Source organism: Paenibacillus sp. FSL E2-0151 (assembly GCF_037993015.1).
Taxonomy (GTDB): Bacteria; Bacillota; Bacilli; order Paenibacillales; family Paenibacillaceae; genus Paenibacillus; species Paenibacillus amylolyticus.
Genome location: NZ_CP150308.1, coordinates 4,724,070 through 4,781,740 on the forward strand (window position 1 = coordinate 4,724,070; position 57,671 = coordinate 4,781,740).

Here is a 57,671-nt window from a genome sequence, read left to right on the forward strand (position 1 = left end):
CCCGTTCAGACGCACAAAAAAAGCATGCATAAACGCCTGCATGCCTTCTATTCTGACCCGCGCATTTGCAGGCTATTGCTCATTCTTCTTGTTCAAGGCTTCATATAAAATTGCCAAATTCCGCTCAAGCGCGCTAACCAGCTGCTTACCTGCACCTTCTGGAAGGAGCCCTGCACGAACAGCAAAATCAACTTCTTTGGAGAACCCATACATCTGTGTATCCAATACTTCCTCATAGAGAGGGCAGTAGCGGGTAGCCAGATTCTCCATCTGTACTTCAATAAGCTTCTGTATTTTATCTGCATCTTCTTGAAGAAGACTGATCGCTTTCAAACTCAGCTGGTCCTGCAGATCAGATGAAGTCATGCATTTTTCCCCCCTATGTCCCAAAAATCGCGTAAAGACGTTCTACCTCTAATATTAGACGAAATGAAGAGCTAATACAAGAACCTGACCAAAATAAGCCCGCAAAGTTAAGCCTTTTGTTGAAGCTTAATCCACCTGTTCCAGTCACGTCCAGACGAGTATTCAGATCATTCCATGCCAAAAAACACCCCTGCCAAAAAAGGCAAAGGTGCTTCTTGAGAGCTATTACTCAGATGCGATGCTTACATTCAGTCCATGCTTGGCAAATACTTCTGACATGGCTGCTTTCGCTTCAACTGCATCTGGACCATGAACATGCAGTTCATAGCTGTGCGTGCTGATCAGCGTTGTAAACAATCCGAGAATACTTTTTACATCGATATACTTGTTCTCCGAATGAAGCACGATTGAAGAAGTAAACTTGCCTGCTGTTTGAGCAATTTCTACTACAGCCGCGTTATTACTCGACATAGGAATCCCTCCGTCTTTTTACTATTGGTATCATCTATTAATTACCACTACATGATACCGTGAATCCGCTTTCCTAGCAACAGCAAAATCCTGTTCCTACTTCAAACGGTCCGGATTCAAGCATTCCAGCTCAGGAATGACAAAGATACCGTCTTTACGAATCAGCACATCGTCAAAATAAATCTCCCCGCCGCCATAATCCGGACGCTGGATCAATACGAGATCCCAGTGGATGGACGAGCGGTTGCCATTGTCGGTTTCTTCATACGCCTGACCTGGCGTAAAGTGTAAGCTGCCTGCGATTTTTTCATCAAACAGGATATCTTTCATCGGATGAAGAATATGCGGGTTAAATCCAATCGCGAATTCACCGATATGACGAGCACCCTCATCCGAATTCAAGATTTCATTCAAACGCTCTGTATCGTTACTTGTCGCTTCAACAATTTTGCCATCCTTGAACGTGAACTTGATATTTTCAAAAGTCACTCCATTGTACAGGGTTGGCGAGTTATAACTAATCGTTCCGTTCACGGAATTGCGCACAGGGGCACTGTACACTTCGCCATCCGGGATATTTTTTTGGCCAGAACATTTCTCTGCACCGATATCTTTAATGGAGAAGCTCAGCTCTGTTCCTGGTCCGGTGATACGAACTTTATCCGTCCGCTTCATCAGGTTAGCAAGCGAGTCCTGCGCTTTGTCCATTTTGGCGTAATCCAGGTTACATACGTCGAAGTAGAAATCTTCGAACGCTTCTGTACTTGTATTGGCGAGTTGCGCCATACTTGCGTTAGGGTAACGCAGTACAACCCATTTCGTATGTTTGACACGTTGTTCACTATGTACCGGGTGGGAGTACAATGCATTGTACATTTTCATTTTTTCTTCCGGCACATCGGACAGATCATTCACATTTTCTCCCGCACGAATACCGATATAACAATCCATCTGTTTCATACGGTTCAGATCAATCTCTGCCCATGTTTTCATCATTTCTTCTGTGGCATTTTTCAGCATCGCACGCTGTACGGTTTTATCGGTCAACTGTACAAAGACGTTACCACCTTTTTTTCCTACCTCTTCAATAATGGCGTTAATCAGATCACGTTCCGATCCAATCATCTCAACCAATACATTTTCACCAGGCTGTACATCTACTGAATAGCCCACCAGGTTTGCTGCAAGCTTTTGAATTCTTGGGTCTTTCATCTTGGTAAAATCCTCCTGTCATCTGCCATACTTGAATTGAACAACGGTAAATTACGATACTATTGTAGCACGCGAACAGTCATCCCGTCAGTAGGCAGTCCCTCACTTCGTTTATTGATATGACTTGAAGTTCACATCGGTGACAAGGGCTTCTTTGTTACTTTTACGGTTGTTGTCCGTGTAACTCATCTGACTTTCAGAGGATAAGCGAAGAGGCAGACTGCTCTTCCGATCTACCGTGAGATGATATACCGTCTGCACGCTCGCTTGTTTCATCATCTGTTGCATCGTTGTTTCGCCCTGTTTCCAAACTTTCTCCAGATCCTTCTCAAGCTTCTCCTTACGCGCCCCTTTCACCGTAGCTGCCTTATGCATATATTCTGCCCGAATGGCGTTCATCTCGTCGTTTAGCTGGGTTACAGCCCATGATTTGGCGTCTTCCGGTGCAAGTTCAATCCGTAATGTTCTGGTTCGACGACCGGCCCCATACTCGGATTGAATCGTTTTGTGCATCCCATCAATCTTCTCCAATTGGGCGATTGGGTTAAATCGAGAAAGAGACCCACGCAGCGGCTCATGCTGCGCTGACAATGCCATCCATTGCCCTTGTTTCCGCTCAAAAGAGGCGCTAAACCCACTGGGCTGTCCATTATTTTTTACGGCAGTTGTTTGAATGCCTGTCCCCACAGCAGTTACTTCTCCAGGTAATCGGGTCTGAAGGGTCAGACGATCATGATTCTCCAGCTTGCCTTCAAATTTGAACTGATTCTCAAACAGCCCACTGTTCTCCCGTCGAAGTCCTGCCTCTCCTTCAAAACTCAACGTTTCTTTTCCCGCTATCCCCGATAAAGCCAAGGAAAAGACCTCTTCAGGCGTTTGATCTCGCTGGATTAATCCACAACCCGGAACACCAATAATCACGATGCTCACAAATAACCATAATGTACGTACCGAATGGCGGTTAAACATGTCTATCTTCACCCTTCCATGAACTTTCTCCATAGATTGCCCCGCCCGTATACGCTTATACTTCCTTCTATACACATCTTGATTCTCCCATGCACAAAAAAAAGAGAACGACTCCGCAATTGGAATTGTTCTCTCTTAACGTGTTACATCCTGTTCCTCTACAACGATTCTGTTCCGACCACCATTCTTGGCGCTATACAAAGCCATATCAGCCCGATAAAACAAGGACTCTACACTGACCTTTTCATCCATCCAACTCCACTCTGCGATGCCACTGGATACCGTAACGGGCGGTCTGGTCTCTTCTGCGACTCTCTTTCGAATCACTTCCGCATAATCTAACGCCTGCCTTACACTCACCTGTGGCATATAGATCGCCAGTTCTTCTCCACCCCATCTGGCGCAGACATCCTCCGAGCGAACAGAGCTGGTGACGATCTCACTCACTTGCTTCAATACTTGATCCCCCGTCTGGTGTCCGAATGTGTCATTCACCTGTTTGAACTGATCAATATCCACCACAATGAGGGAGCCACAGAATTCATGAGCCTGTCGCTCGTGAATCACACTGTCCAGATAATGCCTCACGTACAGGCCTGTCAACATATCCAGATTAGCCAAGCGCCGAACCTCGGCATGTAACGTGGCATTTGACAGGGCAAGCCCAATATGAATAGATAACATCTGCAAGAGCCTATAGTTATCATATGAAAAGTAGTGCTCTCTACTGTGTCCCAGCAAAATGGCACCCTTCACTTCACCATTGACTCGGATCGGTGATGCAATCAGTGACATGGATCCAGTATCTTCCATGAAAAAGGAGGACACTTTATCAAATTGCGCATAATTGGCTATAATAAGCGGTTCCTCTGTTCGATAGACCAAACCTGCGATACCGTAGTCTACAGAAAAGGATTGGTGAAAAACATCTTTCACGTTAGATGACATGACTTCGAAGTCATTTGTACTGTCATTGAGTTGAAGAATGCAACACGTTTCAGCCTGGAATATTTCCTTTAACTCTTGTTCGGATAGTTGATAAATCTCCGAAAGATGCAGACTCTTGTTCAACCGCTGTGTAAGATCATTAATTAAACGAAGTTCCTGAATTAACATATTGGATTGTTCATGCAACTTGGCGTTCTCAAAGGCCGTTCCTGCAGTGTCTACCATCATCGTAATCAATTGCAAGTCCGATTCTTCCATAATCTCTTCATTCATTTCGATATGGAACACACCGTATATGCCTTGTTTGCCTTTCAGCGGAATCCCTACATCTACAATGCGGTTCTCTGCATCATGTGAGCGAGCAACGATCAGCTTACCTTCCATAAATGAACGCACACAAATATCTTCTCCTCGCTCGTGGACAAGCAACGGTTTAATCCGTGGATCAGAGTTGCTCTGATCCTGAGACATATACAATTTGATATAAGTAGCCGGGTACAAGTAATCCATACTGTCAAATACCTCATCCAATATGGCCTCGACATCCATTTTGTCATGCATTCGCTGAACAATCTGAAAGAGGATGGACCTCCGGTGTTCCTCACGGGCTGTTTGTTCATGAGCATGTAACAGGTCCGTCATAAATATGTATTCGAATCTTCGGTAAAAGCAGGTGTGATAATGCAATGCCTCAGATTGAACCACAGCTTCAGACGTTTCATATCCATTGGATTCATAGATCACAGCAGTGAATACGGCAAACATATCCTTGTTAGTTCTGGAGAATAAGGGATGTGTTATTATAAGATATTCTCCGTGTTCGCTTGTCCCTTTAAGGGACAGGGCCTGTCTCTTATCCAAACATTCCAATACCAGCCTGCGTGCATTTACGCCCGGATCAGCTTCATGATCGCTATCGTATCCTATGCAATCACCTTCCGTGTTCCACACACTGTAAAAGGTTGATGGTCTGGCCAGCCTTGAACCCACTCTGGAGTTCCAGTCACTGTATGCCTGCTCTAGCAAGCTGCCCAAATATGAAAAATCAAAAGGTGTGATATCCATTTTTTGCATCCACAACACATGCTCTTCATGAGAACGAGGAGCGGCAAAAGATGCGGAATCGCCCGAACTTCGTGAATTCAAGCTGGCAGGTAAACTTCTTAGATGTTCTAACATGTCAGGCGCTCCTTTGCACCGTTTTTGCATCCACCAGGATGCATTAATCTGCAGACGTTATCGCAAACCTGCAAATTCGTTGCGATAACCTTGTTACATAAAGATGATTTAAAGTTAAGATACAATCTATTTTACTCTGTTTAAACCATTTTTGCATCCATATTTCAGAAAAATGTCCCATTATTTTAGGCCCAATGACCTATCGACAAATTTAGACGTTTTTTTGCTTTTATTCTGCGCTTGACTTTGTTTCTCTTAAACTGTAATATAAATTGTTGATGAAGACTACTAATGGGTCTTTAAATTTGGGCATTACCGGTTGTGTCACCCTCATTCTTTTTGTTGCTTTCAGGACAGCGGCTGAACTTTCCTGATCGTTCTATGCGTGGCCAAGCCCGCATCAACAAATTGGAGCGCAAACAGAGCCCTAATATGAACTTTAACTAAAAAGGAGCTACTTTAAACATGGCACGTTACACTGGTCCTAAATTTAAATTGAGCCGTCGCCTCGGCATTTCCCTTAGCGGAACAGGCAAAGAATTGAAACGTCCTTTCCCTCCAGGTCAGCACGGAGCTAACCAACGCAGAAAAATCAGCAACTACGGTATGCAATTGCAAGAAAAACAAAAATTGCGCCACATGTACGGTTTGGGCGAGAAGCAATTCCGCACACTGTTCTCTAAAGCTCAAAAAATGCAAGGTATTGCCGGTGAGAACTTCATGTTCTTGCTTGAGTGCCGCCTTGACAACCTCGTTTACCGCCTTGGGTTTGCTAACTCCCGCGCTGGAGCGCGTCAGTTGGTAGCACACGGTCACGTAACTGTAAACGGCAAAAAAGTCGATATCGCTTCTTACCAAGTAAGCACTGGCGATGTAATCGGCTTGCGTGAGAAGAGCCGCGCTCTTTCTTCCATTAAAGAAGCTTTGGAAGGCCGTTCGCATCTTCCAGCATACGTTGAATACAACGAAGCAGCTGTAGAAGGTAAATTCATCCGCTTGCCTGAGCGTGCTGAATTGTCCCAAGACATCGATGAAAAACAAATCGTCGAGTTCTACAACCGTTAATCGTTGCAATCACATTAAAGTTTCAACCCAAACAGCTGTCGAGATTTTCTCGACAGCTGTTTTTCTATGCTTTTTTTTAATTATCTTCATTATAGGAACGTAAATAACGATATAAAATATAGACTCCCTTCAGGAGAAGCACACATCCATATATACATCACAAGAATGACATCGAGGGGGATTAAAACATGCATTTTTTTCGCAATCGCAAGCTCGCTGTTAAGCTTGGACTTTTACTCGGGATCGTATTACTCTGTTGTATTGGAGCCCTGATTGCATTTAATACCAAATCCATTTACGACAAAAGCCTCCAGTACGGCGAAACCGTTGCTGGACAGGCAGCAAACCGGGCTACAAATGAGTTTATGACTGACATTAATCAGGTGAAAAACACGTTGGACACCATGAGTACCACGTTATTGGATGCCGCTCAGAACGGATCACTCAACCGTGAAGAAGTCGTCAGACTCCTTGAACAATATCTGAAGAAGGACGAGAAAGTTTTTGGCTTTTATACGGGCTGGGAACCAAATGCCTTTGATGGAAACGATGCGGAGCACATCAACAAAAAAGAATATGATGATGCTACGGGTCGATTCGTTCCATACGTTATAAGTGATGGCAACTCCCTGCATTTTGAGCCTATGCCTACTTATGAGGGAAGCGGTGAAACTAGTACTTACTATCAGCAGCCAAAGAAAACCAAATCCATCTATTGGTCCGAACCTGTTACCTACACGGTTGGCGGAAAAGAAACACTGCTCGTTTCGATTGTCCTCCCTCTATTAGATGAAAACAAAAATTTTCTAGGCATTGTTGGGGCCGACTTTACCATTGATCGTTTTCAACAAAATATAGCATCACTTAATCCGGATCAGGGTTATGCCATGCTTATTACTAGTGAAGGACAGATTGCTGCACACGGCTCCAAACCGGAACTGGCTAATGAAGGAGCCGTAATTCCATCTGAGATGAAGACAGTCATTCAGCGTATACAGTCTGGCGAGTCTCAGTTTTACGCTACGGACCCTGAAGTAGGTGAAGAACTGTTTATTGCCGAGCCCGCCAGGTTACAAGGAACGGATTCAAACTGGTACCTGGTATCGGCACTGCCAAAGAGCCACATCCTTCAACCTTTCTATGACAGCTTGAACTGGTCCATACTTATTGCCGCACTGGCTGTACTTCTGCTTGCAAGCGTGGTTACCTACACTATCGTCTCCATTGTAAGGCAGTTGAATCAAGTTAATATCGTCGCTGGACAGCTGGCTGGCGGAGATTTGACACAAAAGTTACCTGTACGATCTAAAGATGAATTTGGCGTCATGGCGGGTCATATGAATCAGATGATGGATACATTGCGACATACCATATCGGTTATATCCGAACATGCTTTATCTGTCGGCTCCACCTCTCAACAGTTGACCGCAGGTGCCGAAGAAACAGGTAAAGCCGCCGAACTGATTGCATTAACAGGAGTCGAAGTTGCAGATAAAGCAGGTAAACAGGTGCAGGAACTGCAAGAGTCCTCCCGTTCCATGAATGAAATATCTGTAGGAATCGGAAGAATTGCAAAGGCAGCCTCCGATGTCTCAGATTCATCGCGCGCTGTGGCTGAGCGAACAACCATCGGAACTGATAAGATTCAGTCCGCTATGCGTATGGTCGATAGCGCCACCTCTTCTGTGCAGACGTCCATGACCGCACTGGAGAATTTCCGTCAACGTTCGGAAGAGATTGGAAATATTACAGGCATGATCACGGAAGTTAGCCGTCAAACCAATCTACTTGCCCTTAACGCTTCCATTGAAGCATCACGAGCAGGTGAACACGGGCGCGGGTTCGGTGTTGTTGCTTCCGAGATTCGTAATCTGGCTGAACAATCCAGAATATCAGCAGCGCAGATTGCAGCGTTGATTCATAACGTTCAGCAAGAGGTCCTTTCTCTCGTTGAAAATATGGAACAGGGGAATGCCGAGGTGAGCCATATAGCGGAAGTGATCCATGAAAGTGGTGAACTATTCCTCTCCATTTCATCACAGATTACAGATGTTAATGAGCAGATTGAACATGTCTCAGCCATTGCCCAGCAGATGTCGGCTGGATCACAGCAGGTTGATGCCACGTTAGTGCAACTCAAAACCATTGGTCATGAGACAGCAGATCATGCAACTCGTGTTGCCTCTGCCTCTGAAGAACAACTCGCATCCATGGAAGAGATTACGGCGGCATCTGCCTCACTGGCTAATCTTACCCAGGAATTATTAGAGCTGATTCAACGCTTTAAAACCTAATGTAGAAGACCTCCAATACGACTAATCATTCAGGTCACCCTATGCACCTCAGCATGGAGGTGGCCTGCTTATTTTGGCTTACAACTCATGAAATGTTCTTCAATATCGCATGATATATAGCATAATGCATGGCAGAATGGCAAATTTCGACCATTACTTGTATTTCTCAGGCATGCAAACCCGCCTTTTTATGCTATAATAAGTGCTGTTAAAAGGAGGAAGACACTGAATGGTTGATGTTAATAAGAAAAAGCCCGAAGAACAGCCTGTACGCAAGCGTAGCTTTGCCCGCAGACTGGGAAGTTTCGTCAAATGGATGGTTGTCCTTGGCTTTATGGGGGCACTATTTGTAGGCGGTGCTTTGATGGGATACGTCAGTTCCATTGTGAAAGACGAGCCTGTCCGTTCAAGGGCCCTGATTGAACAAAAAGTCAGCGAAAACTCCATCACAGGCTTTGCTTACTTTGCCGACGGCAGTCCGATCGGTCAATTACGTACGGAAGAAGACAGGCGTCCGGTCACTACGGACCAGATCCCACAAAAGGTTATTGATGCTGTCGTTTCAATTGAAGACAATCATTTTTACGAACATAAAGGTGTAGACATGAGCGGAACCCTACGTGCCGTGAAACAGAAAGTGCTGAAAGAATCAGTACAAACCGGCGGTAGTACACTGACTCAGCAATTGGCACGTCGTGTGTTTTTGAATCTGGATCGCACGGAAGATCGGAAAGTGAAAGAAATTTTGCTCTCACTCCGACTCGAACGTTTCCTGACCAAAGACGAGATCATGACTGCCTATCTGAACAAAGTTCCTTTTGGTAATGGTTCCAGCGGATACAACGTATACGGAATCAAAGCGGCCGCCAAAGGATTGTTCAATATTAACGATCTGGAAAAAATCAACATCGCTCAAGCTGCTTATCTTGCTGGATTGCCACAACTCCCCTCCTCTTACTCCGCTTTTAACGGTAAAGGTGATTTTGTAGAGGAGAATTTTGACCGCGCAATCAACCGTCAGCATCTGGTACTACGCCGTATGCTTGAACTGGGCAAAATCAATCAGTCCGAGCATGACGAAGCTCTAGCTTTTGATATCAAAAGCTCACTCGCTCCGAAGACCATCAAGGCTTACAACACTTATCCATATCTTATGATGGAAACGGAACGACAAGCTGCACAGATTTTGATGAAACAGTTGAATTCCGACACAGCTGAATCTGCAGACAAAGCTACGGATGCAGCCACACCTCAGAAGGAAAGCAGTGCATTATTAGAGGAAGCTCAGACGCAACTGCGGACAGGTGGATATCGTATATACACGACCATCAACAAAAGCATCTACAAAACGATGCGTACCATTGCGGAAGATGACAGCAATTTCTCAGCAGATGATCCTGTCAAAGGAAAAGAACAAACTGCTGCTATGCTGATTAATCACAAAACCGGTGCAATTCTGGGGATGATTGAGGGTCGGGATTTCCAGGATGAACAGATGAACTACGCAACGCAGATGATACGCCAGCCAGGTTCAACGATGAAACCTATAGCCGCTTATCTTCCTGCGCTAGATGAAGGTCTTGTTCAGCCAGCTTCAATTATTGATGACTCACCGATCATTCTCAAAAATGGTCCGAGCGGATACCACATTGCCAAGAATGCCAACAACCGGTATCAGGGACTCGTCACTGCCCGCAGAGCACTGAATTATTCTCTCAATATACCGGCTCTGAAGTTGTTTAATGAAGAAGTAGGGATCGAGAAGGCTTGGACCTTCGCCAAGAAACTGGGGATTACCACCATTCAGAAGGAAGACTATCAGGCTCAGACTGGTGTTCTCGGAGGTCTCCAATACGGTGTAACCGTTGAAGAATTAACCAGTGCCTATGGTGCTATCGCCAATAAGGGTGTATATAACGATTCTTACATGATTAGCAAAATTGTAGATTCCAAAGGAAACATCGTTTATAAACACGATACTGAACCTGTCCAAGCTTTCTCGGAGCAGACAGCATACCTGATGACCGATATGCTGCGGACCGTTATTACAGAAGGAACGGCAGATAAAGTACGTGAAAATTACAAATATTCCAAGAGTGTGCCAATCGTAGGTAAAACGGGTTCCACTCAAAACTACGCAGATGTCTGGTTTGAAGGTTATACACCAGATGTCACACTTGGCGTGTGGGTTGGATACAAACAGCCCGTGAATACGCTGGAAAGTAAATCACAGAGAAAACGTGCGCAGCAACTGTGGTCGAAAATCCTGAACGAAGTGATCGATACGCAAAAAGATCTGTTCGTTACGGATTCGTTCAAAAAACCATCTGGCATCGAAACGCGCACGGTGTCTGCATACAGTGGCAAGTTGCCAACATCCATGACTGACAAATTTGTTACGGATATTTTCAACAGCAAGTTTGTTCCGAAGGATAGCGATGATGGTGTAGCCAAAGCCAAGTACATTACTTACAATGGTGTAAACTATATTCCGCGTGACGGAACACCTTCGGACATGTTGAAGGAAAAAACAGTAATCAAGCGTAAAAAACCAATCTCGGATCTCATCAAAGAATTGCAAAATGCATTCTCACGTATGAGTCGACATGAGTCACTTGCTTATTATCTTCCTGAAGATGCTGGTGCAGACATGCCAACACAGATTGATCCAAGGACAGATAACGGCAAAGCTCCTGATGCACCAGGCAACGTACGCATCTCAACCTCGGGTGACAGAGCAGTCATTACATTTAATGCCACACCTGAAAATGATGTCGTGGGTTATCGTCTGTACCGTTCTGTAAACGGTGGAGGATTCCAGAACCAGGGCCAGGTTGTCTTGGCCGGTGAATCCAGATCATTTTCTGCATATGCAGCGCAAGGCGGTAACTTCGCCTTCTATGTAACGGCAGTGGATGTTGCCGGCAGAGAATCTGCTCCTAGCGCTACAGTAAATAGTGCTGGTGTAGCTCCCCCTGTGGAAGAAGAGATTGATCAACCGATTGAAGTTCCTGGTACAGTCGTTACGCCGGGAGAAACGCAGACCGATAATACAACAACGACAGCCCCAGGCACACCTGGTCAAGTCAGCGTATCTGCCCTCACTCAAGGACTGCGTATTCAATGGGCGGCCAGTCCAAACGCAGATAGTTATACTGTATATTACAGTGAAACAGGCTCAGCTCCTTACACCAAAATTGGAACAACAGCGGGAAATACCATGGATTATGGAGTACCCGCATCGACCAGTGGATGGTTCAAGGTATCTGCCAGCAACAGTGCGGGTGAATCCGAACCTTCTGCAGCCCTACATTTTCAACCCTGATTCAGGCATAGCGTTCCAAAACAAGCCGCATCCTCAGACTGTATCTGAGTGTGCGGCTTTTTATTTGCATGTGCAGCAGGCAGCAGCTAAAAAAGCCTGCTTCATGCCATTGGCATAAAGCAGGCTTTTACAACCGATTTTAATGGGTAGAGTCACTATATTTGGCTTCGTAGAGTATTAACTTCTCCCCACTACTCAATGTATCACCATCGATACCAACACATTGATGATCCTTGCATTGTCGCGTTAGTCTTCAATGGTGGATAGATCTCCTGTTGGCAGATCAAGCTCCCAGGCTTTCAGGACACGGCGCATGATCTTGCCGGAACGTGTCTTGGGCAGTTTATCCTTAAACTCAATCTCACGCGGAGCAGCGTGGGCAGACAAGCCCTCTTTGACAAAACGATAGATCTCTTCTTTCAGCTCCGGTGTCGCCTCATATCCTTCACGAAGCGCCACAAAGGCCTTGATGATCTCCCCACGTGTCACATCCGGCTTACCGATTACACCCGCCTCAGCTACCGCAGGATGCTCCACGAGCTTGCTCTCCACCTCAAAGGGGCCGATACGCTCGCCTGACGAATTAATCACATCATCAATACGTCCCTGGAACCAGAAATATCCTTCTTCATCCATATAAGCGGAGTCACCGGATACATACCAGCCCGTAAGCCTGAAATACTCCTCGTATTTCACAGGGTTATTCCAGATCTTCGCCATCATGGATGGCCAAGGTGCCCGTATGGCCAGATTACCCATACTGTACGGCGGTAATTCCTGCCCGCGATCATCAATAATCGCTGCTTCGATTCCAGGCAACGGACGTCCCATGGAGCCAGGCTTAATCGGCATTCCGGGATAGTTACAGATTAGCTGTGCACCTGTTTCCGTCATCCACCATGTATCATGAATCCGCTGACCATAGGCTTTCCATCCCCAACGAACAACCTCCGGATTGAGCGGTTCACCAACAGACATGACATGACGCAGACTGCTCAGATCATGCTGGGCAATGGTCTCTTCTCCCGCTCCCATCAGCATACGAAAGGCCGTTGGTGCACTGTACCAGATCGTGACTTTGTTCTTCTGGATGGTGCTGTACCAATCTTGAGGGCTGAAACGCCCACCCCGTATCACATTGGTCACTCCGTTGAGCCATGGAGCAAAGATACCGTAAGAAGTCCCTGTCACCCAACCTGGGTCAGCAGTGCACCAGTACACATCATCCTCACGTAAATCCAGAACAACCTTACCTGTATAATAGTGCTGAATCATGGCATTTTGAACATGGTACACCCCTTTGGGTTTACCCGTAGAGCCTGAGGTATAATGAATAAGCAAACCATCCTCACGATTCAGCCACTCTACTTCCATCTCATCCGAAGCGGCAGACATCTCTGCATCAAAATCGATGAGTCCTTCTTCAGTCTGCGCGCCCCCACCCACAATAAATATATGTTTGAGTTCGGGCAATTCGGAACGTTTGATGCGCTTCAGTAATTCCGGAGTGGTAACCAGTGCTACTGCTCCGCTATCCTCCAGCCGATCCTTCACAGCCGTTTCCATAAAAGCTTCGAACAACGGACCCGCGATGGCTCCAGCTTTCAATATACCCAGGAGACTAAAATACAGTTCAGGACTTCGAGGCATAAAAATAAACACCCGTTCCCCTTTGGCTATGCCATATTTGCGGAGAACGCTCCCGAACCGACTCGACTGTTCACTCAGATCAGCAAAAGTATAGGACTCTTCACGTGAAGCATCGCTATACAATAAAGCGGTTTTTCCGCCCCTTCCTTCCAGTACATGACGATCAATCGCTTCATGCGCCATGTTTACTTTTCCGCTGGCGTGCCACGTAAAGTGCCTTTCCACCGATTCCCAATCGAACCGGCTTCTCGCCTCCGTGTAATCGCCCAGATTAGATTCAGACACAACCGTTTGCAGCATCTCACCATGTGCTTGACTCATGCTTGCCAGCCTCCTTCAACTCGACATTTCGATTCCCGTTAGGGGTCACTTCTCATTGCCTTTGTGTTGACTGAACTTCCAGTTAGCGCTTACATTAGTAGAGAGAACTTCTCATCATGTACTTGCTCGGCCAAACAGATGTTAACTATACTGTATTGAATTGTGAACATTTTTTGTCTACGCAATTATAGCAAATCTTTTCAATTGTCGTCTATGGCTTTTCAATTTTTTGGATTTTTGCTATAGCGTTCTTTTTGAATAACCTCTATAAGTAGGAAAGAGAGGAGCATGAACCATGGAACATATCAAAGAACATCATATGCGTTCCATCTTCAAGTCCGGCCACCGAATTACTGTTGAAGGCCCCGTGCAGGCCGAGGAGATAACCCGTCTTGCCTTCCATCCGGATCTGGATGCCTTTCGGCGCCCAACGGAGCAGCAAGAAGCTCTGGCCGAGATCGCAGCATTGCCTGAAGGGCGAATTATCATTGCACACGAAAATGAAACCATTATCGGCTATGTAACCTTTCACTATGCGGATGATTGTGAACGCTGGTCCGAGGGTAATATGACTGATCTGATAGAGCTTGGGGCAATCGAGGTTGCGGACGACTATCGCTCGCTTGGCATTGGACGTGAGATGTTACTTACCGCTTTGGAAGATAAATACATGGAGAACTACATTATTTTCACCACAGAATATTATTGGCATTGGGATCTGAAGGGCAGCGGACTAAACGTATGGGATTATCGCAAAATGATGGAGAGGTTGATGGAAACGATCGACATGACCTGGTATGCAACAGACGACCCCGAAATCTGTTCACATCCTGCGAACTGTTTGATGGTACGTATCGGAAGTCAGGTGCCCATCACATCGGAAGAACAGTTTGATCGGGTACGCTTCCGCCATCGGTTCATGTACTAATTCGATGATCTGTTCGAAAAACGATATACATAACAAAAACCGCCTCTCGCAGCGTTGCTCCATACCTCATGGAACAGCTAATCGAAGGCGGTTTTTCATGGATTTCGGATGGGTATTGCAATATAAGCTTATGTCATTACATATTTTCTAACATATGCTCCACAATACGATGTGAACGCTGCGAAGATTCCACGGTAAATTCAGCAAAGTTAACATGCGCCGAACCATCCGCTTTATCTGACATCCCACGCAGGACAACAAACGGTACTCGATTCATGTAACAGACCTGAGCAACTGCAGCCCCTTCCATCTCCGCACATGCACCGTCCATCTCAGTATATAACATGTTAACTGTATCTTTATTCGCGATAAATTGGTCTCCAGATAACACTTTACCGATTAGGTAATTGGCTCCCTGTGCTTTACACGCTTCTTCAGCCAGTGTAATAAGCGAAGCCTCGGCAGGGAATGCAGATGTCTCCTGGTAAGGAATAACCCCGCGTGCGAACCCCAGTGGCGTTACATCCATGTCGTGCTGAACACATACAGACGATATAACCATATCTCCAATGTTCAGCTCCGGGTTAACTGCACCCGCAACACCTGTGAAGATAATCCGATTAACCTGAAAACGATCAATTAAGATCTGCGTTGTAACCGCTGCATTTACTTTGCCTACGCCGGATTTGCACACGACAATTTGCTTGCCCAGCCACTCGCCCGCAGCGTATGTAATGCCGGTTTGTTTGACCGTCTCAAGCTGCTTCATACCTGCCAGCAAAAGCTCGACTTCCTCATCCATCGCTCCGATAATACCAATCTTTTCACGCATCTTCTGATACCCCCTGTTTTCATTTTTAAACTAATTCAGCACAAAAGCTCCGTCTCCGGAGCTTTCGCATATCCACTATGTAGAGAGAATGACTTCTCCCTTACTGTATATAATCCCGATTAAACTACATCTGCGTGACTTACAGACAGACGAAGAATCGTTTCATGCGGCAAAATAACCCGTGGGTTCTCCACATTTTCTTTCTTCATCAACTTGGTCAGCAAACGCATCGCTACTGCGCCAAGGTCGTACATTGGCTGAGCCACTGTTGTCAACTGAGGACGCACCATGGAAGCCATACGGATGTTATCCACACTAATAATGGAGAAGTCATCCGGTACTTTCAGACCGTCATCCTGAATGCTGTGAATGGCACCAATGGCCATTTCATCTGTAGCAGCAAAGATAGCTGATGGTTTTTTCTTGAGCCCAAGGAAATATTTCATTGCTTCCACACCGGATTCATATCGATAGTTACCGATTCGAACAAGATCCTCCTGGTATTCAATCCCCGCTGCTTCCAGTGCTTTTTTGTATCCTTGGAAACGGGCATATCCATTCGCCGGATCTTGCAGTGTACCACTGATCATCGCAATTTCCTTGTGTCCATGACGAATCAGAGTGTTTACCGCATCAAACGCAGCCGCCTCATGGTCAATATCCACCGAAGGGAATGTGCCCTTCTCATCACTCGTTGCACAAAGTACGATCGGCACAGCCGCAGACTGGAACGCCTGAATGTGTTCGTCCGTTACTGTTCCGCCCATGAAGAGCAGTCCGTCTACTTGTTTTTCGAGCAACGTGTTAATAACACGAATTTCTTTTTCTTTCTTCTTGTCTGCATTACACAAAATAATATTGTAGTGATACATATTCGCAATATCTTCAATTCCGCGGGCAATCTCCGCGAAGGTTGAGTTCGAAATATCTGGAATAACGACCCCGACCGTGGTTGTCTTCTTGCTTGCCAGACCTCTGGCTACCGCATTCGGACGATATCCCAACCGTTCGATGGCTTCATATACTTTTTTCCGCGTTTGCGGTTTGACATTAGGGTTATTATTAACTACCCGTGATACCGTTGCCATAGACACTCCAGCTTCACGTGCCACATCATAAATGGTTACCGTCACAGTACTTCTCTCCATTACCAGTAAATTTTCATACCATTTTCATTAAGATTTATATTACGACAAATTTTTGCATTAATCAATTAAAATAGGCTTTAGGACTCACTCAAAACATTCGTAAGTGTGGTTCTAGTAATATCTGAATGGGAAGTATGCCATACAGGAATTCCCTTTTTAATCAGGATCGCCTGTGGAGATTCGTGCTTAACACCCAGCTTGTCTGCTGCTTCATTGGATACCGGGCGATCTTCCACAACATAGATGATGCCATATTTCACTTGTTCATTGGCATTGTTAAGCAAATAATCGTTCATCTCCTGATAAGCGTTCGAGCTGATCGGACAGCGCGTGCTATGCTTAAACAGAAGCAAGGGTTGATCCTTGGTAGCCTCCACTGCGGAGTTTAGCTGTTCAATACTTGTCATTTTAGTCATGTCAGCCATTAGATATACATCCCCCTTTACCAGGAATACCGCTATGTTGAGCGTTTTCACTCTTCGATATCTTAACAAAAAGTGAGCGAAAAAGCCAATTTTCATGAAAACAAGCATTTTACACGTCAAAATTAGACAACATTTGAGAAGTACTCCTGCCACACAAATCCGGATAATTGACTTAATCTACGCTCCGTGGTCTCCATCCACGCTGCATCACCAGACTTCGTTGCGTAACCCATAATGTCAAGCAGCAGATTGATACGCTCCTCCACTGCTTGCTGCATTCGATATTCCATCTCCCGATCGGTCGCATCCGGCCAGGCCAGCAGTAGCTCATGAAACAGGTCTGCCAATTCATTACGTTCACCAAAAGATACGTCTTGCTTCACGGGCTGTTCACCCAATGTGTTTATGCATTCTGTTAAGTCCGGCTTGACCGGCGGAAGCACTTCGTATGATACACAGTCTGTACACGCAAATACGGGTACGTTTCGAATCTCCACTTTTTTGGCGTACACCACTGTTCTTAATTCCAACTCCATTACATGTCCACATCTGCACGACTTGCGCACCACCATCACCTCATTCGTTCTGTACTCTATATAAGTACCATTCGACCTATTTCGGCTCAAATCCTGCTATAAATGAAAGGTTGCACAAATTACCACTCCCTCCAGATGAAGGTTGTCGAATGCAGGCAGTTACTGACTTGTAATCGCTTCCTCCAAACTGAATATGCACTTCCATGAAGTCCCTTGGAGAATCTGTTACAATTAAAGACGCAACAGACCTAATCACCGCAAAAAGGAGAGATGGACATGAGATTAACCGGTAAAAAAGTCATCGCTCTGGTCGATGAAGAATTCGAGGATTTAGAATTGTGGTACCCTGTACATCGGGTTCGTGAAGAAGGTGCAGAAGTGCATCTTGCCGGAGAGAAAAAAGGAAAAACCTATATTGGCAAATATGGTGTGCCTGCTGAAGCCGAATACAGTTTCGATGAACTCGACAGTTCAGATTACGATGGCATTCTCGTGCCAGGCGGCTGGGCGCCGGACAAGCTGCGTCGTTATCCCAAAGTACTGGAGCTTGTAAAGGAAATGAATGCAGACCGGAAACCGATTGGACAGATCTGTCATGCGGGCTGGGTGCTAATTTCTGCCAAAATTCTGGACGGGGTTACAGTAACCTCTACACCAGGTATTCGGGATGACATGGAAAATGCAGGTGCTATCTGGAAAGATGAAGCGGTTGTTGTTGATGGACATATCATCTCAGCACGTCGTCCGCCCGACCTTCCACCTTATGGCAAGGCATTCTGTGATGCACTCGCTAACAAGTAAAAATAACCCCATTGTGCTCTCATGCACAGTGGGGTTATTTATATAACAAGTTTTCCAACAAATAATTATCACAAATGTAAATATATTAACTTAAAGGTATTTATATCCAGTTTCCCTAATTACGATGCGTTCGAACCACTTTGTTCATCCGGACTTCCCGTGGAATCATTAAAGACTTGCAGTCGCTCCTCAATATCTCCGCTGGTCCGTAAGGCGAAGCACTTTCGCGCTTCTTCTTTGGCGGCCGATGCTGTTGTGTTCAGCACTCTGTGCTTCACACGTAACAAGGATTGTGGAGACATACTCAAGTGGCGAATGCCAAGCTCCAACCAAAGCGGAATGGCACGTTCATCCCCTGCCATCTCTCCGCACACACTGACATCAATTCCAGCCGTATGAGCCGCATCTGCTGTCGCACGAAGCATCCGCAGAACAGCCGGATGATAGGGGTGATACATATGAGCAATCTGCTCATTCATTCGATCTACTGCCAGTACATATTGAACCAGGTCGTTCGTACCAATACTGAAGAAATCAGCTTCCTCTGCGAGCAGATCAGCAATCATCACCGCTGCAGGAACTTCGATCATAATTCCCACCTGAATGTGAGGGTCGTATGATAATCCCCGCTCGTCCAGATCGGACATCGCCTCACGAAGAATCTCATTGGCCTGCTGAAGTTCTTCCACCGAAGAGATCATAGGGTACATAATTTTGACATTTCCGGCCGCGCTGGCACGCAGAATGGCTGTAAGCTGTGTTTTGAACAGATCTTTGCGGTCGAGACTAATCCGAATGGCACGGTAACCCAGAAACGGATTGTCTTCCTCCGGCAATTCAAAGTAATCGAGTTGCTTGTCACCACCGATATCCAGTGTACGAATAACAACCGATTGTCCTGCTGTTTTCTCTGCCACAAGACGGTACACCTCATACTGTTCTTGCTCACCAGGGAAAGTTGCACGGTCCATATACAAAAACTCTGTTCGGAACAAGCCCACACCTTTGGCTCCTTGTTTCAAAGCAAGGTCCAATTCCTTCACCGAACTGATATTGGAAGCCAAGTGCAAAACGGCCCCATCTTTGGTTACGGCATCCACGGTAGCAAGGACTTGAAGTTGTTCCTTTTTCTTCAGTTGTTTGCTGCGAAGCATGGTATACCGTTCAATTGTCTTGCGATCCGGGTCCGTAAATACCAAGCCATTGTCACCATCCACCACAAGCATATCCCCTGTCTCTACCGGCATGCCAAGACTCGCTTCCAGACCGGAAACGAGAGGAATGCCAAGGGCACGAGCCATAATCGCAGAATGTGATGTTTTCCCGCCAATCAAGGTCACAATGCCTAGTACATGGGTGGGATTCAGATGCGCCAGTTGAGATGGCGACAGTTCTTTGGCAACGAGTACATACGGCTGGGTATCCGAAGGAAGTGTAATCTCCGGTGCACCGAGCAAATGCTTGAGCAGACGGTTACCCACATCCTTGATGTCAATGGCCCGCTCCTTCATATACTCGTCTTCCAGCAAGTCAAACATCGTGACAAAATGGTCTATGGCTTCTTTGACCGCCACTTCTGCTGCCTTATATTGACGCTCAATAATACCGCGAATTTCGTTCATGAATACCGGATCTTCGAGGATTGCCAGATGTGCATCAAAGATACTGGACTCCTCTGGACCAACAACTTCCTTGAACTCATTTTTGATATATTCGATCTCATCCTTTGATGTCCGTATGCCCTCATACAGCCGTTCGAACTCTTGGGCGAGATCCACCGAATCCATCTTCTGATCCGGCAGATCCCATTCCCAACTGGGCAGGACAAATGCTTTGCCGATGGCTATGCCTGCAGCTCCGTTGATGCCTTGTATCTTCATTCTACCCCTCCAACGTTCCTGTCATAGAGCACCACGGACATAACGGATGCCTGACCTTTCTTAACTTGCTTAAATGGAGCAAAACTCCATGATTTTACACGATCTGGATTCGTAATTACCATTGGTGTTGTTAGTGACGCCGCTTGCTCGCGGAGTACTGCCAGATCAAACTTGATCAACAACTGCCCTGGCTCCACCGTATCGCCCTCCTGAACAAAAGCTTCAAAATGGCCTTTCAACTGAGAGGTATCGATGCCGATATGCAGTAACACTTCAAGCCCCTCACGGGTAGATATACCCAAGGCATGCATGGTCGGGTACAAGTGCATAATCGTTCCGTACACGGGTGAGACCAGCTCTCCCTTTTCCGGGACAAAGGCTACACCATCACCGACAAGCTTGGCTGCAAAGATCTGATCCGGCACCTCTTCAATCGGGAGCATTTTGCCCTGAACGGGGGCACAGAACAGAACCTGTTGCAGATCTCTTTCCAGCAGCTTCGCGATTTCTTCCCGAATCAATTCCGAGTAGGTCCCGAATACCACCTGTACGTTACCGCCACCCAACTTGATTAGTCCAGCGGACCCCATACTCTTCATGGCACCCGTGTCGATCAGGCGGTCATCATGCACAGTCAGACGAAGACGTGTAATACATGCTTCAACCTGTACAATGTTACTCTTCCCACCCAATGCTTCGAGGATTAAAGGTGCCTGATAAGGAATGTTACCTACCCAATCTTCCAGCATGGAGCCCTCTTCACGTCCTGGTGTTGGAATCTTGAACGTACGAATCGCCCATCGGAACAGGAAGTAGTAAACCAGCCCATATAGTATGCCAATCGGAATGAGCTTCCAAGCATTCTCCGATAGATGGAAATTGAGTATGTAATCAATAATACCTGCGGAGTAAGAAAATCCATGCCGGATATCAAGCCAGTAACTAATCCACATGGCAACGCCGGACATCACTGCATGCACGATGAACAGATATGGTGCCGCGAACAAAAAAGCAAACTCAATCTGTTCCGATACCCCGGTTAGAAAACAAACGAGTGCCGATGTCAGAAAAGTTTTCTTGATTTTTGGTTTCAGATCTTCCCTGGCTTCCTGAATAATAGCAAAGGCTATTGCCGGAATGGCAAACATCATGATGGGAAACAGACCCGCCATAAAGAATCCTGCTGTTGGATCACCTGCAAAAAATCGGGGCAAATCCCCTTGCACAATGTTACCATCAGGCGTTTCAAACGTCCCTAACTGGAACCAAAATACATTGTTAAGCAGGTGATGAAGCCCAAAAGCAACCAGCACCCTGTATAACACTCCGTAGATGAACAGTCCAAAACCCCCGAGACTGTATTCCCAGGTAGCAATGCCGTTCAATCCATGCTGTAGGATCGGAGCGAGCCATAACATAAAACAGGAGAACAATGCCGAACAAAGTCCGACAATGAGCAAAACAAACCTTGAACCTCCAAAAAATTGTAAAATTTCAGGCAGTTTAATGCTTTTAAACCGATTATGCATCCCACCGGCAAGCGCGCCGAGTATGATTCCGATTAAGGAAGCGGGCTGAACGGTGCCATCCCCGAAGTTCCGAGTTACCTGATCATATATCACGATACCAGCCAGAGCAGCAAGTCCCGCTTGTCCGGCCTGGTTGGAGAGTCCCAGTGCTACACCGACAGCGAACAGATACGGTAAGAAATAAAAAATACCGTGTCCGGCCACGGTAGACACTTCACCGACAATATCCAATCCCCAGGCGTCCCAAGGCAGACTGCCAACACTGAGCAAAATTGCGGCGGCGGGCAGGACCATTGTAGGCAGCATTACCGCTCGTCCGAGCTGCTGCAAGGATCCGAGCCAATTCATGGCGACCTCTCCTTTCTATCCTAGATGGTAAGCTTTACGCAACGTTTTGTCAAAGCAAAACAGTAACCAATTGGTAATTAATACGGCAAAAATAGAACAGAAAAAATCCCGTCAACTTCAAGTTAACGGGATTCATCCTATAATCATTCAATTGGTTCAGATCAGGAGATCATTCGATCACAGGTGAACGAGCCTCTCAGCCGCGTCCAGCGCCGCGCAGAACGATGGAATCCTCTACCTTGATACAACGATTCGTTACCGCTGTCATGCCGTTCTCTGCAGCAATCTGGACCGCTTCATCACTATGGATGCCAAGCTGCAGCCACAGCACATTTGCTTTGATGGCAGCGGCGTCACGAGCGACATCCGCGCAAAACTCTTCGCGACGAAACACATTGACAATGTCTACCGGCTCTGGAATATCCGCGAGTGTGGCATATACCGTCTCGCCAAGGATTTCACCTTGCACCTGTGGATTAACCGGGATGATGCGATAACCTCTGCTCTGCATGGCTTCTGCCACCATATAGGAAGTGCGATCTGATTTGTCTGATAAGCCGACGACTGCGATGTTGCCTGCCTTGCGCAAAAGTTGTCCAATTTCTTCACGAGTAGGGTTGTTAAATTCCATGTTCAAGCACCATCCTTTTCTGATTAAAGTGCGTGTTCAAAAAAAACAGGTTTTCAGTTATTTACTCTTTTACCCATTGAACCGAGGCGCCAAGCGCCTGCAAATGATCGAAATATTGCGGATAAGACTTGGCTACATGGTGTGCATCCCGAATACGAAGCGGCTCCTTGGAACGCAGACCAACAACAGTGAGCGCCATAATTACGCGATGATCGTAATGAGCGTTAATCTCAACGCCGCCTTCAACGCCTTCTGGACGTCCATGTACGATAATCTCAGCTTGACGCTCTTCAACGTTTGCTCCTGCCTTCCGCAGTTCGTTCAAATAATCGGTGATTCGGTCACATTCCTTGTAACGCAGGTTCTCTACATTATAGAACCGTGAGGTGCCTTCCGCAAACACAGCTGCGGCTACCATAGCCAAAACGGCGTCCGTCGCGGCATCCCCGTCGAATTCGATTGCTTTCAGTCTGCCATTACCTTGAACGTGTACGACATCGTTCTCATGTGTCAATGGCACTTCCATCATGCGCAGCACGTCAACGATGGCACGTTCACCCTGTTTGCTCTGCTCCATCAGGCGCAGAATTTTCACATCAGACTGTGTAACCGCTGCTGCGGCAAGAACCGCTGCTGAACCCGGGTAGTCCCCTTGAACCGTGTAGGTCGTCGGCTGGTAAGCCTGTCCACCTGGTACACGGAAGGACATATAATCATCACTTGCATGGATAACGATACCTGCCTGCTCCAGCACTTCCAGGGTCTGTCCGATAACGACCTTGGACTTCAGGTCATTCAGTACTTCAATGGTGCTGTCTTCTGCAAGCAATGGAGTTACAAACAACAACGCACTCAGATATTGGGAGCTGACGGAGCCGGATACACGAATGTGTCCACCCTTGGCATTGCCACCCTTGATTGTAATCGGCAGGCGTCCTTGTTCATGCTGTACATCTACACCCAATTGACCAAGCGCATCGATCAGGTCATCATGTGGACGTTTGCCCAGCGAATCCGGGTACGTATTCACAAAAGTAACTTCAGGGCAGAGCGCTGTAACGCCCATCAGGAAACGAAGTACAGCACCCGCATTCCCTACATTCAATTCACGCACATCACGGGGATGACTGCCAAAGCCCTGTATCACAATCTTGCTGTCGTCTTCTTCAAGCACTGCCCCCAGATCGCGAATACATCTGCGCATGGCGTCACTGTCTTCACTGTGTGCCGGGAAATGGATGGTACTTGTGCCTTCTGCCAGCGCAGCAGCAAGCAAATAGCGGGTCGTGTAATTTTTGGAGGACAGAGCCCCGATTTCCCCGTTCAGAGTGGGGGTTGGTTTAACAATAACGTCCATGGATGAAATTCTCCTTCGTTGATAATATTGTGGCCAAATTGACATTCCGTGCATCGCTTGGGTATCATTATAGCGTTAAGTCCATACAGAAAAGAGGACCTGAATATGACACAAATAGCTGAAATTGAAACGTCTGAGCTGCGCCGCCGTTTACAGGCGGGAGAGAAGCTGCAGATGATAGACGTCCGCGAGGACGATGAAGTCGCGCAAGGCATGATCGAAGGAGCCAAGCATATTCCGCTTGGACAGATTCCGGACCGACTGTCTGAGATTGAGAAATCAGGCGAGATCGTGATCATCTGTCGTAGCGGTTACCGCAGTGAGCGTGCTTGTGAATATCTGCAGCAACTGGGATATGAAGGCTGTACAAACATGGTCGGCGGTATGCTTCAGTGGCAACAGGAAGACTAGAGAACCCCGGAGCGGAGCAGAGTCATCTGTAACCTTATGACTCTGCTCTGCTCCACTCCTAGAAACGGGCCAATATGGCCCGTTTTGTTATATCTGCCACCACCTATCAACCATCAAACTTCGATGATAACAAGCTTAGACGCGGTAATGCGCTAAAATTAAACGAGTCACTTCAGCAGCGGATAACTCGGTTGTATCCACCGTATAATGTGCGAACCGATATGCGTCTTTCCGTTCTTCCATAATTGCCTGAATGCGTTCCTCTGCATTACCTGCGAGGAGTGGACGATTGTCACAGCCACTAACACGCTCTACAATCACTGCCGGATCAGCAGTCAAGGCAACAACCCAACCATTTTTCAACATCACGTCACAATTATCCGAACGTAGCACCACGCCACCTCCGGTCGCTATGACCTGTGACTTCTTCTCCAGCACCGAGCATAACATGCGGCTCTCGGCATCACGGAAATACGTCTCTCCCTTGCCAGTGAACAATTCCGGAATCGTACAGCCTTCCTCTTTTTCCACCGCGGCATCTACATCAATCAATCGATAACCAAGCTCGCGTGCAAGCATGTCAGCGACGGTTGATTTGCCGGTTCCCATCATACCAATGAGAATAATATTGTTAGACTTGCTCAAGGTGTACACTCCTTTAATTCAAGCAATTCGTGAGCACTTTTGTCCTATCATAACACAGCCCTGCGGACTGGGAAAGACCATCTCCTTACCGACTTCCTTTCGACCATCCGCAAGTACTTCCAAGACAGATCAAGTAACTCCCGGCATCTAAGCCTACGTCAGATTACCCTCAAGCAGTTATGAGCCCCCCAAACGTCTCAATCAGTAACCATCCCAGCAAACTAACGAACTCCAATGAACTTATTTACGTAAAATAGGCGTAGTTAAACTTCTTACGAATCTCAGTAAGCTTATTTAAAAAAATCACCGTCAAAACACCGAAATCTCGCTGCAAATTATTGAAATAGGGCCTTCTGAGTTCGTTAAAAAATAAGAGCGGCTCATTTTTCCAAAATAGAGTGTCTCATGTTCATTAGGTCTAGAACCAGCAACATATCTTCTCCATCAACACTATTACTGTATAACACAGTAAAAAAGAGGCTCAGCGTAAACCGGCAATCACCGGAACGCCAAACCTCTTTTGAGCCCCTTAGCAGGCCAAAGCTCCTGATTAAGGGCTCTTTGGCCAAATCTAATAGCCTTGTATATGTGGTACTACTCCATCCAGTTGTGGTGGAAGCTGCCTTCTTTGTCCACACGTTTGAACGTGTGAGCACCGAAGTAGTCACGTTGGGCTTGCAGCAAGTTTGCTGGCAAACGCTCTGTGCGGTAGCTGTCGTAGTAAGAAAGAGCGCTGGAGAAGCCAGGTACTGGAACACCTTGTTTTACAGCAGCCGCTACAACTTCACGCCATGCGCCTTGATAAGACTCAACGATGTTTTGGAAGTAAGGATCCAAGAGCAGGTTTTTCAGCGCTGCGTCTTTATCATAAGCTTCCTTGATGTTTTGCAGGAACTGCGAACGGATGATACAGCCACCACGGAAGATCATGGCAATGTTACCGTATTTCAGATCCCAGCCATACTCGTCGGAAGCTGCACGCATTTGTGCAAATCCTTGTGCGTAGGATACGATTTTACTTGCAAAGAGGGCTTTACGCACGCTCTCGATAAATGCTTTTTTGTCACCGGAGAACGCTTCAGTCGCTGGTCCATTCAGGATTTTGCTAGCTGCTACACGCTCGTCCTTCATCGCAGACAGGAAACGGGAGAATACGGATTCTGTAATCATGGACAATGGAACGCCGAGATCCAGCGCGCTTTGGCTTGTCCATTTACCTGTTCCTTTTTGTCCAGCAGCATCCAGAATGACGTCAACCATTGGTTTGCCCGTTTCTGGATCGTATTTAGAGAAGATATCTGCCGTGATTTCGATCAGGTAGCTATCCAGCTCTCCTTGATTCCATTCCGTAAAGATCGCATGCAGCTCTTCAACGGAAACGTTCAATACGGATTTGAGCAAGTGGTACGCTTCACCAATCAACTGCATATCTCCGTACTCGATACCGTTATGCACCATTTTCACATAGTGTCCGGCACCATCAGGTCCAATATATGTACAACATGGATCGTCACCGACTTTGGCCGAGATCGCCGTCAGGATCGGTTCAACCAGTTTATAAGCACTTTCCTGTCCACCTGGCATGATGGAAGGGCCTTTCAGTGCGCCTTCTTCACCACCGGATACACCTGTACCGATGAAACGAATGCCTTTGTCTTCCAACTCTTTGCTGCGACGTTGCGTGTCAGGGAAGTATGCATTCCCTCCGTCAATGATGATGTCGCCCTCATCCAGGTGAGGAAGCAGTTGTTCAATGGTAGCGTCGGTCGCTTTGCCGGCTTGTACCATGATCAAAATTTTGCGCGGGGATTCCAGGGATGCTACGAACTCTTCAATGGAGAATGAGCCTGTCAGGTTTTTACCCTCAGCTTCTTTCAGAAGATCATTGGTTTTCTCCGGGGAACGGTTAAATACCGATACTGAGAAACCTTTGCTTTCAATGTTAAGGGCCAAATTTTTGCCCATGACAGCCAGGCCAATTACGCCAATTTGTTGTTTTGTCATCTGGTCCTCCATCCTTTGCTCCAATTAATTTTATTGAAATAAATTCTCAACAATACTCCCATTTTAACGGTTTTATGTATAGAAGTGAACCCCGTGGCACAGCTACGCAACGAGAAAACACCCCAATCTGCTGAGGTGTTCATCGTATTTTCATAAATACGGCCTTATCTTGTCATCCTTCCAACATTAACAGATGTCCAGACAACTGTTTTAAGACTTGACGGCAAGCATTTGCTTTTTCGATATTATCCATCTGCATGGCCGTGTAGAGGCGCTCCAGTTCATCGTCTACTTCCATGCGCAACAACATGAGCCTTTCCTCGCCTTCACGCGAGAGGAACATTTCTTCCATCTCTTCCGCCGTCGGCGCAGGTTCCTTTTGAAAAATAACACGCTGTTTGAATCCGGAAACTTCCACGAGCCGAATGACTTCACCGAATAAAATGTTCTCCACGGTCATCTGTTGATCCTTAAATCGCTTCACAACCGCATGCCCGCGTGTATCTCCAATCAGCTTCTCCAGCCACTCTGCAAGTTTTGCATCCTTAATGATATAATCTCCAGTCATCTTGTAGTTCCCCGTGCGTGTCTGTTGAAAGCGGAGCTTTACCAGCTTGCGGCCGGTTCGGACTGACAGGATAAAAAAGGATTCGTCCTCGCTCCAATATAGTGAATATCCCTCACGAATAAGGTCTCTGATCAAATTTTGGATATGCCGACGGTTGAACCGCAGCTCCAGATTGCAATATTCAACTTCATAACTCTTATTCACGGCACTCCCTCCATCTGTACCGGATCAACTCCGGCCCTCGTCTTCAATCGCTTCTACTCAATCGGCTTACCCTATTTTATACTTCATTTTATGTAAGGGTACTTGGTTATTTGACTATTTTTCACCGAAAGGACCGCCGGATTGCAGCTTTCCGCACACGCACAGGGGCAAGCCCCCGATTATCATGATATATTGGACGCGAAAAAGGGAGCTCCACAACCAAGACGGTTGGTGGAACTCCCTTTTCTTTTGCTTATTTGGCCGGAGCGGTGCGAAACGGATTGCGGGATAACACAAAGTGCACAACGGCAAGTCCTGCCATGACGATGGCACTGCCGATGAATGGAGCCGGATGGCTCACGTGGTCCCACAGCAGTCCAGAAACAATAGGTCCTACAACCATGCCTGATCCCTGCAATGTAAGGAAGAATCCCCAGATCGCACCCCGCTCTCCTTTGGGAATCAGTGTGGCTACAAAAGCATTCCAGGCGGGCAAAATCATGGCATAACTGATGCCCACCAGCATGACAACACCAAACACCACCGGAATGGATGTTATGGAGGAGAATGCGAACAGACTCGCCGCCGCCATCAAAAAACCAATGTTCAGGAACGGCTTGGTGCCAAACCTGTCTACCATTTTACCAACAGGCAGCAAGGCAATGACGGTTATTCCACCACCTGCAATCAGCAACAAACTGTATAGATTCGGTGAGATGTGCAGGTCTGTGCGTGTATATAGCGTGATTACTGGACTGAGCAGCCCGATGACAAACGACTGCATAAACAGGGCAGGATACACCAGTGGATTAACATTAAGTGTGCTGCGTACCCGTTGCAGTGTGTCCTTCACACTCTTTTGCAGCCGGATGAACGGCGTGAGCAGATTCGGTTTGGCTGGATATTTCACATCACTATTCTTCGCTGCTTGCTCGGCATGCTCTCCTTCAACAATGACACGTCCAGGAAGAATCATGGCCACCAGAATAACGAGAATGGCACAACCCATCAGCACGAGGAATATGGTGCGATAATCATGATGCGTGCGCTCCAGTAGCCAGTTCATGCCTATAGGTCCAAGCCCAGTTCCGCCGAGAGCAGCCATCTCCAGCGCCCCCATTGCTGTACCATTCTTGTTCTGTGGGCCTGACATCGCCGTCACGCCTGTCATGGCGCAAGGCCAGAGTGGTGACGTACCAATGCCAAGAATCAGACAGGCCATGGCCAGTCCAACGGCACTTTTGAGAAAAAGGATCATAATAACAGCGATTAAGGTACAGATTAATGCTGTAACCATCGTTGCGCGGAACCCGATCCGTTCTGCTGCCCAGCCGGAAGGCGCCCGGAACAGATTATCTCCCAAATATTGAAGCGCAAATGCCACACCAATGACGCCTGCAGACAGACCCAGTATATTGTCCATATACACCGGCAGAACTGCTACCAACAGGGCCCCTTTGATAATTTCAACTAGAAAAAGTGTCAGCCACATCGCGATAAAAAATGGTGATCGCAAAATTTTGGCTGGTTTTGTATCGGTTTGCATTCTTTTTCCCCTTTCGCCGTTCAATTGCCTATTCCCTATCCTTAGTGTAACCGTGGGGAATGTGTCCAAATCTCGGCAATTCAAAAAATTGTCGATTATACTGTTGCATTCGGTTCTTAATTTGCTATACTCATCTTTGTTTACCAATTTTATTAGGAAGGGTTGTGACAGCACTGATGAATCACCACCGTACGCCGCTGTTTACCGCTTTAAAAAATCATGCGGCACTCAATCCGGTACAGTTTCATATTCCGGGCCATAAAAAAGGATTGGGAGCGGATACCGAATTCCGTGAATTTATTGGCGATAATGCCTTCTCCATAGATTTGATTAACATCGCACCGTTGGATGACCTGCATCAGCCAACCGGTGTCATTCAGGAAGCACAGATTTTGGCAGCAGATGCCTTCGGAGCCGATTATACCTATTTTAGTGTACAAGGCACAAGCAGTGCCATTATGACCATGATTCTGTCTGTATGCTCACCGGGTGACAAAATTATTGTGCCCCGTAATGTGCATAAATCGGTTCTGTCCGCGATTATTTTCTCAGGCGCCAAACCCGTATTTGTTTCTCCTTCACAAGATGCCAATCTGGGCATTGACCATGGAGTGACTACACAGTCTATCCGTCGCGCACTTGAGCGTCATCCAGATGCCAAGGCATTGCTTGTAATTAACCCGACCTATTACGGCGTGGTTACCGATCTTAAAGAGATTGTTGAGCTGGCACACAGCTACCAAGTCCCTGTACTTGTTGATGAAGCACATGGCGTACTCATTCATTTCCATGAGGATCTGCCGTTGTCTGCGATGGCAGCAGGTGCCGATATGGCTGCAACCAGTGTTCACAAGCTTGGTGGTTCCATGACACAGAGTTCCGTACTCAACCTGAACACGAAGAATGGGTTCGTGAATCCACAGCGTGTACAGACGATCCTGAGTCTGCTCACCTCAACATCAACTTCATACATTTTGCTTGCTTCACTCGATACATCAAGACGTAACCTGGCACTCCACGGTCGTGAGATTGCACAGAAGGCGATTGAACTAGCTGAGTTTGCCAGACGTTCGATTAACGATATGGATGGCCTGTATTGCTTCGGCAGAGAGCTGCTGGGTACAGAAGCGACTTTCAACTATGATCCAACCAAAGTAACGATCCATGTTCGCCATCTGGGTATTACAGGGTATGAGACAGAGAACTGGCTGCGTGAACATTACAACATCGAGGTTGAACTTAGTGATATGTACAATATTCTGTGTCTCATTACGCCAGGAGATACGGATAATAGTGTGGATATCTTGCTGAACGCTTTGCAGGATCTCTCCCGTACCTATTATCAAGTGAACCCGGCCCATGAACTGGTCGTAAAAGTTCCGGATATTCCACAGTTGATGCTGACTCCACGGGACGCATTCTACGGTGACACCGAAGTGATTCCGTTCAAGGAATCCGCTGGACGTATTATCTCGGAATTCATCTATGTCTATCCGCCAGGAATTCCGATCCTGTTACCGGGTGAGGTTATCACCCAGGAAAATATCGACTACATCATCGATCATGTCGAAGTTGGATTACCCGTCAAAGGACCCGAAGACCGCAGCGTAACCAACGTTAAAGTGATCGTGGAAGCCGATGCCATTTTCTAAAACAACCCCCTTGCGCTGTGCATGGGATAAACTTAAAGGACCAAGCCCTAGCTTGGTCCGTTTTTATTTTATGGGACAAGCGAGTTTGCATTTTCCCGTCTATTTCGTAGTTCAAACCGGTGGTGTAAATGCTCGTATACCTCTTAAAAAAAAAACAAAAGGCCCCCTGAAATCAAGGAGCCTTCATGTTATGTTCCAAAAGAATGACTATTCTTGTGATGCAACGAGTTCGTTGTAAGCCGCTTCAACGCGGTTCCACTCTTCTTCGTCTTCAATATTGTAGAGCACCATTTCCTCGTCTTCTTCTTCCATACGCAGGATGATGCCGTCAGCTTCAGGATTGTTACGTTCCAGCAGGAGCGCATAAACATGCTTCTCCACGTCAAACGTCTCCACCAAAACCATCTCCACGTCTTGGCCATTCTCGTCTGTTAATGTGAGAAGGACTTCTTCATGCTCGTGGTCGTGGTCGTGGTCTTGCCCGCATCCGCAGCCATCGCCGTGTTCATGTGTGTGATCGCTCATTGAAATACCTCGCTTTATAAATAGAAATTGTGTAACCTTGCATATCGTAACATGTTCAATGACACAGGTCAATTTAACTCACAGGGTTATTTTCGCTTCAATCGTTCAGCGCTGTAATGATTTTCTCCGCTACCAGGACGTAGCTGCTGTTTGCATTTTCTTTAATATGAAAGCCGACCTGATATTTGCCGGCACGACTGAAATCATACGTAAAATCATATGTGCGGAACCAGAAGTTATCCTTCTGGGTCGTAAGCTCCTGGGACTGGATATCCTTCACCTGACCGCTTGGATTGGTAATCGTTACTTTCACCGCAGCTACATCTGCTGTCAGACTGTCCACTTGTGAAAATACATTGAATTTCAGCTTACCTACGTTAACGTTGCCAAATACAGTGTCTCCCTTGAAGAGAAAAATATGTACATTCGGTTTGATCACCGTTACTCTCTTGTTACTGCTGTCCCATTTGACGACGCCTCCGGCTTCTCTTACAGGTACATAGGTCGTTCCATCAATGAGATAACCTCCATCAGCTGCTTCCTTGCCGTTAATGAGAACACGAATCTTCTCGTTCACCGAATCTGCAAACAATAAAGACCCGCCGAGCAAGGAGAATACCGTGACACAAAGCAATATTCGTTTCCATTTCATCCCGTCAATATTCCCTCCCCTGCTGCTAGCTGTTGTACATTTATACTGCAGATTCATCCACAAAGTTGCGCTGTTTTTCATCATTTTTCATTTTTTATCCAGAATTTTTTCCACCCCTTGGAATGCACAAAAAGAGGCGATCCTCATTAAAGGATGCCCCTGATCTATAATTGTTATATATACGGGATTATACGAAGAGTTTATGAAGAAGTATGGCGGGTCAATATACAGGGAACGCCCTTGCCTAAAGCCCCTTCAATTCTCATACGTGCAGCGTAATCCATACCTCGTGTACATGGTGTCTTACATCTCTCGCATACATCCGATGTGACCAACTTCATGGATACACGTATTTTATCACTCTTTAATGCGGGAGCTTTCTTACCTTTTGCCTTTGCCATCCCGGATTCCCCATTTCCCCAAGTGCTTACTGATGTAATGCATCATATGGGGATTCGCCCGGTTGTGTGTCTATTTAGAAAACGTATTTAAATAATAAAAATATGACAAGGAGGATACCTCCGAGAATGAGCCAGTTGCTGATTTCATACCAAATACCCTTGCCTCCGGACAGGTATTTCTGTTCATTCTCCTGATGACGCTGACGGTGGGTATCGGTCTCAGAGCCATGGGGTGGTTTGCTAAAATCCATCATAAGTACATTCCCCTTTCAGCAGTTTTGTGTAAACTTACTACCATTATAACCCACAATTGAGTGTGAAATTGATTTTTATGCATAAAACACCAAAAAACCTCCGATTTCTCGGAGGCTTCTTATCAACAAATAGTATCAGTGATTACGCGAGTTCCACGTTAACATTCACGTTCCCTTTGATTCCTTTGGAATATGGGCAGTAGTCATGGGCAAGTTTCACAAACTTCTGTGCTGTTTCTTCATCCAGACCAAGGATTTTAACTTCCAAATCGACTTGAAGCTTCACGCCGTTATCCTCAGAGTCCGTCACCAACATTACGGTTGCAGCTACGGTACTTCTTTCAATCTCAACTTTGTGTTTCTTCAATTGAAACTCCAGTGCGGAGTTAAAACAAGCACTATACCCTGCTGCAAACAACTGCTCCGGATTGGTAGCTGTCGTCACTTGTCCTCCGAGTTCTGGTGGTGCAGCAACATCCAACATAAACACGTTATCTGGGGATTGTACGATGCCTTGACGTCCGCCTGTATTGATTACTGTTGTTTCATATAATGTTTTCATTTGTGAAAACTCCTTTAGTTGATTAGATTTATTTTGACTAAATTTTGATCTCATTTGTATCACCAACAATTACATTGTACACAATTAAATTGTGTATGTAAATAGTTATTATAAAAAAATATAGTTTAAAACACGTTTGGAGAATAATTCATTTCTAACCCCGGACAAGCCCAAACCTAAAGTCAGAGCACTTTCTGAATTGTTAGCTGTATCCACCAAACTTGGCCTGACTTCATTCTCTAAATAAAAATGGTACCCAAACACTGCACTTCATTTTCAAAGCGTCCGTGTTTAGGTACCAAATTACTGCACGTATATCTTTTTACCGATCCATACAGATAATCTATTTATCCTCGTCCTCATTCCAATTCAAATCATGCACCTTGTTCATCTTCATACGTCTTCCCTGTTTGATTAATTACTCCAGATATCCACTTTCATCTGTGCACATTTGAAATACTTGGCCTCGGCCTTACTTGTAGTCAGTTTTAAAAGACATTGCAGTTCTCCATGTTGGAACAACCCACCGCTAAGGTCAGCAGCAACACCGCCATATTGATCATCCGCACCAAGCCATACGGACGGTCTCTCGAACCCAGCTGAGAACTGTAATCCGGTACAGAGCAACACAGTGAGATTCTTACGGTTCTGTGCTTCATCTCCTGCTACGCCATGTGTGGTGAAGAACACCATGTTTTGATTAAAATCCGTATACGTTCCATCTGTTTTATAGGCACGGACCATACCATACTTCTGATTTACGTTTTGAAAAAAAGTGATTCCGGCCTTGCTATCCTTCGATTTAATGCCAACCTGAACTGAGATTCCAATGTTCCCGTTTAATTGTAGCGCTTCCAAAGTGATTGCAATTGCGGTTACTTTCGAGCTGTCAATCAGATGCCTCATTTTCAACTCTGCCGTGGCTCCTGCCGTTGTCGGTGTTGTAACGGTTATGGTCCCTCTGTCGGGCAAAGGCTCAAACGTAGGGGTGCCCACCACCTCCACCCAATCCGGTAACGTTCCGTAAAGAAAATCGGCCACAAGCTGTTTGTGAACCTTTCCAAAGGGCACAATCTGACCCGCTGCATCACGTATAACCATCTCTACACCCCCACCGAATAGGCTACACCGATATTATGATCGGTATTGTAATACACGTACACTACACCGTCCATAACGGACACCATCAAGGACTGCATGTTGGTCGTCTCCCAAGTCAATGCCGGAAAATATATATCTGTAGGTTTGTCCAGCAGTTGACGAAAGTCTGCGCTGATTTTGGCAATGGCAGGCCGAGCTACAGTCGTAACCCCACCGGAAGCATAAGCCGATAACATGCCCAGCCACCACATGCTCCCTTTGTACATAAATACACCAGCATTGGATCTCGAAATGTTTTCTCCCGCAGTTAAAGTGGCATCATTCCCACCCATTAATGGTCTTGCATCAGCTAACCAGCTACGTCCGTCATGTGAATGCCAGATACATTTACGGCCAAAGTCACCACCGCCCATCACCGAGAAACCGATCCATTTGCCGCCATTTCTGAAACACGAGAAGTAACCGGTATGACCATCACCTGGGAACCCGGGAGGTTTGTCCAAAATCAAACCCACTCTTGTCCAGTTAATCATGTCTACAGAGGTCGCAAGTGCCGTCGATTGATTGATCCCCAGTCCGTTTTGTTGATAATACATAAAGAACAATTGTTCTTCATCGTTCCAGATCACAAATGGAGTTTCCGTCGAATTCCCAACCACAGTATCGAGATACACCTGTCCGTGTTTGTTCCATGGTCCTGTCGGGCTGTTCGAGTAGGCTAGTCCAATTCCTCCGATGTGATTATGATTGGTAGAATACGTAGCATAATAATCTGCTTTTGCATCAGGGATAAGCCCCTTCACTTTGATCGCCCGAAACCAATAGATCGATTGAAGGCCCGCCATTGCAGCGGTGTACATAGGATTGTCCATTTTTTTATCAAATTGAGGCGTGTACATCCGTCTGGTTTCTGCATCGCAATAATCATAAGGCGCAACGGCCCTATTTGCCTTCATCGCTGCGTCGAGTGCTGTCTGAGCAATATTATCAGTCATAGACATGGAAACTCAACTCCTTCGTGAGCAGGGTATTACCATTTACCGGTCGCGAATATAAAACATCCGAAGTGTCCTTTAATAGGATTGAAAAATCAACAACATTACCCTCATTCGCAACCGGCTCCTGAGTAACACAAAGGATAGGACAAATTCTAGCATTATATGAATACGCTTTCATTTTGTTCATTCCTTTATTTCCTTTACAGTTGTAATCAGCAACTGTCCCTTTCATTGGTACGCCCGGATAATGTTGATCCTTCATATTAATCCCTCCTATTGTTTTCTCCCGATAAGTATATTCATGAAGTTGCCTTTGTGTTAAAGCATTATGCCCATCTTACAGCCTATTATTCTAAGTCTGGTTTTCATATAAAACATAAACAGGCTAACCAATACAAATTGGCTAACCTGTTTGAACGAAGAAACTGCAAAACCAATTCCTTATTACTCCGCAAAAAGTGAAGATATGGGATTCGCAATTTTTTTATTGGATTTCTCCTTGCCTTGGTTATCCAATACATAGTACTGGTAAAAGTCGTTAGTGAAGCCGATAGACTCCTGTATTTTCAGCTTAAAAGCTTCAAATGCCTCATCACTCAGATGATCCTCATTCCAGAAATAATGAAGCATCAATCGATTCTGGTTATAGGGATGTTTGATAACATATGCACCAGCCGTGAGAGGTTGATTCATGGTATTCTTCCAAGGAAAACCCGTCTGTTTCGTCCGGTCGATAATGTTAAGTTTTAAAGCCTGCACCAATCCGTTTGACTTGGCATTGCCAATGACAATAAGGTTGCTGTTGCCGATCTCTTTTTTCATCTTTTGCTTCAGTTCCTTGCGATCCCTTATAATGTCGTATCTCATACCAGTCATATCAAGGAATCCGGTCAACTGATTAACCATATCTTCCTGCTGTTTAGTTGTAAGTTTACTCACCTGATCGCTGAGCACAATGGTTAATTCCTCGCCTTGAAGGGCTTTGTCCATCAATCGATTCATCACTTCATAAGGCAGATTAGGAACCATACCCATGACAGCCTGATATTGCACTTGTAAGACATTATGCACATAGGCGGCGGTCTCTTCTTGTGATAGTTGGTATTCCGGCTTTAAGACAAAATCAGGCTGATATAGGGCCATCTGCATTTCTGAACGTATTTCTTTACCAAGCACATCTTCAATGGTTTGAAGCAGCCCCTCTATCGTTGCATTTTGGTACACGTAGCGTTTGAAATATGTCCTCATCAACTCGTCAAATTTCTCTTCACCGACGGAACGGTAAAGCTGATAGATCGCTTGTCGCCCCTTCTGATAATATACCAAACTTGCCAAATCCCCAGCTTCATCGTTTGTTGACGCAATCGCCATATCTACGGGCGCAGTATCAAACTGTATGGATCTGAATCCATTTAGCTTATCTCCCTGTTTCTCGGCAAAATACACCATCGAGAAATCAGCAAAGCCTTCATCCAGGAAGGATTCTGTCTCCGAATTATTACCGATCAATGCATGGAACCACTGATGCGCTATTTCATGAACAAATGTTGTATCTTCTTCTGGAACAGCACCATTTTGAATCTGTCCCATCTGGATGAGCCTCGCATACTCCACGGCAACGCCTTGTACATACGTCTCGACAATTCGGAACTCTGGATAGGGATACTTGCCATATTTCTCACTATAGAAATCGATGACCTTGAATGCCTGATTAATGTAGCGGTCAACTATCTTTTTCTTGGATGGATCATCGTTGTAATAATAGTATTCCACCGTCAGACCGTTACGAGTAACACTCTCCACTTGAAGATTTGGGCTAGCAAAGAACACAAACTCCCTTGTGTTCTGGGCCACAGCAGAAACAACTTTACGACCATGTTCTGTACTGTTTTGAGTGGTGATCGTACCCGGCATGGCTACCTGATACTCATCAGGAACATTGAATTGAACTTCAAAGTCCGATGAGGTGTAATAATCACTCTCAAATGTTTGACTATACCGTGCCTTGTTCCATTGATGCTCAACCTCGTCGTATACAGACATCACCGGGAACCAGTGTGCACCATTGATCATGTCTTTGTAGTAGGAAACTCGCTGTGAGCCATAGGGTATATTCAACTGAAACTCCAGTTGGAAAGATACCGATTCGCCTGGTTGAACGGGCTCTTTCAACTGCACGGTCAACGCTTGGTTTTCCTTATGGAAGTCCAGCGATTGGCTATCTGCTGTTACAGCCTGAATATCGATGCCACCCAGAAAGTCCTCCGCTGTCTTCTCAGGGTGATCTTCACTAATCTTCTCATTATGCTGTTGGTACATGCTCGCCTGTGTAGATTTGGAGAGGTTTGCATCAGCATATGTATGAAGAACCAGCTGCTGGAGTGCATCCTTGCTTGTGTTGCGGTACGTTACCTTCTCGCTCCCCTGGATCGTCATGTCCTTCTCATTTAATCGAGCCTGGATCTGGTATTGAATCGGGGTCTGCTCTAGAGAGTCTTTCTGTGTGTTATGTATCTTCGTAGATACAGGTGCTGGGTCTGCTTCCGCGGCAACAACCCCCATGTTGGCAAGTGGGCTTGTTGCCAGTATTAAAGCCAGTGTACCCGCGATCCCTACTCTGGCTAACTTTGATGTAAATGGACTTGAATAATTCATAAGTTCTCTCCTTCTCCTGTTCTATGTTGACCTCAGAACCAAGTATAGAAGACGAACCTTACGCTGAATTTATGTTTTATTTAAGTTTTGTTTAAAAAGAGGAAGAGAAACTGAAACTATCGCAAATCGCATTCATGTTTGTATGTAAAAAAGAAAAGAAGCCTTACAATGTAAGGCTTCTCGTGTATGATCTGTAGTGGGCTCGAACCACTGACCCCTACCCTGTCAAGATAGTGCTCTCCCAGCTGAGCTAACAGATCATGATATATAACTGTTTCCCAATCAAGTAACAGTATCATATCAAGTAACCGTGTTCATTGTCAATGATTTATTTGGTTATAAATCACCCGAAATGGTGCACAATAAAGGAAAGATTACCATTTCTACAACGAGGTGAATTCCCTATGAGAAACATAACAAAACGGTCAAAATCCAATAAATGTACATTCACCAAATGCTTCTTTCTCTTTGCTGGGCTTATGATTCTCATTACAACCGTTACTGGTTGCAGCTTGGAGAAGGATGAACATACGGTACAATTCCAACAATTACAACAGCCCAATGAAAATGGTGAGTCTCTGCCGGTCTGGCTGGACGTATACTCCAAATCTGTAATTCAAGATGTATATTCTCCACGAGGAAGCAGTGAAGTCTTGCCGTGAAGGTTAACAGGTGAATTACTCGTCTTCATCCCACTTGCGTGAGTATGCTTTCTTCGTAACGTAATACAACAGAGTAATCATTCCCGCCGACATTAGCAATGTAATTACCATGATGCCTGTCATGCCCATCACTACCCCCTCCTCTCCCAATATGTTCCAGACTTCACTATACAGGAAAAACATTTTTTTGTATAATTCAGTCTGATATGTCGCGCAAGAGCAGAAAGAAGGAATGGAATTGGCAGCTGAGATTAGTTATGTATCGACAGAAGAACAACTGGAGCAAGCCTTGGGAATTCGCCATCACGTTTTTGTGATCGAGCAACAGGTGCCTGCCGAGATTGAGATTGATCAATATGATGTCATCAGCCCGGATGTGCATCATGTATTGTTAAGTACGGATGGCCAAGCTGTAGCCACAGGACGTCTGATCTATTACAGCAAGGATACGGCCAAAATGCAGCGGATCGCAGTGCTTGAATCTCATCGTTCATTTGGTTATGGACGTGTGCTTCTGCTCGCGATGGAGGAGCTGGCACGTGAACTCGGCTTATCCTATTCTGTACTGGATGCACAGTGTCAGGCACAGAAATTCTATGAAAAACTGGGTTATGAAGTGATTTCGGAAGAACCTTTTTATGATGCAGATATTCTGCATGTTCGTATGAGAAAGAGCTTGTAAAACCTCGACGTTGGCAGGTCTTATCAGCATATGGTGCATACTTCCGATGAATTCGGATAGGCTAATCAGGTAAGCAGATTCCTATCTCGTCATATAAGGAGAGTGTGACATCATGGTTCAAACAACACGCGAGAGTTTCACAGCCGTACAGAAAAATGGTGACGGTGACCTGACAGCTTTTCAGACTTCAGCAGGACGTGTACTGGATTATCAGCAGGCACTTGCAGAAGTAAAAGCTGGTGCTATTGCCGGTGTGAATGTATTTAAAGGCAAGGATGGCGAAATGTACATTCGCGGAGATGCCGACGGTGACCCAACCAACAACCTGGACCAACTTCCCCATTTCTAAAATAGATGCACATGTCGTACATGTGACACAATAAGCGCCGATCCGGTTACCCGGGTTGGCGTTTTCTTGTTCACTGGAGGGTGTCTTCAAACCTACTGAAAGCCGAACTCAGGCCCACGAGCGGTAACGAATCTGAGGCGTCTTATTCAAGGATTTGAAGCCCCCTTAGAAATCTAAGGAATCTGAGACACTTTATATCAGAATTTTTGGCCTTTTATAGCGTTTTTGTCAGGGAATATCGGGAAACAAGGTGTCTGATGTTTCTTACAATTTGAAAAGAGGAGCGGAAGGCCAAATAAGACGTCCTGTGTTCCTCAGAAAATTATCTACTCATTCGCCAGGATCAGCCAACTTGGACTTCAAGACTGTTTAGATACTGACATCCAACTATCTTATAGCTTGCTTAAGTTTGAGAACACCCTAGTAGTCCGTAAAATATTTTACGGAATCACCGGAAGGTTGGCTTTTGCGAATCGGCTGTTGTACCTGTTCCCATGCCTGCAAAATCTGTATCCCTTCCAGAGTAGACCGGTTCTCCCAGGCGATGTGCCCGGTTCGTTCAAGCTCTAGCAAAGACTCATGAATGTAAGCTCTGCTTCGTCCCGTCTTGTTCTTCAGTTCATCCATACGCGGCAGCCTGCGCCGTTGTCCTGCATAGTTCACCATAATACGCAAAATCTTGCGTTCAAAGTCGTTCAGCATACTTTACCTCCCCATTCAGATCGGTAACAGGACGCCATGCCAGAATACCTTGCTCCAGAAATGTTCGGGGCGAGCCTTCTTTTCCCGCTGATGCTCTAATCATCCCGCCACGTACACTGTTAATTCGAATCTGTCGCTGCGTAATCTGCCCTGCACGATCCATGTAGACAAGCTCCACCATCTGGCCAATATATTTCCCTAGCATAATCATCCCTCCGATAAGAACGTTTGTTTGTATTTCATATTATATGCGAACATAAGTTCTTTATTCAATAGTAAAAAAAGGATTTTGTAAAATAAAAAAAACCAGACTTTCACCTTAATGAATAAGGCAGTCTGGTTCAGTAACGGATCAGTGCCGATCCGATTCCGAAAATTGTACTTTCTTTAACTGTTGTGTAGATGGGTTAAAATCAACATTCACATAGACTGCGAATTGTTTGCCGTCTTTCGCACGAACCCACAGCTTGAACTGTTCCCGTGATTGATCTGCTGTTAGAGAGGTGCGACCGATATGCTTATAGTCCAAAATATCCACATTATACTTGGTCTGTGTTTCTTTGACCGCAATAATTCCCCACTTCGCATAATCAGGGATGGCGGCGCCTGTGCCTGATGTAATTCCGGCTAAACTCAGGACTACCGACATGACGGTAACGATGAGCATTCTCATTTCACTCACTCCTTGGGACAATATGTTTCTGTTATATTGCCCGTCCGGGTTTCATTTTACACGAATAAACGAAAGATCCAGGCCAGTGGCCGTAGGGAAAAAGGAACCACATGAACAAGCCGGTCAAACGAATCAGTAGGCTCCGTCCGGAAACTCATTCCCCAGTCACCCGAGAAAACGTGTTGTTGTGTCTTCGGCTCCTCAGGACGATCCAACCCGTATTTCTTTTCAAGTAACTCCCGCGTTTCTTCATCCACCTGAACCTCGTTCGTAACGACATATGCTGTGGCAGGCTTGCTGCTTATGTACATCAGAATCATTAGAAACATCACAATCCCAACTATTTGTATCCAACGCTTGTTCATCTCTTACTCCTTTATGGATTCATGACTCACTTCTCTTGTAACGTGAAGACTCGTTCGAATGTTTGATTATACATAAAATTCACCGTATTGGAAATAACAAAAGGGAGAAGAGATGAGGCATGCGTTATGCGATGCTTAAGTCCCATTTGGTTGATTTTTTGTTTAAAAAACCCAATAGACGTGTAATAGGGCATGACAGAGTGACTTCACGATCTGAAATTCTACACGATCTGCAATACCAATCTGAGGAGGTTACACCCGAATGTTCAAACGCTTGGATGAAATCCTGATTGAGATTCCCAATGTCGAGAAGCCAGATCCGAATGCTGCGGCAGCTATACAAGAATTACTCGGCGGCAAATTCGGAGAAATGTCAACGTTGAACAACTACCTCTATCAATCGTTTAATTTTCGTTCCAAAGAAAAGCTGAAGCCCTTCTACGACCTCGTCATGAGTATTACCGCCGAAGAATTGGGTCATGTTGAGCTCGTGTCTCATGGCATTAACAAGTGCCTCAGAGGTTCAACCGAGTACAAAGAACCTGACGATACGCCGCTAGGTTCCGTGAAGGATGCTCGTCTGTCATATCACTATCTGGCAGGTGCACAAGGCGCAATGCCTTTTGACTCTATGGGTAATCCATGGACGGGAGCAAACGTCTTCAACAGTGGTAACCTGGTCGAGGATCTGTTGCATAACTTCTTCCTAGAATGTGGCGCTCGTACCCATAAAATGAAAGTATATGAAATGACGGATCATCCGGCCGCCCGGGAAGTGGTTGGTTACCTGCTTGTTCGCGGTGGTGTGCATGTGGTTGCTTATGCAAAGGCGCTTGAGATTGCAACTGGCGTAAATGTGACCAAGCTGGTTCCTATTCCTTCACTGAACAACAAAGCCTTCAACGAGGCTCGTAAATATGAAGAAAAAGGGGTACACACCAAGCTGTATACCTATAGTGATAAAGATTTCAACACGATTGGACAGATCTGGAAAGGAACTCACCCCGAAGATGGACAACCTCTTGAAGTCATCCAAGGGATTCCTGAAGGATTCCCGATTCCAGAAGCTCCTGCGGTCGAGGAAGAATTTGCACCAGGTATATCGCAAGAAGACTTTAAGGAAATTGCGCGTCGCCTAAAAATGGCGGGGAATATTGCGGATTAAGGAACAATTTTGTTTAACAGATTCTTTCCATATATATATTGTTAACTCTATGTTTAAGTAAAGCCCTCGAACCCTGCTGCTGAATGCAGAGAGGATTTGAGGGCTTTGTTATAATCAATTTTTGATACCATTTTATGATGCAAAATAAGTATGTTGTATGCCGTCATTTTCTGAGAATTTAGCCGTAAAAGTAAACCGGATCTCTGCTCACATCGTTAAACTTAGTTAAACTCCAACACCGATTCCTCCCGCTGACTCATGACTTCAATCAGCATGTTGGCACCCAGACGAAAACCTTGTGCAAACGCTGCTTCCGTATGCATGCCCTCACATCTGCCACACAAGTCAAATAACTGTTCAAGCTCATGGAATTCTTCATCGCTCAATCGATTCTTCCATTGCTCTGTCAGAGATGCAATCTGCCGCCCTAACGCTTGGTATTCAGGATGTGTCGGCATCATCATCTCATCCGGTCGAAGTCGTCCATTATATAATGCTTCTACTATCGAATTCATGTGCATCCTCCTGTATATTAACTCGCACCTCACTTGAATGTACGTTCTGCACATGGTAGGATATTTATGCAGTCGCTCATTCAACAAGTGATTGCGGGATAAGAAGCAGCGTTGTTCTTCGTGGGACGAGCGCTGCTTCTTTTTTTATTTTTGGAGCTCGTCGTAAATCTTCTCAATCCCTTTGCGAACGATGTCTGATCGATTCGTATTCAGCTTTTCAGCCGAAATATCGAGCTTGTTCATAATTTCCTCGTCGACACGTATATCAATCGTTCTGCTTTTGGGTTTGTCAGATTTAGGCCGCCCCATCTTTTTGGCGGACATTTGCTTCACCTCTTTTTTTGTCCTGACAATAATATATTATTGCCAGGACAAAAAGTCAATGTATTTGTAAAACATACGTTCGTTTTTGTGTGGTTTGCAGATTAAATATAAGCAAATCAACAATTACTCCGTAAAAATCATCACTCAAGTTATATGTGGCAGAAGGCTTAAGTACAGTCTACTGTATGGATTTGATTTTAAAAAAAACCTGAATGGCATTACGCCGTTCAAGGTTTTTAAGACTACTCCTCAGTAAGAATTTTACTTGAATCACTGGACTGAAAAATGTTTTTTAAAACTCATCTTTCGTAAAATCTTCTGATTTTATCTCTAGATCATCCTTCACATAATCAGATAATTCGAAGGTAATCTATCCAATATTACCTTCTCACAGCCAAAACGGCTTACTATAAAATGAAAAACTGGCGCCGATTAATTTTCGGACGCCAATCTTTTACATTTACACTTCTTCTAAGTCTCAAAATTGAGTAAGGTCACTACTTGCATTGGTTTTAAAAAAAGGTCATATTTCATCTGTTTCAGCCCATTTGAGTCTTTGTTCATCGACTATTTCGATGTCTGCTGATAGATCTTTAATCTTCAAGAGAATCTCATGAATTGAATTACCACTCTGAGATTGATGGTAATCATAAATTCCTAGTACATAAGAATCTATATCCTCAAAAACATGAAGCACGTATGAGTAGTTATGAAAATGACTATCTTTAGGGTGAACAAGAGCAGTAAATAGACTATTAAGTGAGATGCTATACTTAACTTCATTCATATTCCTAGCCTCAAACCAAATTATTGTAAATTCTTCCTCCGGCTTAGGGAACAATGACATCGGATAAACCCATGCCTCATTTATAAATTTTTTTCTATCCTTAACAAACTGTTTGACAAAATCCTCTTCATTTTGAAAATAAATCTCATGATAACTAAATAAAAGCTCATCTTCTTGTCCCAAAAACAAAGAAAGAATTTCTAAAATCTTTTCATCAGACAATTCATGAAAACCTCTAATAAAATACATTCAACAATCTCCTTACTCATAGTAATGTTTTCCGGGGTCTGTTTTGGTACTATTCCCCATATAGAATTGAAAATGTCTTGGAAAAACATTTCCTCTTCCAGCAGGTTGATTTACATGAATCTCTCCTACATATTTTTTATTACTATTCCTAACAAGAAGTTTTTGCATGCCCGGTTCCGCTCGACCATAACCATAAATATGGAGACCATTCGCTTGAAGAAAGGCGTTAACAGAATCCACTTTTTCCCATTTAGTATTCCCATTAACATTAACTATACCTGCTAAAAGAATAAGCTCTGCATTTATGGTATTTCCTTGGCTATCTTTAAAAACATCAATCAGACTCAATTTTCCTTTACTGTTGAAATATTTGATTGTTAAGCCCGCAGTATTCTTAGATGCAATGGTAGCACTGCCACCTTGACAGCCATTTATTATATAACTACAACCATCGTTTCTTACAGAAATTGCTTGCAGTGCAGCTACAGCTTTAAAATCACTATTACCTATTAAATATATCTTTTTCAAACCTGAAAGGTTTTCACCTTGCTCAGGATTCAATAATTTATCATAACCACTATGTTGAGTAATAAGTGACTTTCTTAATAAAGATTGGAGCATACCAATATATTGTTTGTTTTTTGCCAACTCTTTCAGTCTATCTCCGCTAGGCATTTTATAATCATGACCTGAAGGATCTTTATACTTCAAGGGATTATTCGCCACATACGTATAAAAATTCAAACTTAGAGGGTCATCCAACTCACCCTCATATGAATCCTCATTTATAAACCTTCCCAAGTTTGGATCGTACCACCTTGCCCGTAAATACTGCAACTGTGTCGTATCATCCCACAGCTCACCCGAATACAGGAACGGATTGTGAACTTTCTCATCTTTCGCTTCCAGATTGCCCCAGACATCATACTGATACTTGTTGAGCAATGCACCATTTACGTCCCTCAACTCGGTAATATCCCCGTGTCCGTTCGTTTGAACATAGGCATTGCTACCATCTGCATACGCAATAGCCTCCAGTTTTACTCCGCGGATATAATTTGCTTTTAGTTCAGGGTTACCATTGCGTACTTCGGCTTCAGCAATGATCTCTGCATTGTCATCATAATAATAGCGGGTCGTCACACCATTCTCTGTACGCTCTACCAACAGATTGTCTCCATTGTACACATATCCTACTTGTGTCGAATCTCTTGTTACTTGTGTCAAACGGTTGCGGGTATCATATTGATACTCGCTACTGACGGCATTGATTTCCTTGTCTGACTGCATCGTCAAGCGATTGCCTTGTTTATCATAGGTGTACTGCTCACTATTGCCACTAGCGGTCACTATTCGATCCAGCTTATCATACGTAAAATTGTCCTTAATGCCTTTCTGCTCACGCTGAATGATATTTTTATTATTATCATAGCTGTAGGTATACACGCCTATGGACGCCTGATCTCGCATTTGCTCCAGACCAACAAGATCCAGACCATTGTAAGTTAAGCGATCATTCACCCCATTGGAGGATTGCGCGGACTTGAACAATCCGTTCTGATAGTACGTGTATTGAGCAACGGGTTCATCCTTCGCGGTACCAACGGACGTCATTCGGTTCATGGAATCATACGAATAATACACATTATTTCCAAAAGGACCTTTAATCCCTATTCGATTCCCATTCAAATCATAGGAGAACTCCGAAGTAAGTCCATCCGGATAGGTCATGCTCGTCAACTGATCTGTCGCTGGATCATACTGATAAGCCGTGGTGCCAGTGCGATCCTTCATGCTCATTCGTTTGCCAACAGCATCTACGGTAAAGCTGATCGCTTCATCTGGACTGGTTTGGCGGATCAAGTTGCCACGCAGATCATAATCATACGAGAAGGCATTACCATTCCGATCCACATGTTTGGTCAGATTACCATTCGGACCGTAATAACTCTTTGTTATATTGCCTGACTTGTCCTTGGTTTGAATACGGCGGTTTAATTGATCATAGCGGTTTTCCTTAATGTTACCGTCTGGATCAATCATCTTGAGCAGATTGCCTAACAGGTTATAAGCATATTGCGTCACTTCTCCATTGGCACTGGTCACTTGGCGAAGTTGACCCATAACATCATAGCTGAACGTTGTAACGTTGCCATTGCCATCCGTTTGCTCTAAGGTGTTGCCGCTGATGTTATCATATTTATTCTTCTCAAGTGTTCGCAATGCCTGATCCAGTTGTGTCTTCTCTTCTGTCTTGAGTCCTTTCCCCCACTTATCATAGGTGAGCATCTGAATATATCCTTCTGCATCTGTACTTGTCGCTGTACGGGCTACATCATCGTATTTCACCGTTTTGGACGAACCATCTGCTTCCGTGGTCATCATCACACGGCTCCAACTGTCGTACGTATTACGGGTGCGATTGCCCAGTGCATCCTCTGTCCAGGAAGCTCGACCATATGGATCATAACCCATTCGCTGAACAGCAACATAGTTGCCGCCTGAGAAATAACCTTTTTCAATCTCCTGACCAAGTGAATTCCATTTGGTTATTCGTTGCTGACCTAGCTCATCGGTAACCTTAATTTTATTGTTGATGTCATCATAGTATGCGCTGAGCGTTGCCCCGTCAGGCTGGATCACCTCAATAGTTCGACCTAGTGCATCCAAATGGTATTTGGTTGTACGCTGCTCAGCGTCTGTGGATGAGATTAATTCACCAGTAGACAGGTCATATTCCGACATTGTGCTTATCGGTGTTGTTTTGCCATCCACATCTGTGACCATCATGCTAAGGCGAGTTGGAAATGCGTTTTGATAACGACTGTCATACTCCAGTGTCGCATTTCTTTCCTGTGTGCCGTCCGAAATACGTTGAGTTAACAGATTTCCATAGGTATCATAGGTATAGTCCGCCTGTTGCAGTAGTTCACCTGAGCTACTATCTTTACGATTGATGATTTGCGTAATATTTCCGACATTACTGCGCGTGATTACGGTGTATTTCTTGTTGGCAGAGTCCACCATGTCCGTAACACTTGTTAGCCAGTGTCTTGTACCATCATACGTACTTGTCGTTGTTCGTCCAGTTTCGTCTGTAATCGACGTGATATTACCATAGTCGTCCAATTGCAGGGTTGTTGTTAACACATCCTTCGCCTGGTTATCCGTTACAGAGGTCACTGTCGGTGTCGGTGCCGCATAACCTCGTCCTTTGACCGTTTTACCATAGGTGTAGGATGTCGTTTGTGTCTTCCCTTCAGCACTTACAATCGTACGATCCAGATAAAACTGTGTGGGTGTGTCAAGATTAATATAATCCTTGCGATAGTTGTATTGGGTATTCGTTAATCCATTATTGATGGACGTTACAAAGGTGACATCCTGTCCAAACGTCGCCCCCATATCTGAGGTGTAACTCAATGTCTGACGATTATAATCCTCTGTCGAGCCATTTTCATAGGTTAACTGGTCTCTACGAGACAATACACGATAAGCTTCGTTAAAAGAATCCTCACCAATATATCGTTTAACGGGGCCATTTTCATACTCGTAGAACGTTTTGGCACCTGTATTATGCTGCACGGATGTGAGCAACGCATACGGATTCAATACCGCGCGTTCAGGACTAAACCCAAGCAAGTTAAACTTGGCATCAGCCAGCTTGTATGAGTAAGTGGTTTTTCTACCCAATGGGTCGATGACAGAGTCGAGCAGCTCCATGCCGTTTTTCGTTTGTTTGTTGTAGGTAACCGTGCGGTTCCCCTGAACAATTGTTACGGCTGAGGCCGTATAACTGATGCGAATCGTATTGCCTATAGCATCCTTAACTTGAGTCAACAACTTGCTGTTATATATTGTGTTGTTCTCATAATAGAATTGAACATCATTTTTCTGCCCATCTGAAATCTGAAGCAGACGTCCATCCGTAGAGAAATATTGCTTTGTTAATCCATCTGCAGATATCATGACCAGTGCAGAAGTTTCACCATTTACAGTAGCAGACGTATCTGCATTCACCGTAATACCTTCCCAATCGTACCCCTTTAGTGTATTGCCGACGATCTCGTATCGACCACCATCAGCAAATACTACTTCTTTTCTATTGTTCTTCGTCTCGATGGATGGCAGTTTCCAAGACCATCCTTTACCGAGTGGATAGGTTTTATCCAGAGGATTTGGAATGGTTTTATTATAATAGGTCACATCTGTACCATTGCCCACCTGATATGCGCGAATTTCTGCATTTGGCTTGGAAGCCATATAGTAGTTATAGCCATCATCAATGCCGTTTTGAAACTGAGCGTTTGGATAGTTATTAATTTCGTTTTTGAGATCGTTCGCTTCGGACCAATAGTCTGTGCCATCCGTCGCCTGAGTTGTTGATTCTGCCGCTCCCTCGGTAATCTCAGTTTCTACCCACGGGAGCTCATTCACGTTATATGCTTTACGTTGCTTGCCTCCGCCTCCAAGAGACACCCAGTTATCATATCGTCTGGACGAGTAAGCGCCTGGCTTAGTGACGGTGCCGGAATAGGTCTGTGAATAACTACGTGTATCCGATGCCGGAATGGTTACAGAACCATCATATTTGGCTTCCCATGTCTTGGTACACACGTAGTTTGCCACCGATTTATTTGGTGATGGACAAGCCTTCGTATTCGTTACTGACGAACGAGTCAATGTAATGGTCTGGCCTTGTACTGTAGCCGTTTTGGTTTGCGGGCAAGGGCTCTCGGAACCCGTTTGTACCCAGACCCCTTTGGCATCGTATTTACCAGGAATGGAATTAATACAGGACTGGGTAGGCGCTGAAATGGTACGGGCTGGTTTATATTCACCGGAAACTACCGTTGGTCCGCCCTGCTTGTTCAATGTACCACTGAAACCTCCACTGTTGTAATCCACACTTGACGGAAGGTTATTCGTGCTCGCAGCATACTTTATGGTTTGCTCTGTGCGCGATTCAGGAGCTGTGTAGTAGACTATACGCTGACTTGCGACTTGCTTGGCCTCTGCTTCTGTCGTATACGTGCCCTTCGGCATAATTTTGGTTTCCTGAATCGAGGTTTCGGTATCTACTGTACCATCCCCGTTATTGTCTAACTGGTACCACATGCTTTCACGATATTTTACATGGTATTTAGGGATTTTCTTTTTTCTAACCGCACTATACGTGACAAAATATTTGTAAATTGGATAATCATATGTGTTATAGCCCACATCCATATCGTAAAACTGTGCGGATGCCGAGTTATACTGTCTTTCCAAGGAAAACCCCATGCCATTGCGGCCCGGAAGCGTAGCATCTACATGTTCCAGCATCAACCCACCACTCATGTTAGAAATGGCTTCACCGTTTTCTCCCACCGTATAGGGTGCTTCATTAAACGAATTTTTGTTAAACACCGGTGCTTTCTCGGTAATATGCTTCCCAGGATCGGGCACGCTGGTTGACGCTGCTAAGGGTTGGATGACGTCAGCAGTAGCTGTGCTATCTTGCGTTTCACCATCCGGTACATCACTTTGACCTTGATCTGTGCTTTCAGATTCTGGGATGTTCGTTGATCCCGTTTGCTCGTTATTATCCTGAGCTGGCTCCTCGACAGCCGGCTGCTCTGTCTCAGATGTCCCACTCTCAGTATCTGTTACAGGCTGTTCGATTTCTTCAGAATTTTCTTCTTCCTCTTCTTCATTCTTTGACTCGCCGAGATCAGACTCCCCATAGACCTCCTCGGTCACGGCAAACGTGTCATATCGTTGCATGATACTGGATTGATCCGCACCAACACTGACAATCGATGTATCGTTGTTAAGCAAACCTTCTACATATACGTCACTTGTAACGCTTTGAGATTCATTGATTTCATTCGGATAAAGTACACTTAGTGCTTCGTCAAACCCAATCTGACTCTCTCTCATTTTAAAGAAGGCTGACAGGATCTGATTCAGATTGTATCCTTGATCCAAATAGCCCTGAATAAAGCCTTCCGTCGTACCAAATTCGTCAATCAGAATCTGAATCAATTCATTGGAATTGCCCTGTTCTTCCTCCGCATATGTAATCGCCGGAATCCAGTTTGCGAAAAGGCCTGAAACTACTGAAAATATAAGGATAATAGAAATAAGTTTGTTCATTATAGAGTGTTTCAACTTGTTCTCCCCGTTCGTGTTCTATGTGTGATTAATAATAAATTTCTTCTTACGGATTAAGAACCGTTGATTTTATCAAATTCCTATTAGTTTCTGGCGGTTCGGTTCTGCTATATGATTGTACTCCTGTTCCAATGACGCTAGGGATGCGTAACTTTGGTATGCTTCAGGTTGCCGTTGCGATCATAGGTATACTGGTACGTAGATGAGGCTGTCCCGTCATGGCGGGATGTCGTTTTGCGTAGCAATCTTCCATTTGCATCATAGACATAAGAAGTGGTATACACGGGCTTTGAAACCTTAATGCTGTCTTGCCAATCTACTTGGACAGGAGAAGTTCGATTTACTGTATCCCCCACACCCAATCCTCCATTAAAATTTGTACCCCAAGTAAACAATTTCTTATCCGTAGATAAAGCAATGTTATGTGTACCACCAGCATCTATACTCTGGATTTTAATTGATTGTCCGGGTTCATCCTTGAATTGAACCTGAACTGGGATATTACTCCTCGTAAGCGAACCAATACCCAGTTGCCCGTTGGTATTTTCTCCCCAACTCCAGACTGTTCCGTCTGCACGTAAGGCAAGCGTATGACTAATCCCGCTTTTAATGGCTACAATTTGATCCAGAAACCCCTGCCCTCCAGGACCCTTAACCTGTACAGGACCAATACGCTTTAGCTTTGTTCCATCGCCAAGCTGCCCTATGATATTCTGCCCCCAACTCCATACCGTGCCGTCAGACTTCAAGGCTACCGTGAAATCTCTACCTGCACTGACAGCCTTGACCTCGTTAAAGGAAGTACCCATATGTACAGGATAATAACTCCCTATATTGCTCGGCGTATTCACACCTAACTGTCCGTATCCATTATTTCCCCATGCCCAAAGCGTACCATTCGAAGCAATAGCAACCGTATGATTCAAACCGGCTGATACGGAAGTAATATTTGTCAAATAACCAACGCCACCAGGTCCTTTTACTTGAGTCGCATATTGTTCATTTGTTGAAGTTTTACCGTTGCCCACTTGTCCATGATAGTTCCCCCCCCAACTCCATATCGTTCCATCTCTCCGTAGTGCAGTTCCATGACCTTCTCCACCATCTACGGAAACAATATCTGATAGTTTCTGATTTCTACTCATAAGTACAGGTGAAGGGATTCCTCCATCAAGACCTCCGTTTCCTAGCAAACCATTTTGATTAGAGCCCCATGCTATTATTTCGCCCTCAGGAATCAAAGCATACGTTGCAGTATGAGAAGCACTGATTTGAACAGGTTTTACTGTCACCAAGCTTGCTAACTTCGGCAATGGATTTGCCTCTAATTCCGTCGGCCCTCTCCCTAATTGCATTCCTCTATTATTTTGTTGAAAAGTAACTGACCCGTTATATCCCCAGCTCCAAACTGACCCATCTGAACTCACAACGCCCGAAAATTGCCCCCCTGCATAAACAATTGGCTGCTTGTCTATGCCCTGTTCCGCGTAGATTCTGGCGGAAGGTTCCATTCCGACGTTTCTCACAACCAATATAACCAGCAGTATATTAATTACTCTACTCCACTTCATCGCTGTATTTTCTCTCCTTATCCAATTTAATTTTGACTCTGTCACGAAAATACGTTCTCCCTGTTTATCAAGTAATAACAACACTTCCTAACTTAAATGATATTGATTAATAAAATACTGATATAACTGTTTCCCCTCGATCCACTATCCTTTCATCTCCATTCTGCCTCTAATCATCTGATTATGGCGGAGTTCCTATCACTTCGTAAATAGGTGTATTTTGTGTTTTTATGTCTTATTATGACGAATAAAATCCAGTTTTCATAACAAAATAATTGAATTTAACATTTTAACTACTATAATCTATATCTAATCCACCCTAATCTATCTGATTAATGCATCGATTGTTTTCAGTTTCATATTCAATAAGTAACGATTGGCAAAGTCGTCGAATTCTTTAGGGTACTCTAAATATTCATTCTATCCCGTCTCTACTAGAACAAAAGAAGGTAAGGTGCTCATAGAACTACTTAGGCTTATTTATAATCCATTAAAAGGGGATAATAAATGGGCCTCCCTTTAGTAGAATCGATATTTACCATACACACGATTCAAGAAAGAAGACCTCACATGAAAGGAACACCCAATTTACAGATATTTAAAACTTTAATTAGCAAAAAAAAGAAAAAATTTGTTTTTCAATTCTTCGGATAACATGACACAGGAAAGAATTTTACGGCAGTACACATCGTTTAATTTCATCTCATACCTCGGCCTTTTAAGCTCGAGTGAAGACAAATCAACCATTTACAATCCTTCCTTCTTAAATTAAAATCTACTAAATGTTATTTGTTCTCCAATTACTTAATGAATGCTGGTCTGTACGTCACGCTATCCTGCCTGTTAGCTTAATGAATTAGCCCCCTAAAATTGATTTTCGGGGGCTAATTCACACAATCTATATAGCACTTATTTAAACCCATTCGATCAATCCAAATACTTCACTTCTTCATATTCCGCTTGTAAACGTACCTTCCCCAGATTACCAACGTGGCGCACAGCAAGAGAGCACAATAGGCCCATACAAACAGCATGGCAAGCCCTAATCCGATGTTGGCATCCAAGCGTTCATCAAAGATCTCCGTATACAACGCAAAACCAAGTGGCACGGCGCCAACAACGAAAAGTCCAATGGACCATCCACCCCAGCGTTGGAAACCGGACCCCGCACGACTTCTGGAAATTTTGCGAATCCCTTGAGTCAGTAGCCACCAAATCAGAATAAATAATAGACAGGTTATAAGAATTTTCAGCATATCGTTCAACTGCATATCGTGTACCTCCTATATCTTGCAAGATGATGAACATATCTTACACGTTAAGTGTTCTCTTTACTATATTACCCGTTTCCACATCCATGATCACAGGCAGATATGAGCACAGTACCCCTGACCCACAATTGATTATGAAAAAGAAAAAAACGCCAACGTCCTGACTCCTTCCAAGTCAAGAACGATGGCGTTACTTCTCGTATTTACATTGTTACATCCACATCGAATAGGTTACGCGCCAAACTGCGCATAGTGAAGGCGGCTGTACACCCCACCTGCTGCGAGTAATTCTTCATGACGCCCCTGCTCCGTAATGCCTTGTTCAGCAACGACAATAATGCGGTCTGCATTTTTGATCGTAGCCAATCGGTGAGCAATAACCAGTGTGGTCCGGCCCTCGGACAGCTCAGCAAGGGATTGCTGAATCGCCGCTTCCGTTTCTGTATCCAGAGCAGATGTTGCTTCGTCCAGGATCAGAATTGGCGGGTTTTTCAGGAACATACGGGCAATAGACAAACGCTGTTTCTGTCCACCGGACAGCTTCACGCCGCGTTCACCAATTAACGTATCCAATCCTTCCGGCATCGATTGAATCAAAGGTTCCATCTGGGCACGTCTAGCGGCCATCCAGATTTCTTCTTCGGATGCATCCAGCTTGCCGTAGGCAATGTTCTCCCGAATGCTTCCATCGAAGAGGAACACGTCCTGTTGTACAATTCCGATATGACTACGCAAGGAGTCCAGTGTCATATCCTGTATCTCCTGCCCATCGATCGTGATGCGACCTTCCAGCACATCATAGAACCGCGGCAGCAGACTGCATAGCGTTGTTTTACCTGCCCCCGATGGACCGACAAGCGCTACAGTTTCACCTGCACGTACGTTTAGATCAATACCTTTGAGCACAGGCTCCTGATCCGAATAACCAAAGGTCACTTGCTCATAACGAATATCTCCACGCAGATGGGATACCGTGACGGCTCCTGGACGATCTTCCACATCCGGTTCCATATCAAGCAACTCCGTATAACGTTTGAAGCCTGCAATCCCTTTTGGATACGTCTCGATAACCGAGTTGATCTTCTGAATCGGTGTCAAGAACACATTGGACAACATAATAAATGCAATGAACTGACCGTAGGTCATACTGCCTTGAATCACAAACCATGTTCCGCATACCAGGACAAAGAGGGATACCAGCTTCATCAGCATATAACTGACAGAGGAGTTCCAGGCCATGATTTTGTATGCGATTAGTTTGGTCTGACGGAAACGACCGTTGTTCACAGCGAATTGTGCTTTTTCATGCTCTTCATTAGCAAAAGCCTGAACAACACGGATACCTGTAATATTGTTCTCTACGCGAGCATTGAAGTCCGCAATATCACCGAACATTCGGCTGAATGCCTTGGACATTTTGCTACCAAAGTAGAGTGACAGATAGATAATCAGCGGAACGATGATAAAGGTTAACACTGCCAGATTCCCGTTAATGCTCATCATGATGCTGAATGCACCAATTAGCGTCATGACCGCAATAAATACATCCTCTGGACCATGGTGGGCAATCTCACCGATATCCATCAGATCGTTAGTCATACGGGACACGAGGTGTCCTGTTTTTGTATTATCGAAGAAACGGAACGATAACTTCTGCACATGATTAAACAGACTTTTACGCATATCCGTCTCAATGTTAATACCCAGCTTGTGTCCCCAATAGGTAACCACGAAGTTCAAAAATGAATTCAATAAGTAGATGCCCAGCAATGCCAGACACGCCCATAGAATCCAGTCCCAGCGGCCGCCTGGCAGCAGATCATCGACGACCCGGTTGACCGCCAGTGGAAATGCCAGCTCCAGCAGGGCGACTAAAATCGCACAACTGAAGTCAAGAATAAAGAGCTTTTTGTAAGGCCTATAATAGGCAAAGAAACGGCGAAGCATGGACTGAAGTCCTCCTTATGCAATCACACAATGATGATTACGTTCTATTTCGTCTTGCTTAAGAGGTACAGGAAGTATGGCGCACCAATAATGGCAACCAGGATCCCCGCAGGAATCTCCGAAGGCTGCAGGATGACACGACCCAGCGTATCTGCAACCAGTACAAGCAATGAACCGATCAGTGCCGATGCGGGTAACAGGAATTGATGTTTTGGACCCACCAGACGACGTGCCAAATGCGGTCCGATCAGACCTACAAAACCGATCCCCCCACTCACAGATACACATGAGCCGGCAAGTCCTACAGCAGCCGCAAGCAAAATCAGTCGCTCACGCTCAACCGGAGTCCCGAGTCCGCTTGCCGTCTGGTCCCCCAGATTCAGTACGTTCAATACACGTGCCTTATACAGAACAAGTGGGACAAGAATAATAAGAAACGGTAGCAATGCCGTTACAAATTTCCAGTTCGAACCCCAGATGCTGCCTGCCATCCAGGTAGCTACAAATTGATACTTTTCCGGACTAAGCCTTAACGTAAGCACGATCATGGCAGAACTGATTCCCGCTGCTACCCCGATCCCTGTAAGCAACATACGCGTAGGCAGGATGCCCTCTCCTTTTTTGTAAGAGAGAATGTAGATCAGAAATGCAGCAAAACCGGAACCGATCAGGGCCAGAATTGGCAAAAGAAATACGGGCGCTGCTGTCGTTGTCGGGAAAAAGGAAACAAATAACATGACGACCAGACCAGCACCTGCATTAATCCCGAGGATCCCCGGATCTGCCAGCGCATTCCGAGATACCCCCTGCAAAATACAACCAGATAACGCAAGTCCGGCCCCTACCAGCACCGAAATCACAATACGTGGCAGACGGAATTCAAACAGGATCAATTCCTGTTTCGCCGTGCCTCCACCAAACAGGGTTCGCAACACCTCAAGCGGCGAAAGCTTGGTAAAACCTGTGTTCATGCTCACCACAAAAGCCGTAATAATTAATAGGGCAAGCACAATGAGGACAATCGTACTCTTGGTTCTCTTCTTGCGCTCTGCTCCAACTATTGTTGAGGATTCCATCGTTACAGAGTCCTCCTTTCTTTACGCGCCAGATACAGGAAGAATGGTACCCCGATAAGGGCAACCAATGCGCCAATTGGCGTCTCGTACGGCGGGTTAATCATACGTGCAGCCAGATCCGCAAATACAAGCAACAGACTGCCCATCACAGCGGAACATGGAATAATCCAGCGATAATCGACCCCAACCAGCTTCCGCGTGAGATGGGGAATAATGAGTCCGACAAAACCGACCGCACCCACCACGGACACAGCTGTACCCGCGAGAATCAGTACAACAATCAGGCCTATGAGCTTGATCAGCCCAGTACGTTGCCCCAGGCCCACCGCAATATCTTCTCCGAGACTAAGCAGAGTAATGGAACGGGAGATGAGAAGACCTGCAATCAGTGCCGCGAGTACCCATGGGAACATGACTTCAAGTTGAGACCACTTCGTTCCGGCTACACCACCAGCTGTCCAGAAAGCCAGATCTTGTCCAATTCTGAAATACAATGCAATCCCTTCACTGAGTGCCGACAACATCGCTGATACAGCCGCACCTGCAAGCACAAGGCGTAGTGGTGTAAGACCCGATTTAGAAGCTGCACCAAAACCATACACCAACAGGACACCAAGCCCTGCTCCAAGGAAGGAATACATGATGATATACATAAATGGCAAGCCAGGGAAGAAGGCAAAACAAACTGCAAGTGCAAATCCAGCTCCCGCATTTAACCCAAGCAGACCTGAATCGGCCAGCGGGTTACGAGTCATGCCCTGCATGATCGCCCCAGCTACAGCGA

At 45.2% G+C, this 57,671-nt stretch carries 50 protein-coding genes and 1 tRNA gene (1 of these 51 only partly in view); 11 read left to right on the forward strand and 40 right to left on the reverse strand.

All coding sequences use genetic code 11. The annotated features are described in order from the left end of the window. Positions 1 to 72: 72 nt before the first annotated feature. The 5 genes from MHI55_RS21260 to MHI55_RS21280 form a co-directional block, all read right to left on the reverse strand. Positions 73 to 366, reverse strand: a complete 294-nt coding sequence (locus MHI55_RS21260; RefSeq protein WP_036614657.1) for a YlaN family protein — start codon at positions 364 to 366, stop codon at positions 73 to 75. A gap of 225 nt (positions 367 to 591) precedes the next feature. Continuing rightward, the gene (locus tag MHI55_RS21265; protein WP_036614658.1) at positions 592 to 837 is read right to left on the reverse strand and encodes an HPr family phosphocarrier protein; all 246 of its coding nucleotides are present in this window, start codon (positions 835 to 837) and stop codon (positions 592 to 594) included. A 96-nt stretch (positions 838 to 933) separates the two neighbouring features. Next, on the reverse strand, positions 934 to 2,049 hold the full coding sequence (locus MHI55_RS21270; protein WP_076250860.1) for an aminopeptidase: 1,116 nt from the start codon (positions 2,047 to 2,049) through the stop codon (positions 934 to 936). Positions 2,050 to 2,160: 111 nt separating this feature from the next. Beyond that, the gene (locus tag MHI55_RS21275; protein WP_076250858.1) at positions 2,161 to 3,051 is read right to left on the reverse strand and encodes a hypothetical protein; all 891 of its coding nucleotides are present in this window, start codon (positions 3,049 to 3,051) and stop codon (positions 2,161 to 2,163) included. A gap of 102 nt (positions 3,052 to 3,153) precedes the next feature. Then, a complete protein-coding gene (locus MHI55_RS21280) occupies positions 3,154 to 5,145 on the reverse strand; it encodes a sensor domain-containing diguanylate cyclase (RefSeq protein WP_076250856.1) in 1,992 nt (663 codons plus the stop codon). Between the two features lie 465 nt (positions 5,146 to 5,610). On the opposite strand from MHI55_RS21280, the gene rpsD reads away from it, so the two are divergent. The 3 genes from rpsD to MHI55_RS21295 all read left to right on the forward strand — a co-directional run bounded on the left by rpsD (position 5,611) and on the right by MHI55_RS21295 (position 11,829). After that, a complete protein-coding gene (rpsD, locus tag MHI55_RS21285; protein ID WP_017687421.1) occupies positions 5,611 to 6,210 on the forward strand; it encodes a 30S ribosomal protein S4 in 600 nt (199 codons plus the stop codon). Between the two features lie 188 nt (positions 6,211 to 6,398). After that, complete coding sequence (locus tag MHI55_RS21290; protein ID WP_340386831.1) at positions 6,399 to 8,504, forward strand: methyl-accepting chemotaxis protein; 2,106 nt, start codon at positions 6,399 to 6,401, stop codon at positions 8,502 to 8,504. A 229-nt stretch (positions 8,505 to 8,733) separates the two neighbouring features. Beyond that, a complete protein-coding gene (locus tag MHI55_RS21295; RefSeq protein WP_340386833.1) occupies positions 8,734 to 11,829 on the forward strand; it encodes a transglycosylase domain-containing protein in 3,096 nt (1,031 codons plus the stop codon). Positions 11,830 to 12,075: 246 nt separating this feature from the next. On the opposite strand, the gene acsA is transcribed toward MHI55_RS21295, so the two are convergent. After that, positions 12,076 to 13,800, reverse strand: coding sequence for an acetate--CoA ligase (acsA, locus tag MHI55_RS21300; RefSeq protein WP_339186527.1), 1,725 nt, complete (start codon positions 13,798 to 13,800; stop codon positions 12,076 to 12,078). Between the two features lie 295 nt (positions 13,801 to 14,095). Here acsA and MHI55_RS21305 point away from each other — a divergent pair, with 295 nt between their 5' ends. Continuing rightward, positions 14,096 to 14,728, forward strand: a complete 633-nt coding sequence (locus MHI55_RS21305) for a GNAT family N-acetyltransferase (RefSeq protein ID WP_101313583.1) — start codon at positions 14,096 to 14,098, stop codon at positions 14,726 to 14,728. A 136-nt stretch (positions 14,729 to 14,864) separates the two neighbouring features. On the opposite strand, the gene MHI55_RS21310 is transcribed toward MHI55_RS21305, so the two are convergent. The 4 genes from MHI55_RS21310 to MHI55_RS21325 form a co-directional block, all read right to left on the reverse strand. After that, the gene (locus tag MHI55_RS21310; protein WP_339186526.1) at positions 14,865 to 15,560 is read right to left on the reverse strand and encodes a 5'-methylthioadenosine/adenosylhomocysteine nucleosidase; all 696 of its coding nucleotides are present in this window, start codon (positions 15,558 to 15,560) and stop codon (positions 14,865 to 14,867) included. Positions 15,561 to 15,679: 119 nt separating this feature from the next. Beyond that, positions 15,680 to 16,693 (reverse strand): catabolite control protein A, encoded by a 1,014-nt coding sequence (gene ccpA, locus MHI55_RS21315; RefSeq protein WP_036614690.1) that lies wholly within the window; start codon positions 16,691 to 16,693, stop codon positions 15,680 to 15,682. Between the two features lie 92 nt (positions 16,694 to 16,785). Continuing rightward, complete coding sequence (gene ytxJ, locus MHI55_RS21320; RefSeq protein ID WP_036674876.1) at positions 16,786 to 17,133, reverse strand: bacillithiol system redox-active protein YtxJ; 348 nt, start codon at positions 17,131 to 17,133, stop codon at positions 16,786 to 16,788. Positions 17,134 to 17,255: 122 nt separating this feature from the next. Further along, positions 17,256 to 17,663, reverse strand: a complete 408-nt coding sequence (locus MHI55_RS21325; RefSeq protein WP_339186524.1) for a hypothetical protein — start codon at positions 17,661 to 17,663, stop codon at positions 17,256 to 17,258. Positions 17,664 to 17,945: 282 nt separating this feature from the next. On the opposite strand from MHI55_RS21325, the gene MHI55_RS21330 reads away from it, so the two are divergent. Next, positions 17,946 to 18,470 carry a type 1 glutamine amidotransferase domain-containing protein gene (locus MHI55_RS21330; protein WP_036614696.1) on the forward strand — a complete coding sequence of 175 codons (525 nt, stop codon included), beginning with the start codon at positions 17,946 to 17,948 and terminating at the stop codon, positions 18,468 to 18,470. Positions 18,471 to 18,589: 119 nt separating this feature from the next. Here MHI55_RS21330 and ptsP read toward each other — a convergent pair whose 3' ends face one another. The 4 genes from ptsP to aroA all read right to left on the reverse strand — a co-directional run bounded on the left by ptsP (position 18,590) and on the right by aroA (position 24,215). Continuing rightward, complete coding sequence (gene ptsP / locus MHI55_RS21335) at positions 18,590 to 20,350, reverse strand: phosphoenolpyruvate--protein phosphotransferase (RefSeq protein WP_036614699.1); 1,761 nt, start codon at positions 20,348 to 20,350, stop codon at positions 18,590 to 18,592. After that, positions 20,347 to 22,227: a glucose PTS transporter subunit IIA gene (locus MHI55_RS21340; RefSeq protein WP_036674872.1), complete on the reverse strand. Its 1,881-nt coding sequence runs from the start codon at positions 22,225 to 22,227 to the stop codon at positions 20,347 to 20,349. The genes ptsP and MHI55_RS21340 overlap by 4 nt, the downstream gene beginning before the upstream one ends. 196 nt (positions 22,228 to 22,423) lie before the next feature. Then, positions 22,424 to 22,858, reverse strand: a complete 435-nt coding sequence (locus tag MHI55_RS21345) for a CoA-binding protein (RefSeq protein WP_017687409.1) — start codon at positions 22,856 to 22,858, stop codon at positions 22,424 to 22,426. A 61-nt stretch (positions 22,859 to 22,919) separates the two neighbouring features. Further along, the gene (aroA, locus tag MHI55_RS21350; RefSeq protein ID WP_017687408.1) at positions 22,920 to 24,215 is read right to left on the reverse strand and encodes a 3-phosphoshikimate 1-carboxyvinyltransferase; all 1,296 of its coding nucleotides are present in this window, start codon (positions 24,213 to 24,215) and stop codon (positions 22,920 to 22,922) included. 105 nt (positions 24,216 to 24,320) lie between these two features. On the opposite strand from aroA, the gene MHI55_RS21355 reads away from it, so the two are divergent. After that, positions 24,321 to 24,626, forward strand: a complete 306-nt coding sequence (locus tag MHI55_RS21355; protein WP_017687407.1) for a rhodanese-like domain-containing protein — start codon at positions 24,321 to 24,323, stop codon at positions 24,624 to 24,626. 135 nt (positions 24,627 to 24,761) lie between these two features. Here MHI55_RS21355 and MHI55_RS21360 read toward each other — a convergent pair whose 3' ends face one another. The 4 genes from MHI55_RS21360 to MHI55_RS21375 all read right to left on the reverse strand — a co-directional run bounded on the left by MHI55_RS21360 (position 24,762) and on the right by MHI55_RS21375 (position 29,593). Continuing rightward, a complete protein-coding gene (locus MHI55_RS21360; protein ID WP_036614703.1) occupies positions 24,762 to 25,271 on the reverse strand; it encodes a shikimate kinase in 510 nt (169 codons plus the stop codon). Positions 25,272 to 25,865: 594 nt separating this feature from the next. Then, the gene (gene gndA, locus MHI55_RS21365; RefSeq protein WP_036614715.1) at positions 25,866 to 27,275 is read right to left on the reverse strand and encodes an NADP-dependent phosphogluconate dehydrogenase; all 1,410 of its coding nucleotides are present in this window, start codon (positions 27,273 to 27,275) and stop codon (positions 25,866 to 25,868) included. A 172-nt stretch (positions 27,276 to 27,447) separates the two neighbouring features. Next, positions 27,448 to 28,047, reverse strand: a complete 600-nt coding sequence (locus tag MHI55_RS21370) for a hypothetical protein (protein WP_036614719.1) — start codon at positions 28,045 to 28,047, stop codon at positions 27,448 to 27,450. Between the two features lie 253 nt (positions 28,048 to 28,300). After that, positions 28,301 to 29,593 (reverse strand): MFS transporter, encoded by a 1,293-nt coding sequence (locus tag MHI55_RS21375; RefSeq protein ID WP_282320796.1) that lies wholly within the window; start codon positions 29,591 to 29,593, stop codon positions 28,301 to 28,303. 176 nt (positions 29,594 to 29,769) lie between these two features. On the opposite strand from MHI55_RS21375, the gene MHI55_RS21380 reads away from it, so the two are divergent. After that, entirely contained in the window at positions 29,770 to 31,245 is a 1,476-nt protein-coding gene (locus MHI55_RS21380; RefSeq protein WP_026080977.1) for an aminotransferase class I/II-fold pyridoxal phosphate-dependent enzyme, read from the forward strand. Positions 31,246 to 31,452: 207 nt separating this feature from the next. On the opposite strand, the gene MHI55_RS21385 is transcribed toward MHI55_RS21380, so the two are convergent. The 9 genes from MHI55_RS21385 to MHI55_RS21425 all read right to left on the reverse strand — a co-directional run bounded on the left by MHI55_RS21385 (position 31,453) and on the right by MHI55_RS21425 (position 38,653). Next, entirely contained in the window at positions 31,453 to 31,770 is a 318-nt protein-coding gene (locus MHI55_RS21385; protein ID WP_036614722.1) for a DUF1292 domain-containing protein, read from the reverse strand. A gap of 97 nt (positions 31,771 to 31,867) precedes the next feature. Next, entirely contained in the window at positions 31,868 to 32,422 is a 555-nt protein-coding gene (locus MHI55_RS21390) for a copper amine oxidase (RefSeq protein WP_036614723.1), read from the reverse strand. Positions 32,423 to 32,897: 475 nt separating this feature from the next. Continuing rightward, positions 32,898 to 33,077: a hypothetical protein gene (locus tag MHI55_RS21395; protein WP_036614724.1), complete on the reverse strand. Its 180-nt coding sequence runs from the start codon at positions 33,075 to 33,077 to the stop codon at positions 32,898 to 32,900. A 142-nt stretch (positions 33,078 to 33,219) separates the two neighbouring features. Further along, complete coding sequence (locus MHI55_RS21400) at positions 33,220 to 33,639, reverse strand: organic hydroperoxide resistance protein (protein WP_017687397.1); 420 nt, start codon at positions 33,637 to 33,639, stop codon at positions 33,220 to 33,222. Positions 33,640 to 34,053: 414 nt separating this feature from the next. Next, positions 34,054 to 34,740 (reverse strand): hypothetical protein, encoded by a 687-nt coding sequence (locus tag MHI55_RS21405; RefSeq protein WP_340386836.1) that lies wholly within the window; start codon positions 34,738 to 34,740, stop codon positions 34,054 to 34,056. Positions 34,741 to 34,742: 2 nt separating this feature from the next. Then, entirely contained in the window at positions 34,743 to 35,741 is a 999-nt protein-coding gene (locus MHI55_RS21410) for a hypothetical protein (protein ID WP_340386838.1), read from the reverse strand. Continuing rightward, a complete protein-coding gene (locus tag MHI55_RS21415) occupies positions 35,728 to 36,000 on the reverse strand; it encodes a hypothetical protein (RefSeq protein WP_047843710.1) in 273 nt (90 codons plus the stop codon). Before MHI55_RS21415 ends, MHI55_RS21410 begins: the two co-directional genes overlap by 14 nt. Before the next feature lie 182 nt (positions 36,001 to 36,182). Beyond that, positions 36,183 to 38,393 (reverse strand): M1 family metallopeptidase, encoded by a 2,211-nt coding sequence (locus MHI55_RS21420; RefSeq protein WP_340386840.1) that lies wholly within the window; start codon positions 38,391 to 38,393, stop codon positions 36,183 to 36,185. A 187-nt stretch (positions 38,394 to 38,580) separates the two neighbouring features. Further along, positions 38,581 to 38,653 (reverse strand) — tRNA-Val (locus tag MHI55_RS21425). Positions 38,654 to 38,872: 219 nt separating this feature from the next. On the opposite strand from MHI55_RS21425, the gene MHI55_RS21430 reads away from it, so the two are divergent. The 3 genes from MHI55_RS21430 to MHI55_RS21440 all read left to right on the forward strand — a co-directional run bounded on the left by MHI55_RS21430 (position 38,873) and on the right by MHI55_RS21440 (position 40,086). Further along, on the forward strand, positions 38,873 to 39,055 hold the full coding sequence (locus MHI55_RS21430) for a hypothetical protein (protein ID WP_340386842.1): 183 nt from the start codon (positions 38,873 to 38,875) through the stop codon (positions 39,053 to 39,055). Between the two features lie 238 nt (positions 39,056 to 39,293). Next, positions 39,294 to 39,737 (forward strand): GNAT family N-acetyltransferase, encoded by a 444-nt coding sequence (locus tag MHI55_RS21435; protein WP_036614958.1) that lies wholly within the window; start codon positions 39,294 to 39,296, stop codon positions 39,735 to 39,737. A gap of 112 nt (positions 39,738 to 39,849) precedes the next feature. After that, positions 39,850 to 40,086 carry a DUF3892 domain-containing protein gene (locus MHI55_RS21440; protein ID WP_340386844.1) on the forward strand — a complete coding sequence of 79 codons (237 nt, stop codon included), beginning with the start codon at positions 39,850 to 39,852 and terminating at the stop codon, positions 40,084 to 40,086. A gap of 420 nt (positions 40,087 to 40,506) precedes the next feature. On the opposite strand, the gene MHI55_RS21445 is transcribed toward MHI55_RS21440, so the two are convergent. The 4 genes from MHI55_RS21445 to MHI55_RS21460 form a co-directional block, all read right to left on the reverse strand. Next, a complete protein-coding gene (locus tag MHI55_RS21445; RefSeq protein WP_339186516.1) occupies positions 40,507 to 40,788 on the reverse strand; it encodes a hypothetical protein in 282 nt (93 codons plus the stop codon). Then, the gene (locus tag MHI55_RS21450) at positions 40,772 to 40,993 is read right to left on the reverse strand and encodes a hypothetical protein (protein WP_017687387.1); all 222 of its coding nucleotides are present in this window, start codon (positions 40,991 to 40,993) and stop codon (positions 40,772 to 40,774) included. Before MHI55_RS21450 ends, MHI55_RS21445 begins: the two co-directional genes overlap by 17 nt. 147 nt (positions 40,994 to 41,140) lie before the next feature. Continuing rightward, positions 41,141 to 41,461 carry a DUF3889 domain-containing protein gene (locus MHI55_RS21455; protein ID WP_036614744.1) on the reverse strand — a complete coding sequence of 107 codons (321 nt, stop codon included), beginning with the start codon at positions 41,459 to 41,461 and terminating at the stop codon, positions 41,141 to 41,143. A gap of 56 nt (positions 41,462 to 41,517) precedes the next feature. After that, entirely contained in the window at positions 41,518 to 41,826 is a 309-nt protein-coding gene (locus MHI55_RS21460; RefSeq protein ID WP_340386846.1) for a hypothetical protein, read from the reverse strand. Positions 41,827 to 42,088: 262 nt separating this feature from the next. Between MHI55_RS21460 and MHI55_RS21465 the strand changes: the two genes are divergently transcribed. Beyond that, positions 42,089 to 42,991: a manganese catalase family protein gene (locus MHI55_RS21465; protein ID WP_338587911.1), complete on the forward strand. Its 903-nt coding sequence runs from the start codon at positions 42,089 to 42,091 to the stop codon at positions 42,989 to 42,991. A 221-nt stretch (positions 42,992 to 43,212) separates the two neighbouring features. On the opposite strand, the gene MHI55_RS21470 is transcribed toward MHI55_RS21465, so the two are convergent. From MHI55_RS21470 to MHI55_RS21510, 9 genes are all read right to left on the reverse strand, one after another. Continuing rightward, positions 43,213 to 43,506 (reverse strand): DUF6809 family protein, encoded by a 294-nt coding sequence (locus MHI55_RS21470; protein WP_339186511.1) that lies wholly within the window; start codon positions 43,504 to 43,506, stop codon positions 43,213 to 43,215. 144 nt (positions 43,507 to 43,650) lie between these two features. Further along, positions 43,651 to 43,830 (reverse strand): ribbon-helix-helix domain-containing protein, encoded by a 180-nt coding sequence (locus MHI55_RS21475; RefSeq protein WP_047843716.1) that lies wholly within the window; start codon positions 43,828 to 43,830, stop codon positions 43,651 to 43,653. 523 nt (positions 43,831 to 44,353) lie between these two features. After that, complete coding sequence (locus MHI55_RS21480; RefSeq protein ID WP_339186510.1) at positions 44,354 to 44,866, reverse strand: hypothetical protein; 513 nt, start codon at positions 44,864 to 44,866, stop codon at positions 44,354 to 44,356. A gap of 12 nt (positions 44,867 to 44,878) precedes the next feature. Continuing rightward, complete coding sequence (locus MHI55_RS21485) at positions 44,879 to 51,004, reverse strand: RHS repeat-associated core domain-containing protein (protein ID WP_340386848.1); 6,126 nt, start codon at positions 51,002 to 51,004, stop codon at positions 44,879 to 44,881. 155 nt (positions 51,005 to 51,159) lie between these two features. Then, positions 51,160 to 52,593 carry a hypothetical protein gene (locus MHI55_RS21490; protein ID WP_340386850.1) on the reverse strand — a complete coding sequence of 478 codons (1,434 nt, stop codon included), beginning with the start codon at positions 52,591 to 52,593 and terminating at the stop codon, positions 51,160 to 51,162. 941 nt (positions 52,594 to 53,534) lie between these two features. Further along, positions 53,535 to 53,864, reverse strand: a complete 330-nt coding sequence (locus tag MHI55_RS21495) for a hypothetical protein (RefSeq protein WP_339186507.1) — start codon at positions 53,862 to 53,864, stop codon at positions 53,535 to 53,537. Positions 53,865 to 54,095: 231 nt separating this feature from the next. Next, complete coding sequence (locus MHI55_RS21500; protein ID WP_076250814.1) at positions 54,096 to 55,811, reverse strand: ABC transporter ATP-binding protein; 1,716 nt, start codon at positions 55,809 to 55,811, stop codon at positions 54,096 to 54,098. A gap of 44 nt (positions 55,812 to 55,855) precedes the next feature. Further along, positions 55,856 to 56,887, reverse strand: coding sequence for an iron ABC transporter permease (locus MHI55_RS21505; RefSeq protein WP_237174416.1), 1,032 nt, complete (start codon positions 56,885 to 56,887; stop codon positions 55,856 to 55,858). A gap of 2 nt (positions 56,888 to 56,889) precedes the next feature. Further along, on the reverse strand, positions 56,890 to 57,671 hold the 3' portion of the coding sequence (locus tag MHI55_RS21510; RefSeq protein WP_036614761.1) for an iron ABC transporter permease. 274 nt of this gene lie beyond the right edge of the window; 782 of the gene's 1,056 nt are visible here — the last part of the coding sequence; its start codon lies beyond the right edge, outside the window; the stop codon is at positions 56,890 to 56,892.

Bases quoted from the DNA above. Each gene is read 5' to 3' on its own strand.
- MHI55_RS21260 (WP_036614657.1), bottom strand. From the start codon at position 366: ATGACTTCATCTGATCTGCAGGACCAGCTGAGTTTGAAAGCGATCAGT.
- MHI55_RS21265 (WP_036614658.1), bottom strand. From the start codon at position 837: ATGTCGAGTAATAACGCGGCTGTAGTAGAAATTGCTCAAACAGCAGGC.
- MHI55_RS21270 (WP_076250860.1), bottom strand. From the start codon at position 2,049: ATGAAAGACCCAAGAATTCAAAAGCTTGCAGCAAACCTGGTGGGCTAT.
- MHI55_RS21275 (WP_076250858.1), bottom strand. From the start codon at position 3,051: ATGGAGAAAGTTCATGGAAGGGTGAAGATAGACATGTTTAACCGCCAT.
- MHI55_RS21280 (WP_076250856.1), bottom strand. From the start codon at position 5,145: ATGTTAGAACATCTAAGAAGTTTACCTGCCAGCTTGAATTCACGAAGT.
- rpsD (WP_017687421.1), top strand. From the start codon at position 5,611: ATGGCACGTTACACTGGTCCTAAATTTAAATTGAGCCGTCGCCTCGGC.
- MHI55_RS21290 (WP_340386831.1), top strand. From the start codon at position 6,399: ATGCATTTTTTTCGCAATCGCAAGCTCGCTGTTAAGCTTGGACTTTTA.
- MHI55_RS21295 (WP_340386833.1), top strand. From the start codon at position 8,734: ATGGTTGATGTTAATAAGAAAAAGCCCGAAGAACAGCCTGTACGCAAG.
- acsA (WP_339186527.1), bottom strand. From the start codon at position 13,800: ATGAGTCAAGCACATGGTGAGATGCTGCAAACGGTTGTGTCTGAATCT.
- MHI55_RS21305 (WP_101313583.1), top strand. From the start codon at position 14,096: ATGGAACATATCAAAGAACATCATATGCGTTCCATCTTCAAGTCCGGC.
- MHI55_RS21310 (WP_339186526.1), bottom strand. From the start codon at position 15,560: ATGCGTGAAAAGATTGGTATTATCGGAGCGATGGATGAGGAAGTCGAG.
- ytxJ (WP_036674876.1), bottom strand. From the start codon at position 17,133: ATGGCTGACATGACTAAAATGACAAGTATTGAACAGCTAAACTCCGCA.
- MHI55_RS21330 (WP_036614696.1), top strand. From the start codon at position 17,946: ATGAGATTAACCGGTAAAAAAGTCATCGCTCTGGTCGATGAAGAATTC.
- ptsP (WP_036614699.1), bottom strand. From the start codon at position 20,350: ATGAAGATACAAGGCATCAACGGAGCTGCAGGCATAGCCATCGGCAAA.
- MHI55_RS21340 (WP_036674872.1), bottom strand. From the start codon at position 22,227: ATGAATTGGCTCGGATCCTTGCAGCAGCTCGGACGAGCGGTAATGCTG.
- MHI55_RS21345 (WP_017687409.1), bottom strand. From the start codon at position 22,858: ATGGAATTTAACAACCCTACTCGTGAAGAAATTGGACAACTTTTGCGC.
- aroA (WP_017687408.1), bottom strand. From the start codon at position 24,215: ATGGACGTTATTGTTAAACCAACCCCCACTCTGAACGGGGAAATCGGG.
- MHI55_RS21355 (WP_017687407.1), top strand. From the start codon at position 24,321: ATGACACAAATAGCTGAAATTGAAACGTCTGAGCTGCGCCGCCGTTTA.
- gndA (WP_036614715.1), bottom strand. From the start codon at position 27,275: ATGACAAAACAACAAATTGGCGTAATTGGCCTGGCTGTCATGGGCAAA.
- MHI55_RS21375 (WP_282320796.1), bottom strand. From the start codon at position 29,593: ATGCAAACCGATACAAAACCAGCCAAAATTTTGCGATCACCATTTTTT.
- MHI55_RS21380 (WP_026080977.1), top strand. From the start codon at position 29,770: ATGAATCACCACCGTACGCCGCTGTTTACCGCTTTAAAAAATCATGCG.
- MHI55_RS21385 (WP_036614722.1), bottom strand. From the start codon at position 31,770: ATGAGCGATCACACACATGAACACGGCGATGGCTGCGGATGCGGGCAA.
- MHI55_RS21390 (WP_036614723.1), bottom strand. From the start codon at position 32,422: ATGAAATGGAAACGAATATTGCTTTGTGTCACGGTATTCTCCTTGCTC.
- MHI55_RS21395 (WP_036614724.1), bottom strand. From the start codon at position 33,077: ATGATGGATTTTAGCAAACCACCCCATGGCTCTGAGACCGATACCCAC.
- MHI55_RS21400 (WP_017687397.1), bottom strand. From the start codon at position 33,639: ATGAAAACATTATATGAAACAACAGTAATCAATACAGGCGGACGTCAA.
- MHI55_RS21405 (WP_340386836.1), bottom strand. From the start codon at position 34,740: ATGGTTATACGTGATGCAGCGGGTCAGATTGTGCCCTTTGGAAAGGTT.
- MHI55_RS21410 (WP_340386838.1), bottom strand. From the start codon at position 35,741: ATGTCTATGACTGATAATATTGCTCAGACAGCACTCGACGCAGCGATG.
- MHI55_RS21415 (WP_047843710.1), bottom strand. From the start codon at position 36,000: ATGAAGGATCAACATTATCCGGGCGTACCAATGAAAGGGACAGTTGCT.
- MHI55_RS21420 (WP_340386840.1), bottom strand. From the start codon at position 38,393: ATGAATTATTCAAGTCCATTTACATCAAAGTTAGCCAGAGTAGGGATC.
- MHI55_RS21430 (WP_340386842.1), top strand. From the start codon at position 38,873: ATGATTCTCATTACAACCGTTACTGGTTGCAGCTTGGAGAAGGATGAA.
- MHI55_RS21440 (WP_340386844.1), top strand. From the start codon at position 39,850: ATGGTTCAAACAACACGCGAGAGTTTCACAGCCGTACAGAAAAATGGT.
- MHI55_RS21445 (WP_339186516.1), bottom strand. From the start codon at position 40,788: ATGCTGAACGACTTTGAACGCAAGATTTTGCGTATTATGGTGAACTAT.
- MHI55_RS21450 (WP_017687387.1), bottom strand. From the start codon at position 40,993: ATGCTAGGGAAATATATTGGCCAGATGGTGGAGCTTGTCTACATGGAT.
- MHI55_RS21455 (WP_036614744.1), bottom strand. From the start codon at position 41,461: ATGAGAATGCTCATCGTTACCGTCATGTCGGTAGTCCTGAGTTTAGCC.
- MHI55_RS21460 (WP_340386846.1), bottom strand. From the start codon at position 41,826: ATGAACAAGCGTTGGATACAAATAGTTGGGATTGTGATGTTTCTAATG.
- MHI55_RS21465 (WP_338587911.1), top strand. From the start codon at position 42,089: ATGTTCAAACGCTTGGATGAAATCCTGATTGAGATTCCCAATGTCGAG.
- MHI55_RS21470 (WP_339186511.1), bottom strand. From the start codon at position 43,506: ATGAATTCGATAGTAGAAGCATTATATAATGGACGACTTCGACCGGAT.
- MHI55_RS21475 (WP_047843716.1), bottom strand. From the start codon at position 43,830: ATGTCCGCCAAAAAGATGGGGCGGCCTAAATCTGACAAACCCAAAAGC.
- MHI55_RS21480 (WP_339186510.1), bottom strand. From the start codon at position 44,866: ATGTATTTTATTAGAGGTTTTCATGAATTGTCTGATGAAAAGATTTTA.
- MHI55_RS21485 (WP_340386848.1), bottom strand. From the start codon at position 51,004: ATGAACAAACTTATTTCTATTATCCTTATATTTTCAGTAGTTTCAGGC.
- MHI55_RS21490 (WP_340386850.1), bottom strand. From the start codon at position 52,593: ATGAAGTGGAGTAGAGTAATTAATATACTGCTGGTTATATTGGTTGTG.
- MHI55_RS21495 (WP_339186507.1), bottom strand. From the start codon at position 53,864: ATGCAGTTGAACGATATGCTGAAAATTCTTATAACCTGTCTATTATTT.
- MHI55_RS21500 (WP_076250814.1), bottom strand. From the start codon at position 55,811: ATGCTTCGCCGTTTCTTTGCCTATTATAGGCCTTACAAAAAGCTCTTT.
- MHI55_RS21505 (WP_237174416.1), bottom strand. From the start codon at position 56,887: ATGGAATCCTCAACAATAGTTGGAGCAGAGCGCAAGAAGAGAACCAAG.